Below are 57,535 nucleotides of genomic sequence, written 5' to 3'. Positions count from 1 at the left end.
ACCGCCATGGGTACGCTGGTTTCAAGTTGGCCACTTGGCATTGCGCTTGGACTATTGGTTTTCGGACCACTTGGCGCGGAGCACGGCTGGGTCGCGATTATGCACGCGAGCACATTGTGCGTGCTGGCCGGATTTGTGTTGGTCGCGCTATTTTATCAGGAGCCACCGGGAGCAACGTCCTCAACGCAGATGAGGCTCAAACTTGATCTCAATCGGCGCGAATGGACTCTCGTTTGTATAGCCGGCGCGATTTGGGCCCTGTTCAACGTTGCCTACATTGTAGTGGTCAGTTTTGGGCCAGAGTTATTCAGGCGGCATGGCTTCTCGCTGGTGCAAGCGAATTTGGTCGTGAGCTTGATAGGTTGGACGCTGATTCCAGCGATTCCTCTAGCGAGTGCTTTTGTCGAGCGATTCGGACGTCCCGGCCTTGCAATGCTGGCATCGTTCACAGTCACAGGGATTGGCTTGTTGGTATTGCCGTTTGCGTCCGGCGTCGGCTTACTTGCTGCGTTTGCTCTGATCGTGCTCGGTATGGGGGTGCCGCCCGGACTGATTATGGCACTTCCCGCTCAGGCGTTGCGGCCCGAGACGCGCGCGGGCGGCATGGGTGTTTACTACACATGGTACTATGCAGCGATGGCGATCTTGCCAACAGGAGCCGGACTTGCTCGCGACTACGCGCGAAGTGCCGCTGCGCCAATGGTTTTTGCTGCGGCGATGATGAGCTTGTGTGTTGTGGCTTTGATCGTTTTCCAAACTGCTCAGGGATCGTCAGAGCAATAACTTAGACCACGTCGGAAAGGTCTGCTTTTGGGCATACCCGAAGTAGCGGTGGCGCGCCAAGAGGTCCGCTCAGGGAGGCATGGCGGATCGGATTCGCTGGCGTTGAGATCTTCGCATTCTGACCCAAAGCGGACCCGTGCAACGCCCCGACTGAGGTCCGCCGCGGACCCTCAGCGAATATGAGCAGCTGAGGCCATCCCCACAATGCAATGAGCCTATCCGATCAATTGCACTGCTTGGCCGTTAGCCGTAGGCTACCCAAGAGGCTAGGCCGGCGGAAAGCCATGGTCGTCGAGACGCGCTATGTGACGAGCGGCGAGGTCTCGTCGCGTACCAAATATCCGGACAAGATGGTCCGGATTTGCTCATGACGCCGGGCTTTGTATCGCATCTTGAGCTGTCGTGGGAGAATCCCAACGCGGCGCGCTTCCTTAACGAACTCGGCTCGTTCTCGCGACTGATCCGCTTCGACAAACGCGGAACGGGTCTCAATGATCGTGGCGTCGGTGTCCCGCTCGATGAAGGATCGACGATATCCGCGCGGTGCTCGACGCCTCGGATTCTAAGAGGGCGTACTTGTTCGGTGTCTCGGAGGGCGGGCCGATGTCGATCCTGTTCGCGGCGACCTATCCTGAACGGGTCGCCGGTCTCCTCCTGTTCGGCACGTATGCGCGTACCGTGGGCGCCTCCGTCCCATTCGACGATTTCGCGGGATTGGAGCGCGATATCCGATCCAACTGGGGAACCGGCAAGAGCCTACCCACTTTCTCCCCGTCTTCAGCCGCAGTTCCCGGCGCCATGGAGCGCTTCGCAAAGTTCGAGCGCTCGGCGGCCAGCCCGTCTGATGTGATCAACCTGATGCGTATGAACCGCGAGATCGATGTAACGGCCATCCTGCCGTCGATCCATGTTCCTACGCTGGTCATGCATCGGCGCGACGACGTACGCATTCGGCACTCGCCGGCCGCGAGCTTGGAGAGGGAATTTCTGATGCACGCTAGATCGAACTACCGGGTAGAGATCACCTTCCGTGGTCAGGAGATCAGGATCGGCTTGTCGAGGAGATCAGACAGTTCATGGGTGTTTCCGCTACTGCCGTCGAGGTTGATCGAGTCCTCTCGACTGTGCTGTTCACCGATATCGTCGATTCGACAAGGAGAGCCTCCTTGGTGGGCGACAGGCAGTGGCGTTCAACTCTGGAAGCGCATCATGCGGCGGTGCGTTCGGAACTGGAGCGGCATCGCGGACGCGAAGTTAAGACGACAGGCGACGGATTTCTGGCCCTGTTCGACGGTCCGGCGCGCGCTGTCCGCTGCGCCCAGAGGATCGTCAGCGCGGTGCGGCCGCTCGATCTCGAAGTGCGGGCCGGCGTCCATACCGGTGAGGTTGAAACGATGAGCGACGATGTGGGCGGCATTGCTGTTCACATCGCAGCACGGGTAGCTCAGCATGCGAAAGCGAGCGAAGTTCTGGCGTCGAGTACGGTGAAAGACTTAGTGGCAGGCGCTGGGCTCAAGTTTGTCGATCAATGGCCGGCCGAGCTGAAGGGTTTCCCGGAGCCCATGCGCCTATTCGCAGCCATCACCTGAATGAGTTCCCGGGTCGCCGATTCCGCCTTAAAAGGCTGAGACGCCATCGCCCGATGTCCCCCTTATGGCCCATCTGCGACCCTCGGAGCCCACCGCTGTTCGGCGATGTTGGCGGTAAAGCGGACATCAGGCGGCCAGCAGCCTAGTGAGTACATGCCCTTCCGGCGCCGGACCGCGAAATAGCTTGTTAGCACGTGCGTGTGAAGCTTGAGGCGTGCCGATTACCGCTGATTACGGGCACATGGCGTGGGAATGCACGGCCCCGGCTGTTTCTCCCAACCTTCGGCTGGGGCCGTTTGAACGTGCGTTGCATCGTTCAACCCGGTTCACCACCATGTTTAGAGGTATTGCTATCCGCTATTTGGGCTGACCATTCTTTCGCAGCTCGATCAGGCGCTCTTCTATGGTAGAAATACTGACCTGCGCGCAGGCTTGTGCGGGAGATTAGTCGCGGTTTTGGGTTGTAGGTGAGCCGTGCTGCGCTCATTCGGGCGGGGATGCGAGCGCTACTTCTTCAACAGTATCCCTATCCTTCGCGCCATTCGCCTCACCGATCCTGCGTGACGACCCAGCTCGGCTGCGATCTTCGATACGCCAGCGCCTGCCCGGGCGAGCTTGGACAATTGCTGGACCTCGTGGTCGGCCCATTGCTTTGGCTTTTGTGTTTTCGTGATGCGGCGCTCAAACCTGCCGCAACTTAACCATTGCGCCTGGTTGCCGGCACTTGGGAAATTTACGGGTGGTGCCGGCCACCACGAGGCTAAGCGGTGCGGCGGCTTTCCAAAACGACAAGTCAACGATATCATTACGAGCACATCATCGTTTGACAGCGCATCTATAACTTATCGACTGCTGAAACTGCGTTGTGTAGCCGCACGGATATCGTGCAGCACGCGCGAGCGTCATGTCGCTCACATCGACCTTTTCCATCCATGGAAAGAAGACCGGGGGATGGTGGTTTTTCCTGACCGGATCCGAGATCGGGTCGCACGCTGCGGGATGCCTGCGGTGACTACATCGAGCACAAAGGTTTCAACCAGGGCGAATGTCTAGCCGGAACATTGCGCCAAATGAACAGCGTTGGCGCTCGAAACGAAAGCCAACCGCAGCAAGCGCGTATCGAGTCGCGGCCGGGGTCGGGAAAAACAAAAAATTAGTTTTGACGCATAATCATAATGACTCCAACGTAAAAACAAAAAATAAGGTGGGGAAAACATGGGAGGCTGGAATGGAAACCGCACAGCGCTTGCGCGCGATGGCCGCGCTCTGTCGGCAGAGTGCCGCGCTTCATCCTGACAGAAGCTGGAAACTGCTCGCCGAGGCAGAATACTGGGGGCATTTGGCTGCGGCTCCTCTCCCAACCGACATTGAAGGCTGTTTCACCCCTGGTCAGCATGACTTAGCTGCTGCCTAGCGCTTGCCATTTGTTGTTTCGAAAATCGGATTGGGATAAATGAGTATTCTTTGGGGGCCAGTGGATGACTGCGTGTATCAACGAACGGCCGATGTGTCCCGTATGCAAACACCGGATGGCATTGGCGCGCATCTCTCCCGGCAAGTACGGATTCGAGAAGCGGACGTTCGAATGCTCGACCTGCGAACGTACCGAGACGGCGTCGTTCGCTGTGGATCCAATGAAGACAGATGCGGTCGGTTGGCTTGCAGGCGAATTGAACCCGCCTCGGTGAGCTTGGGTGCAGTTGGTGATGCAGCCGGATGAATGTCCAATCGGCAGCACGAACGTTGTGCTATCGTGAGTACAATGGTGCGCCGGGACCTGGGTGGCGTTTCCGGATTGCAAGAGCATCGAGCGCAGTGCGATAGATTTCAGCGTTGCTGTGATCTCGAACCCGAATTGCGGAATTGTGGGACATCAGTTCTGGTCGCACCAGCGTGAGCTCCGCCGCGAGACGTTCTGCTTGGTCCGCCGCTCCTTGTCGATCTTCTAAAATCATTTTACGCCCGGATGTTGACATGTTGCATCGATGCGCTGGGGGCTAGGGACGATCTCGCGGGCAAGTTCGATTTTGCATGGTCGTAGCCCCGGAATGTGCGGCTCGATACCGGTGACGTTACCGCCAGAGCGAAGCTTCGCTCGCACTCATGCCGAGATGGACTGCGAACTCCGATACGAAAGTCCACCCTTTTCTCATTTGGAAGATCAGCGTTATGGCGATTGAGCGCACGTTGAATCGCCACTGCGCCCGCACTGCTTGCAGGGGGCTACTGTATCCCGCAATGACGCTATCACCAGCACCACCAAATATCCGTGCTGCGTGTTCAGAGATAAGGTCGGAGATTGTGCACCGATAGCCGCCTATAGTTTGCAGAGTGCCTTCCTCGGCGCGGCCATAAATTCACTATATCCGGCGAGATCTGCTGCCAGAATTGCAGCCAACCGTCGCGTAAAGGTCGTTTCAATGCTGTCCGGCAATCCTCACCGAGAGCACTCTACCTGATCCGCGCGTGGACAAAGGTAATGGACTCGGCCGCGCCGGCGCCGTCAGTTCTATTGCGCTGCGGGAGCAATGCTGCTCATTCGGGGTCTCTGCTAAGGCGACGCATCGCGGCTCCTCGTGTGAACAGCAGTATCGCCGTTAGATGTTCGGCGTTTGCTCTCTCGACTCGGCGGCACAGCGAAGTTGCCAAACCCGAGAAGGAGCTCTAGTGGGTTGCGCTTACAGCAAGTTCAAATCTCTACTCGCCCAGTTCTTCCAGCAACGCCTTGCCTTCCTTCAAGTCGCGCAGGTCGAAGCCCTCACTGAACCAACCGTAGACCGGCGCAAGAAGACGGCGGGCTTCAGCGCGCTTGTCTTGATCGCGCCAAAGCCGGGCCAGGCTGAGGGCGGAGCGAAGTTCCCAGAGTTTCGCCTCCTGTTGGCGCGCAATCGCGATGGCGTAGCGAAACTCGGCCTCCGCTTCGGCCTCGACGCCCGGCCGAGCCGTCAGCATCAACTCGCCTCGTCGCCGATGCAGCTCGGCCTCGAACCATCGAACCCCCGATTTCTCGCTTAGTGCCAAGGCGTCGGATAGTTGGCCAAGCCCGGTTTCGAATCGCGCTGCTTTTGCCTCTGCCGTCGCGAGCTGGGCGAGATAGAACGGAAGGATCCATGCTGCGCCGGACGCCTGGAACCCCTCGATACCGCGGCGCAGTAAGTCCACACCCGCCTCGGCGTCGCCAGCCTCCGCCAAGGTCCAGCCGCGATATGCCGTTCCCATCGCGAGAAAGAAGGCAAAGCGCTGCTCGGTGGTAAGAGCAACTAGCTCCTCTGCCTGTCGTCCAACCACGCCCGCTTCATCGAGGACGAAATGCAATCGGCAGGCGACGCTCAGCGCGAATGCGAGGCTGATCGGGTGCGACGACTCGCGCGCCTCTGATAGGGCGTCACTGCTCTGCACGCGCGCCTGATCGGCGAAGCCAAGAAGACCACACGTCAGCGAGAGGAACGAAAGCATCGCCACGCGGGCGTTTTCTGCGAACAGAGCCGTCAGAGAGCGCTGCTGCGCCGGATCGTAGAGGGCGAGCCCCCGCTCAAGATGGGCGCGCGCTAAGGCCAATTGTCCGCGATGAAGCCAGCTATCGCCGACTGCCCGATGACCGGCGACAAGAATGGCCGCATCGTTCTGTCGTCCGGCCAAGTCGAGCAGGTCCTCGGCGATGCGATGCGATCGGTCCGTTTCACCGCGCACGTGAAAATGCACGAACTCGCCCCAGAGTGCCTTGAGCAAGTTCGGCCTGTCGTTCAGTAACTCGCAGAGGCGGCGCGCCCGTGCGTAAGCCTTGCCGGTCTCTTCGGCCGCATGGCCCTTCGCGGCGATCAGCGCGCCGCCGAGCGCGAGTTGAAGTTCGGTTTCAGTGCCCTGGCGCCCGGGCGTATCCGGCAGATGAGATAGCAGATCGAGCGCCTTTCGCATCTGCGCGATTGCTTCTGTCATTGCCGATCGAGACTTAGAACGCTCACCGGCCTCCCGCCAGTAGGAAACCGCCTTTTGGATCAGGCCCGCATGCCCGCAGTGGTGCGCGAGAATCTCCGGTTGCTCTTGGCTGCCCGTAGCCAGTCTCTCCTCGAGCGCGCCAGCGATCCGCGCGTGAAGTTCGCGGCGTTGGCTGCGCAAAAGGGTGCCGTAGGCCGCATCCTGCACCAGTGCGTGTTTGAACAAGAAATTGGCGTCGGGCGGTTCGCCACGCCCAAACATGAGCCCCGCGTTGATCAGCCGGTCGAGCGCCGCCCGCAGCTCGCTGTCCCACCGCTGTACGATCGCGGCAAGCAGATCGTAGGAGAACTCGCGGCCGATGGCCGCGCCGACTTGCGCAACCTCCTTAGCTATCGGACCGATCCGGTCGAGCCGCGCCATCAACGAAGCATGCAGCGTGTCCGGCACAGCTAGTCCGGGCGGCGGCGCGAAGGAAATGGCTCGCGTGCTCCCCTCCGGGCTCGTTTCGAGCACCGCTTTGGTCAACTCCTCAACGAACAGCGGCACGCCATCCGTTCGTTCAGCGATTTGATTGACGATCTCGGCCGGCAGCGTCCGGGCGCCAGCCACGCTCCGGATCAGCGCGGCTCCCGAGTTCTGGTCAAGCCGGTTCAGCACGAGCACGCTGACGTGCGGCTTCCCGGTCCAACCCAACTTGACCTCGGGGCGGCAGGTGACCAGGACCAAGACCGGTAGGTTTGCTATGCGATCGACCGTCCGGTCTAGCAGCTCGCGTGACGTCGGATCGATCCATTGCATGTCCTCGAACACGACCATGATTGGACGTCTTTGCGCGAGAGTTTCAAGCTGGCGAACCAGAGCGGCGAAGCTTCTCTCCTTCTTCTGTTGCGGCGTAACGGTAACCGGAAGGTAGAGATCACCGTCCGGAATCGACAGCAACTCGGCCAGGATCGCCACGTCCTCGTCGGACGACAATGCCGGGGATAGCAGCAATCGGAGCTTGTCGAGCTTCGCCCGCGGGGTGTCCTCACGATCGAAACCAGCCGCTCGCTGCAGTTGGGCGATGAAGGGATGGAGCGCACTTTCCTGATGATGTGGCGAGCAGAAGTAGCGCAAGAAGGTGTGCGGCTCGCGTTCGATACGTTCCTGGAGAGCCGCGACCAAGCGCGACTTGCCGATCCCCGCCTCGCCGACGAGCAGCATTACTTGACCGGTACCCGCCCGCGCACGGAGCCAGCATTGCTCCAGCCGCGCGAGTTCTTCCTCACGCCCAACCAGCGGGATGAGGACTGAAGGGTGCAGCGCCTCGAAGCGGCTTTCCGCCGTTCCCTCATGCAGCACCCGCCACGCTTGCACCGGCGCGGCGAAGCCTTTCAGAGCCATCGCGCCGAGATCCTCGTAGTCAAAGAGCCCGCCGATGAGCCGCCGCGTGTCCTCAGCGATTACCACCCCATCCGGTTCGGCGAGCGCTTGCAGTCGAGCGGCAAGGTTCGGCGTCTCGCCGAGCACCGCCTGTGTCTCCGCAGCTTCGCTGCCGATGAGGTCACCTACGATGACGAGACCTGTCGCGAGCCCAAGGCGAACCCGCAGCTCGAGCTCGGGCGGTGCTCCTGGCGCCTGCCTGGTGGCGGCGATCTCAAGCGCAGCGCGCACCGCGCGTTCGGCATCGTCCTCATGCGCTGACGGATGGCCGAACAAGATGAGCATGCCGTCGCCGATGTAGCGGCTTATAGTGCCACCGTACTCGCGGACGACCGCCGCCACGCTATCGCGGTACTCGGCGATTATGTCTCGTAGATCCTCAGGATCGACCTTTGTGGCAAGCGCCGTCGAGCCGACGAGGTCGCAGAACATCACCGTGAGCTGGCGACGCTCGGAAGAATTTGGGGCGGATGACGAGCTCAAGTGCTCCGTGACCCATGCCGCGGCGAGCGTCGAATCGCCGGCCGCAGCTGCTACTCGCGGCCCTACCATCGCCCGCAGCGCGGCACCGCAGTCGCCGCAGAACCTCTTGCTCGACGGATTGCCGGCGCCGCAAGCAGGGCAACGGCAGTGCAATGGTACGCCGCAATCGTCGCATACCCTCCTTCTCTCTGGATTGACTCTGCCGCAACTTGGACAATCCATGCCGCACCCGATCGAATTGCCGAACTATTTGAGCTCACGTCGGTCTAGGGGCAGATATTCAGATGTATATGAAGATGCTCCTTGTGACTTGGCTACCACGCGCCAAGGACGATCAAACTCACAATGATCAAGAAGCAGACACAGGCGATAGTCGTAGGGAAAATGAGCCAATCGGGTGTCATTATTGTCTCCCGAGAGGTTGTCTCAAAAGCTTACGCTGGCAGGCTAGACGAGAATTATGAACTAGCTAACACTCGGCAACTCAAGCCCATTTTCAATCTAAGCAGGCCCGCTGCAATCCGACGCGACCCAAACGTGAAATTGTGGGCGATCAGCAACTGCCAGCAATCTGTGGCACCCTACAATTAGCACGCGCCAAGTCGATGAAGTCCTCGCGCAGGCCAGCAACCAAGCGCCCTTGGGACAAAATGCGAATTTGGCAGGGCAGCTTTGGACGCAAAGCCGACGATCGACCGCCTGGATCTGGCTCATGAGGGACCAATAGGGGACGTGAGCTTGAGCTCCCCTTCATCCCAGCCGCGCGGTGAGTGCGAATGTCTCGAGCAACGTTATTACGACTCTGGGTCCTCGATCTGAATTTGATGATAATCAACTAAAGCGCTTTCATTCGGGACTTGTAAAGAAATCGTAGATTGAAACCGTAGCTATCCCTCAGGGCGACCAAAAGCACCAAGCCGTCAAGGAGATATGGAGGAGGGAGTATCCGCTGATCTGGGAAAATCCACACCACCTCTTTGCAAGGCGAACTAGTAGAGATGCAGACCGCCTGTGGATCGTTGGGGCAATTCGCGCGACATGCGGGCGAGTTTTTCAAATACTTATCGCGACTGCGCCTGCAAAACTTTGGTGTTGTCGGAGATGCGGAACAACTTTCAGGGTAACTCCCCCGGGAAAAAGCGTGCCAAGAGGCGGCATCTTCAGTGTTGCGGTGATAGGCCGCGTTACATCAACTTAGGTCTGTTCTGAATCGAGTGCCTTGCTGCCATCAGCTCCGACAGTTTACGAGACTGCTCGCTATGGAAGCCCCAGGCCGCTGCAGTACCACCCCATATCTGCGTGTCTCCAGCCGTCGACGGTGAGCGCCCCGCTGTCTTCGTTCGTTGCTGCACGCGGCCTTACCATCGACCGGTGCCCACCAGGCTCGCTTCGATGACCCCGCGCCGGTCGGGAGATCTGGTATGCAGAAGCGCGTCGGCGAGCTGCCCGATCACCTCGTCGGCCGACCACCCTTAGACCTGCTCGGCCGTCTTGTTCCAGAAGGTGATCACGCCGCTGCGATCCCTGACAAAGATGATGTCATGCGAGAGGTTGAGCAGGCGGGCCTGCGCCGCGAGGCGCTTCGTTGCCGCGTGATTTTGTAGCGCCAGCTAGGTCGTGATCCCGATTGCCGCGAGGCTCACCAGCACACGAATGGCGGTGAGGCGATGGTCCGCAGATCGTGCGACAGCAGATAGGCGGTGATCGTCAGGGCGATGCAGCCGGCTACGGCGACGATGTATTGTCGCGCCAGTTGGTCTTCGCTGCGAGCAGGATCGCCAGGAGATAGAGAACCGGCACGGCGCCCTCGAGCGGCGTCATGACGTCAAGCAGGAAAGCCGCAAAGGCGAGGACGGCGGACAAGGACCGCAAGCCGGTGCGGCGCGAGGGGGCCGTGCCTCTTGTAGAGACCTTCCACAGTACAAATGCGCAAGCTGCAGCTCGACAAAATTGCCATCTCATGCCCTGTCGTCCTTGAGCTCTTCAAGGTGAGACTGGCTCGAAAACGTGTTCGGAAACCGTAGGCACAACGAGAAGGATACGCACTGACCGGTCCTTCGATCGGCGGCCGGGTATCGCAATCGCCGATCAAACTCTTGTAGGTGCGGACGGCTAAAGCGGGGCTGATGCAATCGTTCCTCACGGCGAACAGATGGGTCGCCGCAAGCAGTGCCTGGTTCTTGGCAAGCATCGCATTTCGGGGAATGACGACGCTTGCCATTGATCCCGGGCGCCGTCGATTTCGATGGCCAGTGCCTTCAAAGGCCCGCATCTCCGGCGCTACGGCTTGCGCTTTTTGCGCCTCAGACGGGGAAGAGCGGAAGGTGATCGGCATCAACGCGAACGCCACGATGGACCTTCAGAGACCGTGCTTGACCGCATCGACCCTTAGCCAGGAGGAGCGCCGGTTTTGCGTTGCGAGAAGATCCGGGCTTCATGCCTTCTCTCAGTTGTGCCTACGCTTACGTTCTTGACGTGCTATGCTGATAGAAACAGCCAATAGGTGTGCCATGTCCGGTATTGCAGAATGGCTATCATCGATCGGATTGGGAGAGTACGCTCAGCGCTTTGGCGAGAACGCCATTGACCTATCAGTTGTTGGGGATCTCACCGAGCAGGACCTGAAGGACCTCGGTGTCCTGCTCGGCCATCGCCGCAAGATGTTGCGTGCTATCACGGAGCTCAAGGGCGACATTTCGCGCACGCCTCAAGCGGGCGGCAAGGCGGCGCGGGACGGAGCCGAGCGGCGTCAACTCACGGTTATGTTTTGCGATCTGGTCGGCTCGTCGGCGCTCTCGGCCCGTCTTGATCCGGAAGATTTGCGAGGGGTTATTGGCGCCTACCACAGCTGCATTGCGGAGGTGATCGCTCGGAATGAGGGTATCATCGCGCGATACATGGGCGACGGAGTGCTCGCCTATTTCGGTTATCCACATGCGCACGAGGATGATGCCGAGCAAGCGGCGCGCGCCGGGCTGGCGCTGGTCGATGCCGTGGCCAACCTCCAGACATTCCCATCCACCCAACTTCGGATCCGCGTCGGGATTGCTACCGGGATGGTCGTCGTAGGCGATTTGACGGGAGAAGGTGCGGCGAAAGAGCAGGCGGTTATTGGTGAAACACCAAATTTAGCTGCGCGCTTGCAGACGCTCGCCGATTCGGGCGCAGTCCTGATCTGCGAGAGTACTCACCGGCTAACAGAAGGACATTTTGAATTCCGGAATCTTGGCCCGGTCATCCTGAAAGGTTGGGCGGAGCCAACACAAGCATGGCAGGTGCTGGGCACTACCGGCATCGACAGCCGCTTCGAGGCCCAGCACAAAACTCAGTTGACGCAGCCAATTGGACGCGAGGAGGAAATCGAGTTGCTGTTGCGTCGCTGGCAGCGCGCCATGAGCGGCGAGGGTTGCGCAGTAATGCTTACCGGAGAGGCGGGCATCGGTAAATCGCATATCGCCTTGGCGCTCGACGAGCGGCTGCAAGGAGAGGAGCACATCACGGTGCGCCAGTTCTGCTCGGCGCATCATACCAATAGTGCGTTGTACCCGTTTATCCGGCAACTCGAACGAGCCGCCCGGTTCGAGCGGAGTGATTCGCCGACAGCTAAATTCGCCAAGCTTGAGGTCCTGCTCGGTCGATCCGGAGCTGACGCAGATCGCGTAGTGCCTCTGGCCAATCTCTTGTCCTTGCCACTCGGTGAGCGTTACCGACTGCCGGAGCTGAGTCCGCAAAAGCGCAAAGAAATGACATTAGCGGCGCTATTGGCTCAGCTGAAAAGCCTGGCAGCACTGCAACCAGTATTCGTCATTGTTGAGGATGTCCATTGGGCGGACCCGACTTCTCTCGAGCTCCTGACGATGACCTTGGAACAAGTACCGCGGCTTCGGGTGCTGCTGCTCATCACCGCAAGACCGGAATTCACGCCGCCCTGGCCTGGTCATGCGCATGTCACGACGCTCTCTTTGACGCGACTTAACCGTCGCAACGGAGCGGCGTTGATCGAGCGGGTGACCGCCGGCAAGGCGCTCCCGAAGGAGGTCTTGGATCAGATACTCGCCCGCACTGATGGCGTGCCACTGTTCGTAGAGGAGCTGACCAAGACCGTGCTCGAAACCGGGTTCTTGCAAGAGCAGGACGATCATTACACCCTAAGCCGCCCTCTGCCAGCGATGGCGATTCCGACCACGTTACAGGCATCGCTGATGGCCAGACTCGATCGATTGGCCCCGATAAGGGAGGTAGCTCAGGTCGGCGCCGTGGTGGGTCGCGAGTTTTCGTACGAACTGCTGAGCACGGTGGCCGGGTTGCCAAGAGAGAGACTGGAGGAGGCTCTTGCCCAGTTGGTCCGATCGGAGTTGATCTTCCGCCGCGGCGAGTTACCGCAGGCGGTGTATACCTTCAAGCATGCACTTGTACGGGACGCTGCCTATTCAGGGCTCCTGAAGAGCCGACGCGCAGCGCTGCATGCCACGATCGCGGAGGCCTTCGAGCAACGGTTCCCGGAAATTGTGGATGCTCAGCCCGAAACGCTCGCGCACCATCTCACCGAGGCCGGACTGTTCGAAAAAGCGGAGGCATACTGGCTGCAAGCCGGCAAGAAGGCAGCCATGCGCTCTGCCAATCTTGAGGCCATTGCGCACTTGCAACGAGGGATCGAGGCCACGAGCCATCGGCCCGATGACGCACGGAATGACAGGCTTGAACTTGACCTCCAGTTCGCTCTGGGGCCCTGCCTGATCGCTACCCAAGGGCCAGCCTCCAACCATGCGATGGCTACCTTTGCTCGCGCGCGAGAGCTATGCGAGCGCCTGCGAGATCCTCCCGAGCAACTTCAGGTCATGTTCTGGCTAACCACTGCGAGCGTCATTCGCGGTGAACTGCCGCTGGCCCAGGAAACGATCGCCGCTTTACTTCATCTCTCCCAAACGCGCGGCGATCGGCCAGCCTTGCTCAATGCGATGCGCGGGCAGGCGATGATCCGCCTGTTCATGGGACAGATCACCGGAGCCCAGGAAGCGATCGAACGGGCTTTCGAAGCCTTCGAGGCGAGCAGCGAGGAGGATAGACTGGCAGCGCGTGTGGCCGGCCAGGATGCCGGCGTGGCCGACCTTGCGCTGATGTCGTGGCCACTCTGGCTGCTTGGCCGCGATGATACGGCCACCATGCGAATGAACGCTGCAATTCAGCGCGCCGATGCCATTAGCCATCCGCATTCGCAAGCATACGCATTTTATTATGCGTGCATTCTCCAAGCTCTCCGCGGCGAGTTCCTGATAGCGCAGAGTTTTGCCGAGCGCTGTATCGCCCTGTCGGAGGAGCATGGATTCCGGCAGTGGCGTTTGGCCCGCGCCGTTCGCGGCATATGCATGGCATCGCTCGATCGCTCACCCAACGCGCTTGGGGAAATCCGTGCTGCGTTGGACGAGTACCGTCACGCCGGTTATCAGTTGGCCATTACCGCGCTCTTGGTACTTTTGTGTCAGCGCCTGTTGATTGATCGAGACTACGAGCCCGCGCTGGAGCTGATCGAGTCGGGTCTCGCTATAAGTACCCGCAACAGCGAACGAATTTTGGAAGCCGAATTGTACCGACTCAAAGCACGGGTGCTAATAGGCCGGGGTGGGCCAGATGCCGAGGCTGTGGCGCAGTCCCTGATCGAACAGGCATTGGCGATGGCAAGAGGCCAACGCGCCAAGGCCCTTGAGCTTCGGGCCGCGACAGATCTTGCGGCGCTGTGCATCGATCAGCAAAAACGCGAGCAGGCGCTCGATTTACTTGCCCCGATCTATGAATCCTTTACCGAGGGCTTCGACACGAGAGATATGAAGCAGGCGAAGGCGCTGCTCGACCAACTGCGGTGACTATCGCAAAACGCCGGGTCGTTGCGTCTGGCCCGGATGATTGGCCTCAAATCATTATTTCGAGGTTGAGGAGTTCCGTTCGGAGACTTCCGCCTGTCCATATCATGCTCGAGCCTTTATGCAGCGGCTCGCTTCAGCTCCTTGTGATATTCACACACGCTTTGCCAAGCCGGCCCCTCTGGCTTCTCGTTGATGAAATGCGGCCCGTCGTGCGCAGGGAGCGCCTGATGCCTTCCGAACGCCGCGATTGCCTGCTCTGCAGCGGCCTTTCCCAGCTTGCGTCCATTATCGAGATTGCTGTGATTCCATTTGAAATTGATGTGACCCGGAACGTGAATCTCTATGATCTTGATTTTCTTGCGCCTTACCTCCTCCTGTTTCGATGTTTTGTCACACCGGATGTGGTATTTGAAAAGCTTGACGTCGTCCTCGCCAACCGTCGAGGCGAATAATTGGCAAAGATTTGCCAGCGCGTCATGAAGGTTCTCCGGCTTGCGGATTTGCTTTGAATCCACAATCCGGCTCACCCATATCTCTTCCAGCTCCGGGTGCTCCTCCAGCAAACTTTCGAAGTTGACAGTATCGACAAGCGCCCCTTCGCAGTAGGTCACTCCGCCAATCTCTACGGTACCTTCGACGAAGGGAAGAGCCGAACACGCACACAAGGTGCGTGCGTCTATAGGGCCCTCAAACATAAACTTTCCGCTCGCCCTTTTCATGGGACGATTGGAAAATAATGCGAGCTTCTGCTGATCAAGGTTCCAGGCGTTATGGAAGATTGCTGGTTTTCCAGGCTTCCTCAGCTGTTCGAAATCTATCCCCTTCATGAACTCGCTATCTGGATAGTTGATCCTTGACAGGCCGTTGACGTTGGAAAGGTACATTAAGGACGTCAAATAACGGATGAAGGGATTGGTTGCCATCGCTTGATTGAGAATCCATCTATTGAAATCCCCTTCATCCAATCTTGTGAACTTCTTTTTTCTGTCTCTGTCAGGCAGCTGATTGAAGAAAATCTCCATCGAGTCCTGGAAGACGTCCATCATCCGGTATGGATCCCATAGGAAGTCCTTATAGTTGTCGGAATCGCCGACGAAGTTGTTCAGCGCCTTTATGTTGCTGCGCCAATCCGGACCGAAGACTGTGTTTATGGGAAAACGCTTATAGCTTTCGTCGTCCCGAAAGACGCCCTTCCTGAAGAATTGGTGAGTCTTTTCGACTTTGTCTTCATGATCGTCCCATTGGTTGTAGACGATCCCGACCCATGCGCCGATGCAGGACAATGCCCAGACATCGAACGTTATGTTGTGTGCGGCGAGAGCTTCCAGAACCCCGATGTGCAGCCCTGCCGCCGGTCCACCACCGCCGAGCGCTATTGCTCTCTTCGCCATGGCATCCTCCGTTGAGTCTTGTGTGACTATGCTCCGATCGAATTTCGCTGCCGCGGAAGACTAGTAGTTTTCATGCCCATTGAAAAGCGTTCGGACTCTCCGTTGGCCGGACTTTGGCAGAACGATGCGCGGGAGTCGTGGTGGTTGATCCGAGACCCCGAGCGACGCGAGTTAGACGTCGCGGCAGGGGATCGCTAAGCTCTCGCAGATGGAAGCGAACGCTTTCCTTGTGTCGGTGTCCTCGAAACAGAATCGGGTGCCGGCGTCCGCACGTTCTACCCACCAGGATCTTCCTGCCTTTTGACATCCGGGACGCCTCTGAGCGGAGCTGATCCAACTGTCGTCCATAGGCCCGAACTATTACGCAATTTGGCTTAGTCATTAATCAGTGTCCTTTCCGCAAAAAAACGCATAAGCGCTGATCGCGCGACCTTATGAAGATGCGCTCCGATCAAGAGCCTAGCGTCCAGACTGTTCATCTACCTCGCGCGCGGCCAAGGTAAGCTCTATTTCTGTGAGCTGTTCCAACAAACGATGCACGATGTCGACGCAGTCTGATGACGGTATGGATCTCACGCCTCGTGCGTTAAGCTCCGCTTCGAGGAGCTTCGCCAGTACGAATTTGACACCCATTGGATTCCTAAAATGCGGGCCGGGATGAAAACCCAATACTGCGCTATTTGGGAAAAAGTTGCAATTGAGGGTTGATCACAAAGCCGCAAGTCAACGCCCTCGGGCGGAGATCCAAGCCTGCGAAGGCGCATCGCATCTAGGAGGATTCGCAGATCCAGCCCGAGCGAGAGGCCCGGCCGCCGTCGACGCGGTTACTGCCTTTCGATAGCGAAGTGAAAGAGCCGTATCGCGAAAGAAATGGCCGCCCAGAGGCGGCCAGTTCTTGGTCAACAACTTCGCTATTTTTTTAAGGCATCAGAGGTATCCCGCGCCGCGTCCTTCACATTTCCTGCGGCGTTATGGGCGGATCCCTTAGCCTTATCCATTTTGCCTTCTGCCTCCAGGTCCTTATCTCCGGTAAGCTTGCCGGCCCCTTCTTTGATCGCGCCTTTTGCCTTGTCGGCGGCGCCCTTCACATGTTCACGGTCCATGATCGTTACCTCTCCTATCCGGAAGACAAGCACAACCAAGTCAGTGCGCGGTCGTTCCTGCGAGACGAGGACCGCGTGTCCGTGTAGGTTGTAGCGGCGCATGAAGAGCACGGACTGCGTTCAAACCTGCTTTCTCCGTGAAATGTGTCAACGCTGCAGTCCCAAGTTTTCATCGGTTTGGCCGAAATGTTCGGGGATCGTTGAAGAAGCGGCGGGGCTTCGATGGAGAACTCTATCTGTGGCATTGCTAGTCGCACTTCCAGCCATAATCGGTACCTGCTGCTGCCCAGCAGCAAACGGAGGCGACGTCTCAATCCGGTGTTGCTCAAAACGTGCAAGCTGAAGCTGATAAGGGTATAAAAACCCGCAATTCCGGAGAGTCCGGGTATGTTGGCAACCAAGACCCGCCTGGCGCGGCTTCTCATGCACCGGGAGAGACAACCAACGCGGTCGGGACGACAACCGGTAGCAGTGCTCCCGGCAATCCATCAAACATCAATAGTTCGCAGGCCGACTACAACGCTCCCATGAAGGATGGCTCTGCGCCAAAGAAATAACAGCTTGCGACGATCGCCTTGGAAAAAGAGATCGCCCGCGATCTGCCACCGGCACAAAGGAGTGAAACCCGCGAGAATGCTAAGCGGTTTCTCCGTTTGCAAGGCATTGCCGTTTTGGGAGATGTCGCCTCCTGGCCCGTTCGCGGTCTTCTGAACGGCGCCCGGCGACTTCCCGGTAGACCGGAACTGATCCCGCGGCGAACGGTCACTGTTGACCCACTGCAGACATTAGCGATGCGCTGCTATGGGCGGCCGCGTAGCGTGACCGTGGATTAATTTCTTCGACAGGAGACGGAAAGAATCGATCTTGTAAGATGGACTCAGCCGAGGAGATCGAGTCATCGCCATGCGCCACAGCTCAATCCTGCACGCTGTTACCCCAGCCGGTCTGTTCCTGGGATCCAGCCTCATCTCAGATGCATCCGCCGAGACCGCCAGCCACGCCTTAGCTGTCTCTGTCGGCGATTTCAAATATAGAGACACGTCGAACGAGCCCACCGATCAAACGGCCGTACATGAAAAGCGATTGCGGGCCTTCATGACCGCGCTGCGGGACGATGTCACGGCGGATCACCGTTTTGAGCTTGTGCCGTCCTCCTGCGCGTCAAATTGCCCGACCGATGGACTGACGTTGCGCGATCGGCTGCGTGCGGCGTACAAGCCGGCGCGCAGCTCCTGATCATCGGCGGCTTCCATAAGATAAGCACGCTCGTGCAGTTTGCGCAGACTGTTGCTATCGACACGAAATCCCAGCGCAGCGTGTTTAGGAAATATTTCCAGTTCCGCGGCGACAACGACGAGGCATGGCAGCGAGCGGAGCGCTTTGTATCGGAGGAGGCCGCGACCGGCTGCTTGAAAGCAGATCGCAGCAATAGACTACGCGCGACGCATGTGCATGGCACCGTGAGTCCGGTTTTGGCCCATCCGCCACCTCGCAGGCGATCCCCTCTTAGGCAGATGTTGACCGCAAACCGGACATCAGACGGCCAGCCGCTTAAAGCGTACACGCCTTAGCTATAGGCCGGGCGGCGCTGGCCGCGCGCTCGCTTGAGAGCAGGGTCAATGCCGCACGATTGGCGCCTCGCGAAGCGCAGTGACGCCGATCTTCTTCAGCCCGTCGACTGAGGTGTCGCCCTTGCCGGCGGCTTCGAGGATCATGGAGGCCACGTGGGTGCGAGCGGAGGTCTCGTAGCGCGACACGCTCTCGCACACTTCGTCGAGGAGCGCGCGCAACAGCGCGGTGGTTTCAGCATCGAACATTGGAGGTCGCCCCCAAGCGAAAGCACATTCTGCCTGAACCCGCTCAGCCGAGGATTCACGCAAGTTACGGTCGACGAAAAATTCTGCCCGATGACTGGGAAGAATGAGCGTGGCCCCGCCTTTTGGGGGCTGGGGGCTTGATGGCGGAGCCACGCGGGCCGTGCATTCGCGCGGGCCCACCACATCAACAACATCGGGCCGAGGCCGTTCCATGCTCGACACCAAGACCGCGCGCAGCGAAGACCTAGGGCTCCGGAGGTCGCAACGGACCATCCGCCCACTTGCGAGCATCGGGGGGCGTGTAGCGGGTCATCGTTGCAATTGGTGCAAAGTACCGCGACCGCCGCTCCGAAGCTCCGTCGGACACAGCTTTCATCGGCTTGCCGCACGCCGGGCACGCCTTCCGGACCGGATGGAGCATGGCCATCTTTTTTCCCCCTGCCATGGCACTCTAGTTCAGCCGAGATCCTCAAGCTGGCCGATAAAAATTTGGTCGGGTTCACACTGTTGCCGGCCTTCTTGACTTCGTGACCGTAGAGCACGCAGCTCCGGCAGTGATGTTGAGGGGCGTGTCATGGAGCAGGAGTTCTACCGAGGTCTGGCCCAAAGGGTCGGGGGTATGGCGGAGAAAGCCGATCCGTTCACCCGGCGTCGTCTCCTGGATCTCGCCGAACGGTATGACAGCAGGGGCGGTCATCCCTCGGCATCCGGACCGACCGAGCGGCCGCTGCCAACGCCTCGCACGACGCCGGCTGCAGCGACTTTCTCTGGACCCGGCGAGGCCTGACGCCCCCACCCCTGTCGTTCTTGATGGTGCCGCACCGCGCACCCGATGAAGCCTCGCGGCCGTCCCGCAGTGCGCGAAGGGATCTGCCGACAGACGCTTCCCCAGGACCAAGCTCGCCTACCCAGCCGGTGGTCCTGGCCTCACCAGGGAGGATTGGATGCCGTGGGCGGGTCCGACATCGCGTTTCCCCCTGATCGCGATCCTAGGGGCTTGGAAGCGGGTGGGGGAGGCGCTGCGCCTCGCACCGGTAACGAGCTGCCGCGTAGGCCACCCTTCCGGCAGGTTGTGCTCGGCAGCCCCCGGAGGCGAGTGAGTTCTGGCCACGCCAGGGCGGCGGTGATCCATCTCTGCCGTTCTAGCCCATCGGCTTCGGCGGCAAGCTTCATTGCCGCGACGGCCTCGCGCTCGGAGTCGTACGAGGAGTCCATGGACCCAAATATAGCTGCAGATCGTAAACGATCACGCACCAGTGGGGCCGTAGCAATCCCAGGGTCGGCACCATACGCGGACGCCTGTCTAGCCTTTTGGAGCTGCTCCGCCGATCCGCCCGTTCATAGCGCGGACCTCTGGAGCGCTCGCGATTGAGGCCCTGCGCGAGCGTCCCGCAAGGGGGGCCAACTGCACCGACACTCCCGAAAAGCCCGTGAATTGCTTGTCTTTCAGATATCTCGCGCCGAGCGGTCCCGATATTGTGGGGCCTGACGGGACTACCTCATCGGCTCAACACGAGAAGAGATGTTTCAAGACGCATCGGATCTGGCCGCGATGGCCGAGGTACTAGGCCGATCGAGCGACTACCGGGTGCTGCGCCGCCTGGTACCGCGCCAAACGTGGATGCCGGCCTTCGGACAGGAAACCAAGATCGGCATCCTGCTCGACACCGAGACAACCGGCCTCGACCACCGCAAGGACGAAGTCATCGAGCTCGGCATGGTCAAGTTTGGCTACACGCCGGACGGTCGCATCATTGATGTCACGGACACGTTCTCCGCCTTCATAGTCGTCCGAGCCGATCCCGGCCGAGATCACGGCGCTTACCGGCATCACCGATGAAAATGGTGGCCGGCCACAGGATCGACGAGGCCGCCGTGAACGCCTTCGTCGACGATTCCGTGGTCCTGGTCATCGCGCATAACAGTAGATTCGATCGGAAGTTTTCCGAACGCTACTAGCCCGTCTTCGAGCGGAAGGCGTGGGCATGCTCCGCGACCGAGGTCGATTCGCGGCAGCACGGCTTCGATGGAGCGAAGCTCGGCTACCTTCTGAACGGCGCCGGCTATTTCCACCAGGCGCACCGCGCGGTTCACGACTGTCACGCGCTGCTCGAGATCTTGGACTTCGACCTACCAACGACCGGCGCGCCAGCGCTCGCTGTCCTGCTCGAGAGCGCACGACAGAAGACCATCCGGATATGGCCGAACAGTCGCCGTTCGAACTCAAGGATTCGCTGAAGCGCCGCGCCTATCGCTGGAGCGACCGGCACGGACGGTCGGCCAAAATCCTGGTACGTTGACGTCCGCGAGTCCGCTCTAGAAACCGAACTCGCATTTCTCCGGACCGAGATCTACCTGCGCGACGTGAGCCGCGCTTGCAGATGCTGACTGCCTTCACCCGCTTCTCCTGCAGGATCTGAGGGCCGCCAATCGCCACGCCGAAATACGTGGCGAACCTGCCCTCAGCGGCCGAGACGTTTCTCGACCCGCTTGCGGCTGTTGCCGACCTTCTTCACGGCTTTCTTCACCGCGGAGGCCGAGCGGCCAGTTTTCTTTGCTTCGTATCGCAGTTCGTAGTCCTGGCCCTTAGCCACACGGGTGCGATCTTGTTTGCGTCCCCGTGCAGTCTTCTTCTTCGCTGCCACCATCTGCTCCTCCGTCTGCCAAACTGATGTCAGTGCAACGCTTCAAGGAATCGTGGGGTTCCCTCCAAGAAGCTGTTGCCGGGCCGAAGCCAAACGAGCGCCAGCAGCATCTCGGCTCCACCTTTGTTGGCCTTTCCATTTTCGTTTGCTCGACCGCCTGCATGAAGGCTTCGTCGCACCGCATGAGCACAGCGGCCCTTTGGCGCACATCGCCCGAGTTGGCCAGCTCCGGACGCTCCGGCCCATTTAGATTCAAATACGCCGCCCGGAGCCCGCTCCCGTTTCTTGCAGATGCTTTTCTACATCCTCCATTCCAAACCCACGGACCGGGAAAACTTGGAACTTCTCAGTCCAGCGCATGTTTGTGCCGTGCCACTTCTGGAGGACGACATGAACAAGAGGCTGCTTCTTCTGTTAACGGCTGCTTCGCTTCTCGCGGGTCCGTCGTTTGCGCAAAACCCGCCGGCCACTGATCGGCCCAACAATAACGCGGTCAACAGTTCCGGTCAGAACAATTCCAACAAGCCGGTCGCAGGCGCCAACAGCTTCACCGAGGGCCAGGCCAAATCGAAGATTGAGGACGCAGGCTACACCAACGTCACATCCCTGAAGAAGGACGACAACGGCGTCTGGCGCGGAAAGGCCACTAAAGGCGGCGCCTCGACCGATGTCAGTCTGGATTTCCAGGGCAACGTGAACGGGGCGAAATAACCTGCGCCCACCAAAATTGAGAGGGATTCAAGATGACCGTCACGATTTCACGTCTCTACGATAACTACTCCGATGCGCAGCGCGCGGTGACGAGCCTGGAGGCCGCGGGCGTGCCGCATTCGGATTTGAGCATCGTCGCGAACAATTCCGACAACTGGTACAGCACCGACAAGAAGGTCGATCGAGATCGAGATGGGGTTGATGATCGGGCTGAAGGTGCGGCCACGGGAGCGGGCGTCGGCGCAGGCCTCGGTGGCGCGGCCGGCTTGCTCGCGGGCCTTGGGTTGTTGGCTATACCCGGCCTGGGTCCGGTCGTGGCGGCCGGATGGCTTGCGTCGACCGCGCTGGGTGCCGCAGCTGGCGGCGCTACGGGCGGGGTGGTCGGCGCGTTGACGCAGGCTGGTGTATCCGATGAGGAAGCTCCGCTCTACGCCGAAGGTGTGAGGCGCGGCGGCACGCTGGTTTCAGCGCGTGTGCCGGACGCGGACCGGGCGCGATACGAAGCGATCCTGAACCAGTCCGCCGTCAATCTGCGCGACCGAAGCGCAGCCTGGCAGAAGGGCGGGTGGAAGAATTACGATCCATCCGCCCGGCCTTACGGTGCGGAGGAGGTCCGGAGAGAACGGCAGCTCTACGGCACCGGAGCGCGATGAATTAACCGGCGGCCTGCCCCACGCGGGCCGCCCTTTTCTTGCAAGGTTACCAATCATCGAACTGAGGAGCCGAAAATGAGCCGCGGAATGCCATCGATGACTGCCCTCTTGGGTATGCTCGCAATCGCCGGTTACCAAAATCGTGACAAGCTCGCCGACATGTTTCGCAATGCTACCTCCGGTCAGCCGGCGGGTGCCAAGGATTCCCTGAGCGGCATGCTCGGAAATCTTGGCGGCGTTGTGGGAGGCGGTGGGGTGGGTTCGCTGCTGAGCGGCGGGATCGGCGAGTTGCTCGAGCACTTCAAGCAGAACGGGCAGGGCGAAGCGGCCCAATCCTGGATCAATCAGGGGCCAAATCGCGAAGTCACCCCGCCCGAACTCCAGCAGGCTATCGGTCCGGACGTCCTTCAAAAGCTGGAGCAGCAGACCGGCCTGTCTCAGCAGGAGATCCTCAACCGATTGTCGCGCGAGCTTCCGGCAGCCGTGGACAAATACACACCTGATGGACGTCTTCCGGCTCCATCGGCGGGATAATCACAGCCACCGAGGGAGAGACATGGGCATCATATGGACGATCATCATCGGCTTCATCGCAGGCATCATCGCGAAGTTCATCATGCCTGGCGACAACGAGCCCTCGGGTTTCATCCTGACCACGATCCTGGGAATAGTGGGCGCGTTCGTTGCGACCTATCTTGGCCAGGCTCTCGGCTGGTACCGGCCAGGAGAAGGCGCGGGGCTGGTGGGGGCAGTGGTAGGCGCCATCATCGTGCTTCTCGTCTACGGTTTTGTGGCCGGTCGCAGCCGTCGGGCCATCTAACCACCGTGGACGGAATTGTTCGCGTTAGCGGAGAATTCGCCCGGCGCGAAAGGCGATCGGCAAGATGAAATGGATGCTCGTTGTCCTGGTAGGAGGTATGACCCCGGTCAACACCGACCTGGTTTTTCGACAAGTTCGCCGATTGCCTTGCCGCCGAGGAGCAGATGCGAAAGCACTACACGGACGCTTTCGAGGCCTGGGACCGATGGGCCGCGGCCAATATCGAGCGACGACGCGAATACTCAAAGGTGCGCGACCTCCAGGCCAAACGGCTGCTCAGCAACATCGGTATCTGCGTTCCTCACGCAGGCGGCGAGGCCGCAGCGCCTCAGCAGCAGAATAATCCCACACCTTCTCAGCCTCCCCAAGGTCTCCCCACTCCGCAGCCAAGTCCGAAAACGTGAGGTCCGAACGTTTCGGACAGGCCGGCCGTAAACGAACTCGCAGCGCCGCTTTCATCGCGCCTGCCTTCACTGTTCTCGCCACGCGCTGAGCTGTAGCCTGCTGACGATTATAGGTGCACGCCAAATGTCGCCCATAACGGTCCTGCGGGCTGACGATGTCGACCGAACTATAGGCGAGAATGGGCGTTTACCGAGACCATGTCTGACGCCTTCGATTACTTCCGCGCCGACGCCGTCCGGGCTCTTTGCAAAGCCCGATCGCTGCCGCGCGGCAGAATGAAGCATCTGCAGCTGGTTGCGGGGCGAACTTACAATCTCCTCAATAAGGAGGCCGCTTACAGCCCGAACACGCAGCACCTTGAGGACTTCCGGGCAGCGCAAAAACTTGAGGCATCTCTCGATCGCCGGCGCGATGACGGCCCACCCGCTAAGGGAGACTTTGCGCCGGTGAGGCCCGGCGCGGAACGGGAGGGTTGTTGAGTGGCCTCCCCCGACGTTCGCACGATCGTCAGTCTCCTGCGAGAATACGCACAGCGGACGGCGTTGCGTGGCGGGAACCCGTACAGGGCCAAAGCCTATGCGCGCGCCGCAGACAGCCTGGCGGCCCTTGCCGTCCCTCTGGACGTGCTCATCGCCGAAGACCGGCTCACGGAAATCCCCGGCGTCGGCGAGGCGATCGCCGACATTATCGCCACGCTTCACAAGACGGGCTCTCATCCGAGCCTTGAGAAGCTCCGGAAGGAGATACCCGAGGGCGTGCTCAAGATGCTCGCCGTTCCCGGCCTCCGCCCCGAGAAGGTGCTGCGGCTCTACAAGGATCTCGGCATCACTTCGCTCGCGGAGTTGGAGGCCGCCGCCAAGGACGACCGCATCAAGAAGGCCAAAGGTCTCGGCGCGGCGCTGCAGACCAAGATTCTGCAGAACCTGGCCCTCGCGAAAAGCGGAGAAGGTCGCCTCCATCTGCATCGTGCGGCCGCCCTGCTCGCGCACGCCAAGGATTCGCTGCGTAAGGCCCGGCCGGAGCTTAAACGCGTGACGATCGCAGGCGACTTCCGCCGCGGCTGCGAACTCGTCGGCGACCTCACGATCGTCGCGGAGGCTGCCAAGATCGAGAAGGCGGCGAATGCTTCGGCGGCGGACGGACTGCAAATCCGCTTGTCCGACCGCAACCACTTCGGCGCCGCCCTTCTTTTCGGCACCGGCTCAGCCGCTCACATCGAGAGGCTCCAGGCTTTGGCCGCGGAGAAAGGAATGCGGCTAGAGAGCGACGGGCTGCACAAGGGTCGCACCCTGATCGCCGGCGACGAGGCCCAGATCTATAGTGCCCTCGGCCTGCCGTTCATCGATCCTGAACTCCGTGAGGGCCGGGGCGAGGTCGAGCTGGCCCTGAAGGGCAAGCTGCCGAAGCTCGTCACCGACAAGGACTTGCGCGGAATCCTTCATTGCCACACCGATGCGTCCGACGGCACGGAGACCTTGGAGACGATGGCCAAGGCCACGCGCCAGCGCGGTTTCGAGTATTTCGGGGTCGCCGACCACTCCAAGTCCGCGCACTACGCAGGCGGTCTCTCGGAGGAAGAGATCGCGCAGCAGCACCGGGACGCCGACCGGTTGAACAAGCGCTTCGGCAAGGATTTCCGGATCCTGAAAGGCATCGAGTCCGACATTCTGGCCGACGGCTCGCTGGACTATGCGGACGAAGTGCTGCAGCGCTTCGACTTCGTGGTCGCGAGCATCCACGGCCGATTCAAACTCGACCGCAAGGCGCAGACGCAGCGCCTGCTTCGTGCGATCTCCGATCCCCACACCACCATCATAGGCCATATGACCGGGCGGCAGCTGCAGCGGCGGCCGGGCTACGAAATCGACATCGAGAAGGTCCTGCGGGCATGCGCCAGGCATGACGTCGTCGTCGAGATCAACGCCCATCCTTGGCGACTAGACCTGGATTGGCGCTGGCACCAGGCTGCCCTCGAGTTCGGCTGCATGATGAGCATCAATCCGGACGCGCACTCGGTCCCCGAGCTCGACCACATGCACTGGGGCGTCGAGATGGCCCGGAAGGGCGGCGTCCCTGCCGACCGCGTCCTGAACGCCATGGCCCTTCCGGAGATCACGCGCTACTTCCGCCAGAAGCGGCGCTCGGTCGCCCGGGCGGCCTGATGCCGCAGGCGTACGCGCTCTCGCCGGAGGGCACCGTGGTCGCGGTCGCCGCCGATCGCGCTCACCACTTCAGCAAACCGCCGCAGGACGAGATCGTGCTGGTGGAAGGCTATGGGGTCGAAGGCGACGCCCACGCCGGCCAGTTTGTCCGGCACCGCTATCTCGCCCGCCGCCGGCCTCGCCTACCCAATCTCCGGCAGGTTCACCTGATCCCGTCCGAGCTCTTCGCCTCCCTCTCGGACGCGGGCTTCGAGGTGCGGCCTGGAGAGCTCGGTGAGAACATCACCACTGCCGGTCTGGACCTTGAGCGGATGCCGCTCGGGACGCTCATCGAGCTTGGAGCCACGGCGATCGTGGAGCTGACCGGCCTCCGGACGCCCTGTATCCTCATCGACCGTTTCCAGGCCGGCATGAAACGGCAGGTGCTGTCGTCGGCGGAAACGGGCCCTCCATTCAAATGCGGGGTGCTGGCCGTGGTCAGGGCCGCCGGAGCGGTCGCGGCTGGCGATACCGCGCGGGTTCGGCTCCCGTCCTCTTCATTTCGCGCCTTGCCGGGTCTGTAGAGAGGCCCTTACGCAAGTCGGCGGCCGATATCCGACCCACCAAGGACTTCAACAGCAGATCGATCTGCTCCTTGATCGGCGCGCGTGGATCTTCAGCAGGTGTGGCGGCCGTTGAGCCGCCGATGATCGTGCTACGCGTCGAGCACCCACGATGACCTCCCCGACTTGAAGGGAGGCTATCGAGGCAGGCGTGGGGCTGCCGAAGCCTTCAATATGTCGGACGGAACTGACGATGCATCCTCCTCGTTCCTACCCTCCGTCACCCGTCGTCCAGCCATGGCCCGAAAATCGACCCTGCCTCTTCGCCTGCAGCCTATGCTGGCCACGCTGACAGATTCGCCGTTCGACGATTCCGATTGGCTCTTCGAGGACAAGTTCGATGGGTTCCGCATGGTCGCGGAAATCCGGCGTGGTCGGGTCGCGCTCTACAGCCGCAACGGGAAGATCATCAGCCACTCCTATGTCGAGGTCGCGAAAGCACTCGAGGGAGTGAAGGCGGACGCCGTGATCGATGGCGAGCTCGTTGCGATCGGGAAGGACGGCGTATCCCATTTCCAGTTGCTTCAAAACGCCCTGCGTCACGAGGCCAAGCTTTTGTACTGCGCGTTCGACCTCATGTTCGCAGCCGGCGAGGACCTGCGTGCGCTGCCGCTTCTCGAGCGCAAGAAGCGGCTCAAGGCCCTCCTGCCGCGCCACAAGCTCATTGCGTTCAGCAACCACCGCAAAGGCAGCGGCACAAAGTTCTTTGCACAAGCCGAGCTGAGACATCTCGAAGGCATCATGGCCAAGCGCGCCGACAGCCCGTACGCGTCCGGACGCCGGACCGCCGATTGGCTGAAGGTGAAGACCGCGCAGCGGCAGGAGGTAGTGATCGCCGGCTTCACCGCGCCGAGGCGAACCCGGCCCTTCTTCGGCGCCCTCGTGCTGGCGGTACGCGACGCCGATGCATGGCGGTACATTGGCCACGTCGGCACCGGCTTCAGCCACCAAGTTCTCGAAGAGCTTCACCGCAAGGTCGTGAGGCTGAAGACAGCCAAGTCGCCCTTCCCTGGCAAGGTGAAAAATGAGCGGGTTACGACCTGGGTGCGTCCTTCCTTGGTCGCCGAAGTGAAATTCGCGGAGTGGACCAGCAAGGGCGAGCTGCGCCAGCCGGTCTATCTCGGCCTGAGGTCCGACAAAAACGCCAAGGACGTCGTTCGCGAAACGAAGTGGTCGCGAAAATAATGCAGCCGAGACGAAGCGCTCGATCTGGAGTTCAGCTCGCGGCGCGCTCGGACGCCGAAGGCCACGGCGGCAGGGGCGGCAGCCCGAGCGCCTTGCGTACAGGTCCAAACGACCTCCGGTGAGCAGCGCATGCACCAAGCCTGGCGAGCGCCTCATAATGAGCCGGCACCGGGTAGCCCTTGTGATCTGCGAATCCGTAGCCGGGGTGACGCTCGTCGAGCGTCCGCATGACTGTGTCGCGCTCGACTTTCGCGAGGATGGAGGCGGCCGCAATGCTGGCGGACTTGGCATCGCCTTTGTTGATGGGCTGCTGAGGGATGTCGATTTCCTTCAACCGCTTCGCGTCGATCAGCAAGTGCTGCGGCGTCAACCCTAGCCCCCGGACCGCCCGCTGCATCGCCTGGATGCCTGCCCAATAGATGTTGATTGCGTCGATCTCCTCGACCTCGACGAATGCTACACACCAACTCTCTGCCTTTTCCTTGATTTCCTTCGAGAGTTCTTCGCGAGCCGCGGCGTCGAGTTTTTTCGAGTCGTCAATTCCGATTATCCGCGTGCCGGGCTTCAGGATCACGGCGCCAGCGGAGACGGGCCCGGCGAGAGGGCTCATTCCGGCCTCGTCCACGCCTGCCACCGCATGATGGCCGCTTTCCCAGAGAGATGTCTCGAAGCGGAGCATCTTGCGGAGGCGCTGCCCTTCGGACCTGTTTTCGAAGCGCCGTTTATCGATTGAAGCAAGGATGGCACGGGCTCCCGCGCGGCTGTCAGTTCGCAGGATCTGCTCGACGTCGGCCTCGAGCGGTCTTTTCTCGACGACATAGCGCTGACGCAATACATCGAGTGAATACTGGGACATAGCGGCCTTCGTGAAGACTGACTGTGGGGAGCGTGTCGGTGAAATTTGTGGCGATTGTCTGATGCCGCCCTCATCGACTGCGCAGCGCGTTGTCGAAAGGAACCGGCCCGGCTCTCCATTTGAGGTCCCGATATTCTGAAGGGCCACATCCACACCTCGCGTCCACGAGCTCAGAGCGGAACCAACCGGTGTCATCATCCCTTTAGAAAGAGTGGAGCCTCGATCCCAGGGGGCATCCCAAGGGACAGGCCCATGCTCCGAGAAACCGGCAACGAAGAAAACGTTCTGGACCGCACCGCCGAGGTCGCGGCCACCATCGCGGAAGAAGGCCTCCGGTACGTCAGCGACTCCGCGCCGGGGTACACGCGCAAAAGCGAACTGGAACCACTTTCAGCTACTACGACAAGGACGGCAAGCGCATAACCGATGGCACCGTCATCCGACGCATCAAATCAATCGGCATCCCGCCGGCCTACGAGTCCGTGTGGATCTGCCCGTCGTCAAACGGGCACATCCAAGCAACCGGGCTCGATGCGCGGGGTCGCAAGCAGTATCGCTACCATCCGAAGTGGCGCGAGCTCCGCGACCAGAACAAGTATGAGCATATCATCCTGTTCGCTGCCGCGCTGCGGGAGCGGGTCGCCGCCGGCATGAAGCGGGACGGACTGCCGCGCGAGAAGGTGCTGGCCACGATCGTTAGTCTTCTGGAGAAGACATTGATCCGGGTGGGCAATGCCGAGTATGCCGAGAAAAACAAGTCCTACGGGCTCACCACCATGCGCGCAAGCACGTCGCGGTCGGGCGCGGCGTCCTTCGTTTCGACTTCACGGGCAAGTCGGGCAACAGTGGAAGCTTCGCGTCGAGGACAAGCGGATAGTCGCGATCGTGAAGCGCTGTGCGGTGATCCCGGACATGAGCTCTTCAAGTACCTGGACGACGACGGACAGCCCCGCACCGTCGATTCCGGCGACGTCAACGCCTACATCAAGGATATCACCGGCGAGGACTTCAGCGCCAAGGATTTTCGGACTTGGGCGGGAACCGTTCTGGCGGCGTTGGTGCTTGCCGAATTCAAGAATTACGACAGCCAGGCCGAGGCGAAGCGCAACGTCGTCGCCGCGATCGAACGTGTCTCGAAGCAGCTCGGCAACACACCGGCCATCTGCCGCAAGTGCTACGTGCACCCGGAAGTCCTGAACGCCTACATGTCAGGTGATCTCGTGAAGATGATTCAGGCCAAGATCGCGCGGAAGTTCAAGCGCCAGTACGCCAAGCTCACTTCCGACGAGATCGTGGTGCTGGCATTTCTCCGGAAACGTCTCGATTCTCTGACGGTGCCCGCCTAGCCGGGCCTACCCGGTCTCCGGACGCCTGCGTCCTCCTCGATGCCTCCAGGCACGCCTCGGCTGGTGCTCTCGTCGGCAAAAAGGGGCCTTCCATTCAAAGCCGGGGTGCTGGGCGTGGTGCGGGCCGGCGAGACGGTCGCTTACCGCGCAGGTTTGGTTTCCGCCCTCGCCATTCGCGCCTGCCGGCTCGGTAGAAGGACTCGTGCACAAGTCGCCGTCCCGATACCCGAAGCAATACCGTTCTTAGGTCGGAATAGCCTGGCCGCAAAGAACGTAACGGCGGTACGCTTGGGGCTAGGAGGCAATCGACAGTCCGGGACTATTTCAACCGCAGCGCCCACCCGGCGGCTTCTTCTTTGGCTTCGATCCACCTCAAGAGGCGTTCGCTCTCGCGCGTTCCCGCGCCTCACGACGACGTTGGCGACGTGCGCGCCGCCGCTCGGCACGGTCGGCAGGTTGCCGCAGCGGAGGAACCGGCGCTGTCTCGGATACCAATTTGGGAGCCTCATCGGCTGCGGCCTGTTGGGCCGGCGCGGATGCCTCCGGGCGGGCTTCCATGAATTCAAGCACTGCCCGACCCTTTGCCGTGATCTTCCAGCCCCCGCTGATGCGTTCTACTAAGCCTTGAGAAAAGATGTCGAGGGCGGGGACCTGCGCAGCGAGGCGCTTGGTCCGGTCCGCCCAATCGCGGCCGCTGGTCGCCAGAATGGCCATGTCGCGCTTGAGGTCATCCATGACGGCGAAGCCGTCCGGATAGCTCACCAGGATCTTCAGCACCGTGACCTGGAAGTTCACGCCCGCCTCGACCGATCAGCGCCACATCATCGCGGGCGCCCGCCAAAGGACGTCACGGCCGACCTGCGTGAGTTCGTCCTGCGATACCTCGCCTCTGGTCGCCGCCTCCAGTATCTTTGAGCCGACATCGCTACGCGGTCCGATCTCGCGCTGCGAAACGCTCTCGCAGGCTTCGTCCAAGACCGCGCGCAACGCATTGGTTGCCGCATCGAACATCAATGCTCCCCAGAACGCGAAAGTCCCACTATAGCCAACATTCGCTCAGCGCGACCCAACAAAGTTTCGATCGCGACGGCCAATCCAGCTGGTCTGACCCGTACCTTTGGAACATGCCTGCACGGTGGACTTGTCTTGTAAGATCGGGCAAGTCGTAAGGCTATCCTCAAGATCAGGAACACTCGCGTGTCGAGACCCCAGCGAGTCTATAGGCAGGTCGTGCTTTCGATGTCGGTCCTCTTGCTCGTGGCAGCCGGCGCCGCCGCCCACGAGGATAAGAGGACCGACGACGACAAGCCTGCCGACCCGGATACGGGTGAGAGCACGGTGGAGGAAAAGACGCTCGGCCTTCTGCCCAATCCGCTGCAGAAGTACGGCGTGAAGTTCGCGGCCACTTACATCGGCGAGGCGTTGGGTAACGCTTCCGGCGGCCTGAAGCGGGGTGCTATCTACGAAGGCCGTCTCAACCTTGCGGTGGATGTCGATCTGCAGAAACTCGTCGGCATCGATAAGCTCACTTTTCACGCCAACATGTTCCAGATCCATGGCGACGGCCTGTCCCGGAGCAATCTTCAGAACTTCTTCGTCGTCAGCGGAATCGAGGCTCTGCCCGCAACGCGCCTCTACGAAGCGTATTTCGAGAAGCAGTGGGGCGCGAAGAGGATCTCGCTGAAGGTGGGGCAGCTTGCCGCCGACAGCGAATTCTTCAACACCAAATATACAGACGTGTTCACGAACGCCTCAATGGGTTGGCCCGCGATCACGTCGCTCAATCTGCCCAGCGGGGGACCTTCGCCACCTTTGGCGGCCATGGGCGCAAGGCTACTGGTCAACGTGACCGACCAGCTTTCCGTTCTGGGTGGGATCTTCGACGGCGACCAAGCGGGACCCGGACCGGGCGACCCGCAGGAGCGCAATCGCTACGGCGTCAATTTCCGCGTCAACGATCCGCCGTTGTTACTGGGTCAGATCCAGTACGCCTGGAACAACAAGAAGGGCGATCCCAACCTGACCGGCCAGATCAAGTTCGGCGGCTGGCGGCACTTTGGCCCTTTCGCGGATCAACAGCTCGCGTCGAACGGCAGCTCGCTCGCCGCTTCCGGTAGCACCGGCCAGCCCTTGTTGCTGGCAGGAGACATCGGTGCTTGGGCGGCCTTCGAGCGACAGATTTACCGCGTGCCTCACAGCGACGATCGCGGGATCGGTGTGTTCGCAAGGGCCGCCGGCGCGCCCGCTGATCGCAACCTGATTGATCTCTACGCTGATGCCGGCCTCGAGTTCATCGGGCTTCGTGATGACCGGCCCGACGACAAGTTCGGGATCGCCGCGGGCTATGCCCATGTGTCCAAACGGGCGCAGGCGCTCGACGCCGACTACCGGACGTTGGTGAATCCAAATTGGCCCTTGCGAAACTTCGAGGGGTTGCTGACGACGGTCTACCAATATCAGATAAAGGACGGCTGGTCGTTGCAGCCAAACTTCCAGTACATCATCCATCCGGGCGGCGGCGCCACGAGGCCGGCGACGTCATCCGCCGGAAAGGTCCTCAAAAACGCCTCGGTGTTCGGGCTCCGGACTACGCTCAAATTCTAGCACCGTGCGCATCGCACGGACTCTGTTCGACGAAGTTCAGGCTTAGCTCGTGTAGATGATGACGACCACGCAGGTGGCATCAGGGCGACCGGCATGTCGGCTTACTTGGGGCCAACATCTCATTGAGCCTTTTCAGCCTGCTCGCGCTCGCGCAAGCCTCTGGCAAGTTGATCAACAGACGTCTCCTCCGCCAATTCGTCTTGTTGGCAATCCTCGTCATCGACGTTCAGCCGCGTGGCAAGCTTCTGCAATATTCTCAAAGATCGCGTCGCCTCCCGTTCAGAGAGCAGATTAATCTGAGTTCTAGACGATCCCGCTTCTCCAAGATGCGGTCGGTCGCATTTTGGCGAATGAGGACACAGGAGGTGAGAAGTACCGCCTCCAGCGCAAGGAATGTCCCGAGCAGCGGGAACGGGAATGGATCAAGCGCGCGATCGGGGAATACCCCGCCGAACGCAATCCAACACACCACCGCCCCGCACTGCAGCACAACGAACTGCGGAGTTCCCGCAAACGATCCGATTGCATGAAAAACACGATGATGAAGAGCGATCTTTTTCTCATCCTGCTTTTCAAGCCGCAGGATGGCGTCGATATTTTCTACCGGTCTTTTCGATGATGCCGGCGCTGACATCGTCAGCTGGCGATCTGCTCGGCGGCTTGCCGCGCTGACTGTCGGGTCCGGTCGACTGTCTCATCTCCGGCCTTTTCGGCCTTGGCACGCGCTTCACATTTCGAGCGAAGCTCCTCAATCTCATCGTCTGTGAGGTGCTCAATTCCCACGAGACTATTGCGCGCCGCACTCACGCGAATGAGTTCGTCCAGCTTTACCTGAATGGCCGCGCTGTCACGGTTTTGCGAGTTCTGAATCAGAAATACCATAAGGAAAGTTACGATTGTGGTCCCAGTGTTAATGACCAACTGCCAAGTGTCCGAAAACTGGAAGAGCGGGCCGCTGATGCCCCATACGACCACCACACCCGCGGCTAACAGGAAGGTCGAGGCGCGCCCAGCCGCAAGCGAGGTCTTGTTCGCCAAATCACCGAAGAACTTTGAGATCCGGGATGGTTCGTTTTTCATGACTGAGCCGTTGCCACCAACCACAATGTTGTTTCGGGGTGAAAGTTCCGCGTCAGGAACCGACATACATCTGAGGCAACCCGAGACATGCTTTGCGCGGAGCTCCCGAGAGCACGTATTGAGAGCGATCGCAGAGTACGTCCAAGCCACGCCCGTTCGGATGCCGACCTCAACTCTAGAATTCCACTTGCTCCTGATTCGAAACGGATGGCCAAGGATTCGATTCATGCCAGTCCCACAAGCCAGCCGCCGATCTCTCACGCGAAGCGTCCTCCACGAGCGATCAGGTTGCGATATCGGGTCTCGTATTCATTCGCCATCCGGCTTGCGGCGAAGCGCTCTTCGAACCGGGCGCGGATCACTCTTCTATCCAGCCGGCCCAGTTCTTTCACGGCGCTGATCGCCTGCTCCTCACCATCAACGATGAAGCCGGTGACGCCGTCCTCCACGACTTCCGGCACCGAGCCTGATCGATAGGCGATCACGGGCGTCCCGCACGCCATCGCCTCGATCATGACCAGACCGAACGGCTCGGGCCAATCGACCGGAAACAGCAGGCCCGCTGCATTCGCGAGGAAAGGCTGTTTCTTCGCGTCGTCGACCTCGCCGACGAGCTGAACCGTCTGGCCATCGATGTTCGGCTCGAGCTTGTTCTTGAAGTAGGCCGTCTCCGCCCGAGGAATCTTCGCAGCGATCCGCAGGGGCATCCGCGCCGCCCGCGCGATGCGGATGGCGTCTTCCGGCCCCTTCTCCGCCGTCAGCCGCCCCAGAAAGGCCAGGTACGAACCTGGCTCGTAGGATGGCCGAAACATATCCTTGGGCAGTCCGTGCTGGATCGTCGCGATCCAGTTCGCCTCCGGAAGCGGACGACGCTGGTTGGCGGAAATCGAGACGAACGGAGCGTCCGCAAAGGCACCGATTACTTGGGGCAGACCGGGAAGGTCGAGCCGGCCGTGCATCGTCGTCAGGAAAGGCACGCCGGTTCGGCTGAGCACCGGAAGGGGCAACCAGTCGACGTGTGAGTGGATCACGTCGAAGTCGGGCGCGCGCTCGGCGATGGCTTCGATCAGAAGCGCGCAGGCAGCGCTCGGATCCGCACCCTTCCGCCCCAGGCGCAGCGCGCGCGGCCACACCGCGTGGAGCTTTCCCTTCGTCTTGGAGTCCCCGCTTGCAAACAGGGTCACGTCGTGTCCCAGTTCGACCAATTCGTCCACGAGCCAGGCGATCACACGCTCGGTGCCGCCGTAAAGCTTGGGAGGTACGCTCTCGGCCAACGGAGCAAGCTGGGCAATTCGCATCAGCTAGGCCCCGAACACGAACCGCAGGCCTATCACGACAACCGCGGAAATGAGGGACGAAATCGCGAGCAGCGTCCAGGCTGGTCTTGTGCTTTCGCGAACCACTCGCGCCGCGAGCATTTTCACGGCCGTCAACATTCGTCTCGAGGAAGCCGCTGCAAGTAGGCTATCCCGAAGCCAGCGAGTTCTTCCGTGTCGCTCTCGCGCGCCTCCGACCTGCTGTGGAGGTGGCGCTCCAGCAGGCAGCGCCGGCTGTCGAGCGCATCGACCTCGGGGTGCCGCGCCCGATACACCGACCAGGCGGTCTCCGCGGCGTTCTTCAAGACGACTTCGTCGACCATACTCACTCTCTCCGGAGACCGAACCCAGTCGCTGCCAACTCAAGGCGCTCTGGAAAGTTTCCGGATTTTCCCGACGGTAGACGAAGGGAGAAGGCTCAGGATGCTCCGACATGCGCCCGCGTACTTGCCGCACGCCGGCGCTGCAGGCGTTGGATTCGGCCAATCCATGTGAAGGCGACAGTGGGGCGCGGGCTTCGCACGACAGCTGCTCGACCGGACCATCCCGTCCGGTTTGCGGCCCGGAAAACTTGGCTTGAAATCGAGTATCGTCCTGCCCTTCTCCGTAAAATGGCCATCCGAGGTTTAGGTTCGACCAGGCCTGCGAGAAGATGTCGAGATCCGGAAGGCGCGCGGCCACTGGCCCGAATTTGACGGGCCCCGCGCGCGGCACTCGGTCCCACCCCGCCCTAGACCACCAGATTGGCGGAGAGCTTGCCGACGTGCCGAAGGCATCGCGGCTCGACTTTGTGTCCTCAGCTGAGTTTGGGGGGCTCAATGTGCTGGTGTGTATCTTTTGATACTTTGCGCATCGTTATGCTTTGCTACTGTTTCCCGGAACGGAGGGGCGGACATGGACCGGTTAAAGGAAGCATTGGGGCACCTCGATCCCCCTCACTGTCCGAATTGCCGCATTACCACGAGATGGTTCCGCTCTGAGCTGGTGCGAGATACTCCAGAATCGATAATCGCCAACCTTTTCGTCTGCTCAAACTGCAAACGCGCTCAGCGGAGCGATACAAATTCACTCCGATGCGCGTGCCGCCCGACAAACTGGCATCCCCGCGGTTTCGCGTCTTGACTGATGGAAGGTAAGCCGCCAGGGGGGCCCTAACTGAAGCGCGCCGGAAGAGTGGCGGGCGCCAGCCGAATGGGGCTGTCCATTTCGATCAGGAAGCAGGACGAGGGCCGCAGCTTAGGAGATCGCCGGGTGTCACAACACCTGACGACCAGAGCGCTCACGGGCCAGCTACGGTACCGGATGAAAAGCCGTTCTGCGATTGCCTGTTTCTCAGAGCGCAAGCGACGCCAGCCTGAGCTCTGCCGCGAGACGCTCGGCTTGGTCCGCCGCTCCTTGTCGGTCTTCTAAGATCATTCCGCCCTGATGCTGGCATGTTGCATCGGTGACAAGCTCGAATTCGTAGTACGGCATGAAAGCCTCTCTAGAAGGCCCCGCTCAGAGCGTACCTGCGCTCCCCATCAGGTGAATTATCGTATCTGAATGCGAAAGCTGGTTTGTGGAAGGATGCGGACCGACTTTCGACCAATGGCCATCCGGTGACGCTGTGGCGGGCTGATGCTGTTCGCCGAAGTCCACAAAAACTGCGCCCTGGCTTGCGGGCCATCTGCGTACCACCATACCGAAGCCTTGGTTGCGAGGCGCGAAAGGCAGTAGCTTTGGTGCGATCGAGGAACTTCGGAGCTTCAACAATATTCTGTCATGATCAACAAGGAGGGATCCGCATGCCGATCCAGACCGTGATGGACAGTACCGGCGACAGCCGTCACTTCTTCGATGCGGACGATGCAGGGGAAGTAGCCAAGGCGGAGCAGCGATTCCGCGAGCTGACGAACGTCGGCTTCACCGCCGCGGTCCGGACCGGTTCAGGTCAGGTGTCGCGAATCCGATCGTTCGACCCCACTGCGGAAGAAACTCTCTTCTTCCCCAGGCTGGTCGGCGGCTGAATCGCTGAGCCGTGTGGCTGTTCAGGCCGTCGCGGCCGGGTGAACGCTCACGGATGCGGGCTGCAAAGGCGCTGTTCATTAGACACGGCGCCGAGAGGACTCCGGAAGGACGCGCGCTGCTGCTGCTGCGGCAGTGCCTCTCGCCCGCCCAACGGCGGCAATTCGCGCAAACGGGCTATTTCGAGGTAATCGGCGGCGATACGGGCAACCGCTATAGGATCTATGCGGGAGCGGCTGCGAATGTCTGCGAGATCGGCGAAAACGGTCGCCCAAAGATAGGCTTGTGTTTCCTGCCCGTTGGCGACCTTCCGATTGGAGACGTCATGCTGGCCCAGAAGATCGCGCTCGAAACGTGCGAGGGCAGCGCGCTCGCAGTAGCCCGAAAGTTCACTCCCAGCGGTTTCTTGTTCAGCCGGTCCCGCCCGCTTCGGTAGCCGCGGCGTTGCGTCGCGCGTCGGTGACGTTGCGTGCTGCCTATCGCCGCTGGCAAACCGCAGCGGTATGCTTGGAGCGATAGGTAGAGTGGAAGTCGTCCCACTCAGGGGCCCGACCGCCGCCTTCGCCGGAGAAAGCTGTGCGGGCTTCGTCCACAAACACCTGATCATGAACAGCGCCATTTCCCGGAACGAAATGGCTTAACACTAGCGTTTTGACCCCTGCGGCTTGAGCCACTTCGCCCGCCTGTTCGAGCGTAAGTGCATTCCTTGAAACACTTTTAAAGAGGTTGTCGGCGGTCTCCTTATCGAACCTGCCTACTTTCACAGCTGCATCGAGCACCTGACGCATTCCCGGAAGATATTGCGCCTCGCACACGAACACGTCAGCGCCCTTTCGCAAGATTTGATGAGAGCGTCGGTCTTTCGGGTATCACCAGAGAAAACGATAGAGCGATCTGCAGTGTCAAAGCGATAAGAGAGCGCCACTGGGTACCCGCGGGCGATGGCCGAAATACTGGGCGCTGCAGCGCGCCGAACCTCCAAAAGCCGTGTGACGGTGGATATGACCTCCTTGGCGCGCGATTGCCGAAATCGCGAGTATAGAGATGGCCAGGGAGCGCCGCGCCTCTGGGTGAGGCGAGTATCACCGTCAGAGAGGCATCGATTGGACGATCCGATTTAGCCCTGCCATTTTGAGGATCCCAACCGCTACCCAAAGACTCTGTAACGTTGGTCCGCAGGATTTCAGATTAGCTGCCGCTGCGGCCGCAGCGGTCGGATATCGATCCTGCCGTGAACCGGGCGCAAGGGCAGTCCCCGGGCGCCTACGTCAGCGTCCAGATCCGTCCATAATGCGATGGGATATTTAGATCTACTTGCCGGAGCGAAAGCACGTTCCTCAGGTCGAGAGCGCCGCCATGCAGCTCTTCGGCGTAGTCACCGGCCATCGGAAACTAGAACGGGACGGTCCGGTCGGTGTCGCTGAAATTGACAGCGACCAACGTGTAGTGGGCGCGTGCGTAGCGCGCGAACAGCAGAACTCCGCACTGCTGATAGCGATCCCAATCGTTGAAGAAGAAGTACGTGCCCTGACGAATGTGGTCGCGTTGCCGCCGGATCCGCAGCAGCCTGCGGATCAGGCTCACGATCGGCCGGCCGGACTCATCGTAGAAGAAGTCCCACCGCATCGGTCGCAAGAGCGAGACGCGGCCCATTCCGAAATCGGGGAGGAAATAGCTTTCGGCGAATTCCTCGCCTTGCCAGAGCATCGGAATTCCTTTGCTCATCAGAAGGCCGATCAAATAGGGCTGCAGCATGTACGAGCGCGCCCGGTCGCCCTCGGCGAACAGCGGATTGCCGGCTTCATCGGGGTTGGAGGTGCCGAAATTGCACAGGAAGCGTTCGTGATCGTGGTTCTCGATGTATTGAAGCGCGGTCTTGGGGATGTCGTCGCCGTTGACAATCTCCCGGTCGGGGTAGCCGAAGAGACCGAGCTGCAGACCGAGGTCGGCGAGCCGGCCGCGATCCCCCTGGGCCACCGCGCGTGCCGCGCCATAGGTGCCGTTCTGCCACGTGCAGTTGGAATAGGTCGACCGCAGCACGTCCTCCGGGGCTTCGAGCTGCTCGGCCATCTGCACGAGCCTCAGCGGCTTGCCGGCCGCTCCGTCGAAGCGGGCTCCAGTACGGGCGACCTGCGGCGATGTTCGCCTTGGTCAGCTGGTGCGTCTCATAGACGAGACTCGCATAGCCCACGCCCACCGGCCCGTCCCAGTAGTTCGGGAAGCAATCGTAACGGAAGCCGTCGACGTGATAGACCTCCAACCAATGGTGATTTGCGGTGTAAAAGTAGTCCCGCGTGATCTCCCGATTGAAATCCGTGCTCTTGCCGAAGTTGCTGAAGTAGTCCTTGGCAAACGGCCCCATGAACGGATTGTCGCGGTACCGCAGCCGCGTGTAGGCGTCGTAGTACGGAAAATCCACCCCCGTATGGCCATAGACGACGTCCACGATCACCGCGATCCCGTGCTGATGGCAGATGTCGACCAATTGCTGGAAATCCCACCGGTTGCCGAAGCGCTCGTCGACGCCGAAATAGCCGATCGGCAGATAGCCCCAGTCGACCGAGTTGCCGACGTTGGACAGCGGCATGATCTCGATGGCGTTGATCCCGAGGTCGGCCAGGTAGGCAACGAGCCCGCGAGCGCGGTCGAGGTCGCTGCCGAACTCGGCGATGTTCACCTCATAGAGGATCAGATCTGCCAGCGCCGGCGTCCGCCATTGCGCCTCGCCCGCACTCCAGACGTAGGGCTCATAGCCTAGGGTGAAGGCGGATTGCCTGCCGACATCGAACTCGCGCGCGAAAGGGTCGATGATCCAGTCGAGCGTGCATACGCTCGGATTCGTGATCGTGTAGCGATAGACGTAGCGGCCCGGATTGCCCCAGGCTGAGCCCGGCACTGCAGGCGGCATACCGGCGATGGGCACCGTGACTGACCAGAAGTCCCCATACGGCGGACGAACTCTGTGTGTGAGCTGAAGTTCCCGAGCCGGAAACGCCTGAAGAAACTGATCTGCCTCATGGATGATCTTAACGGTGACGACGTTGCCATCGGCCGCCGACACCCAAGGGAGCCAGAGTCCGAACGTCACCGTGCCGCGTGCTTCGACGGCGCCCAACGATCCGAGTGGCATCAAGTTCATGCCACCGCGCCTTCCAACGACTTCCATTGAATGTTGCGAAAGAACACGCGGCCCGTGTGCGTTTGCAGGCCGATGAAGCGCGGGTCTTGCGCGGTGGACGGCAGCCCGCGGCGCGGAGACTGCGGACCGCCGGCGAAATGGAAAATGTTTACCGCCTGCCCGTTCAGCGCGACCGTGATGTCGGCCCCATCGACGGTGATCTCATAGTTGTTCCATTCTCCGACCGGATGGACGGTCAATGGACCGTCGGTCGGTCCCTTGAAGGCGTAGACTGCACCCGTCCTGTGGATCGGCGCATTGTCTGGACGGGCCAATTCGTCGATCTGAATTTCGAAGCCGAAGTTGACGCCGACATAGGCCGTGTTGTCGTAGCCTTCGTTTCGAGGGTCGGGGAAGCCGATGAAGACACCCGAATTGTCGCCGGGTGCCGTCATCATCCACTGCAGCCGCAGAACGTAACGAGGAGGCGTGGGGCGCTTTAGCCAGAGCAGCCCAAGGTCCGTTCCCGTTCGCGCCTCGAGCACGCCGCGCCGGACCCGGAACGAGCCAGGGTCGTTCCGACCAGGCTGGTTGCTGATCGTCGACATTGTCCAGTCGCCAAGAGAGATGCCATCGAACAGCGTCTCGAATCCCGCATCGGCCGCGAGGGATGGCGGCGCCATGATCAGGTCGCCCGTGCGGCGCGACAGCGCGATCCCGGTCAGCATCGGGTTGGGAGAGCCGATGCTCGGGAATAGCGCGGGGCCGGCCGCATACAAGTTTTCGGTGTGATGGAAGCGTCCGTTGCCATCGGTGACGCTCGCGGCCGGGTCGGTGCCCATCCAAAGCGTCCCGGCTTCATGATGCGTCGTCCCGAGCCCGTCCTGGTTGCTCTGGAGCACCTGCATCGGCTGCCCGTTGGCGAAGATGGCGGCGACCTTCTGCATTGTCGCATCCATGGCGGCCCAAAGATCCTGATCTCGCTGTGTCGGTGTTAGCGCAACCGATGCGCGACGAACGCCGTATTCGTCGGTGCGCGCGCTCAAATCGACCCGGCTTGGGTGGGCGGCGGGATTGGCCGGATCGGCTGGCTCCATCTCTCCGAGCCCCCTGATTGCAATTGCGACATGCGTATCGGTCGAGGTCCGCAGCTGGTCATAGAAGTCGACGTCGGGCACCTTGCGGTAGAGTTCGTCCTCGCCGCCTACGGTATTGCCGCCGCCGCTCGCAGCAATCTGAAGGTGGAAGTGGCCAATCAGATCACCATTCGGGCGCGTCGCCCGTCCCTTCACGAACATGGCCGCGGTCTGCAGTTCGTTCACCGCCGACGAAAGCCCGGAAATCGCCGAGCGCGGCACGCGGATGACAAGGTTTGAGCGAAGGTGAGCGATCAGGTTCTTGCCGACGAGCGGCAGGGTCGGAAAGCCGGTGCCATCGAACGACGCCAGAGCGAGCCGCGCGTTCTCGATCGTGCCGAGCGCCATGATGACGGCACCGCCCGGAGCCAGATCAATCGGGCCGCGGCTCGTGTCGATGCCCGAGATGCGCCAGGTGCCTGCCGCGGTCGGCACGCTACGCAGCGTCAACACATGCGTGTCGGGCAGCACCATGAATTCCTTGACGGAATCGTTGCCGTTGGAGTCGCTCGCCGCGGTCCGAGCCGCCTTCATCAGCAGCGGAACGACGCTGAACTTGTTCAGCGGAAAGAACCCCGCATGTGGCGGGCGCGCCTGCACAGCAAGCGGCGCTTCCAGCTTCAGCAGGTTCAGCAGGTCGTTTTGCGAAAGCCCGCCGCTCGACGACAGACCGAGCAACTGTGCGGGGTCGGCGCCAGGCTTCAGCAGCGGCGAGGGTGGGAGCGCGTCGAGCGTAATCGCCCCGGGCACGCTGGACAGATTGTCGAAGAGCTGGCGACGAAGCGCGTTTTGCAGTTCACCGAAAATGAAGTCGTTCGCCTCGTCGACACCGATCTGCCACGAACTCTCATCGAAATAGCGGCCGTTCAGTTCGGCTACGGTATTTGCCGGCCAACCCGACATCTCCTCGTCCAGCAGACGAGGCGACCAACCGCCCCAATAGAGTGATCGGCCTCCGAGCGTATACGCCAGTCCCTTGAAGGGAACGGTCGACTTCCAAGGAATGCCCCAAACCTCGTTGCGTGGCGGCTCAGGCTGCGGCAGGTTTTCGTTAAGAAAGAACGGATTGGTCGGATCGCCAAACCCCTGGATTCCCGTGTTCTGGACGTGCTCAGGAACGGTGAACAGCCCGGCGTCTATGACCAGTGTCCGTAATCCGCCGCCACTCTGCTTCTGACGAAACCACAGATGCTCGGCGATAGCCGAGCCGAACGTACCGCCTCCCACAATGATGAAATCGAACGGACGCCCGCCTGCGGATTTCCACGCATCAACCTCCGCTAGGTTGTTGCAGAGGTAGCGGCCCTGGATGTCTTTGGTGAACGAGGTCGTCTCGGTAGTGATCGCCATTGCCCGCCTCCTGGTGCAACCCTCGAACTCGCTTTCCTGTTAGGGCACGATCTCCTTCAACCTTAAATGAGCTAGTTCACAGATTGCTCTTACTTTCAGCCGCAGCGAGAGCGGCCTCGCTGCGCGGGATCGGTCGAGTTCCAATCTTCGTACTGGAGCCGCTCCCGGCGCCAATTGGAAACGCGGCACCTCGCAGGACCGTCGAACACGCTCTAGCTCTTCGACACGGGCGAATACCTTTCTCGCGGCCGGCTGGCAGAACGTCACAACGGCGCCGATCGGGATGCGACGCGGCACGGGAGCGGGGACCATTCGGGAGATCAGGACGTCAACTCAGTCGCGGTAACGACAAAATTCGTCACCGTTCTCATATTCAAAGCAGATCTTGACGCGGCGGCGCGGTCGATCCTCATCGCGATATCGGGAGCGACGGTCCATATCTTCCATCATGCGTCCCACGGCAACCAATGCTGCTTTTGGCAAGCTACCAAAGGGTACGGTCGAAACGTTGGTTAAGCCTGAGAACAAGGCGACCCTGACTTAGATCCTCACGTACCACTTCCCTCCCACAGATGTGGCGCTCGCGCTGTTGCGCCGCGTCGAGGGTCATTCGCTTTGTGAGTTTAAGGGCGTTGCGGAATATCGGACGATCAGCGTCGGTGGGCGCCGCTGTCCTGCGACCGGGAATCCCGCCTTGGCTACCCTGTTCGCCGTCGAAGGCTCCGATCATGACTCCGCCGCCATCAGCGCCGGCGTGCGAACCACATTCCGAGCACGAACGCGACCGCGAGCGACTGCAGCGGCGCCTGGACGGTTGCTTTCCGGAGACGATCGGCCCAATTCGCGGCGGGGTCTTTCTGGGATTGCGGCCGGCGCGTCTCTGGCGCCTGTTCCTGCTCGTTCACCAGCCCGGAGGCTTCCGTCATCGCCGAGGCTTCCTTGATGTCCATGCGCGGGTGAACCCGGTCTCGGGCGCGGTGGCGCTGGGCACGTTGCTGGCGGCTGTGACGTTGCCGGTGGTGGTGTGGGTGGTGGCGAGGTGAGGTAGGCTGTGCGCGATAACTCGCTTTTGGAGTAAAAACTTCATTGATGTCATCCAGCTGTTTGGCATCGAACGCAATCCCCACATCAGCGTTCGTGGCGACACCTTGTCGTCGCTGTCCAAAGCTGTGGTCTGCGTGAACCCCTGACAGCACACTCGTTATAAATCCATTTCGGCGCATTTGAACCGTTCCAAACGCTCAACTGACCAAAAAAGACCTGCAATATAGGAGCAGTTCCATGGGCATTCCCAAAGATGGGACGGTTTCGGTCCGCATCACATGCGTTGGTCACGCCAGCCGACGCTGGAGAGGTGCCCGCACGAAGGCGGCGGCGTCCGCACTGAATCAGCGCCTGTCGGAATTCAGGGCGAAAACGATCTTCGACCAGGTTGATCCCATCGTCAAAATGCAGCTGCCGGGATTGCCCGTCGCGCTTGGCCAAAAGGCAGTCGGGAGCACGGAACCGTTTCCGACGGCCGGCGAAGATAACGCCGCCATCGATCGCAGTGTCGTCCTCATGGTCGACCTAGTTTGGACAGGTACGGGCGGTTACAAGAGGGTGCACCGTCCGCCTCGGCTTGTTTATGCGCCGAGCACCTTCTGGGAGATGAAAATCGCAGCGCTCTTTGGCGCCTCGGGTATCGGCGTAAAATCGAGCTTGCTCCGCGTGAAGATCAAGAACTTGAGTACAGGGCGCGAACTGTCGCTTTTTGGGCCGATTATCGGCGGTGATCTGACCATCGGACCCGGCATGTTCAAGAAGGTGCCCAAGGTGTCGCCCGTCAGCTTCGACAAGTTCGATCCCAAACAATTGCGGGATGCGCAAGTGGGCAAGCCCGTCGTGTTCACGACACCGCTCATGGACTTCGAAGACTGGATCAACGGATCGGAAGGCCAGCTCGTGCGGGTCGTTCACGGTCATCTTAAAACCGGCGTGACCAAGTCGCAGACCAGCTTTCTCCAGTTCGTCAGCGTCGATACTCATCCCGGCTCATTGGTCTTCGATCTGAAGGCGCTCGGTTTCTCGTTGGGTATTCCCGAGGTATCCAATCAGGTGCAATCCGGAACACTCAAAGCCGAAAATCATCCGTCAGACCAGTATCTCGTCGACACACCTGATGACGTTATTCCTGTCCAAGTCGCACAGCACCGCAGCGAAGGCCTTCTGATCAGCTTCCCAACTGAAAAACATAAATGGACGGATTTGAGTTCGAGCGAGCAAGAGGAAGTGAAGCGATTTGTGTTGAACAGAACGGCAGCCATTCGCGCTTTGTCTGACTTCAAGGATGTGGTCGCCCCGACGCCGTGATGGGGCGGGTAGCTGGCAGACTGATTTCCCGACGGAACTGTGGCTTCGTGCTTCGAGGGCCGTCCAGTCATGGCCGTTGCGCGTGAACAGCCGGACACGGTTGCCGTCACGCTGGACGATCAGGCGATAGCCGTCGTGCTTGATCTCGTGGATCCAGTCGGGACGGTCGGGGACTTTGGTGCTACGAGTCGGCAGACAAGGCTTAAAGGAGGATTTCAGCATTCCGGGATAGGCACTCTCGAACGCGAATCCAGCGGCTCTCGAGCGCTTGAAACGATCGTACCAGTCCGCCATTCCATCTGACGAAAAACGTTCATTCGACGTGGGAAGCGCCCATCTCGGCAAATGCACGGATTCGAACTGCTCCCACACATACATGCCGTTCAATGGATAGCGCCTCTCGGAGGACCAGCCAGCTGCGGCTTCCTCGGCCGTGAAAATTCCGTCCCTTTGCGCTTCCAGAACCTGACCAGTGAGCGCTTGTGCCCACTGATGACGGCAGCCTGGTGAGCACTCGCGATGGCCGCGCGGATGCTGTAGTCGCGATCACTGACCCAGATTTCCAGAAACGGTTGCCGAGCTTCGTTGGCGCGGCCGTAGGAGTGATAGAACCAAAGCCCGAAGTCGCCGTCGCTCTCATCGACCTTCAGCTCGGCCTGCCATTGTGGGTAGACCAGCAAGCCGGAGATCTCGTATCCACGGGTACCAGCGATGTTGTGAGTGGTGCTTTTGCCGAAGCCGGTCACCTTCGTTACGCTGGTGATGTAAACGTCGAAACAGTCCCACTCTGCAAAGGAAGCTTGCGTCTTTTCATCCCAACAAGGCCGTTGTTCTTTGACCATTTTGCCGGATCGGTGCTGTTGACCCAAAGGTGCTATTCAACGTCTAGCGTGATGTCCGGCTTCTGTCCGTTCTTCGGATGCTAACCGGGGAACTCGCGGAACTCCTTGACGAGATTAAACGGAATTTTCCACCCGGCGCCTCCTTCGCGCATCAGCATCTTGATGTCCTCCGTCCTGTTTTCTTTTCCGGTTTTTGGATCGGTCTCCAGTGTGTGGCCGTTGCTGTCCCAAGGTTTGGTCGCGCTCTTCGAGTAGTAGCCGAGAAAATGCCCGGCTTCATGGGCAGACGTGTTAGGCCCGCGTTGCGAGCTGATAAAGGCAAGGTCCAACGATCGAGCAAACGAGCCATTGGGGAAGGAGCCATTGGACAGAAGCTTGTCGACACAGAAAATGGTTAAGTGGGCGCCCAGGACTTTGTGTTTGGCGAAGAAGCCCTTCAGTTTTTCGACATCGATCATATCGGGAAAGGTCGCCAGGCTCGCATCCTTCATGCCAGTCGCGTTGGCGAGCTCCTGTTTGATGGCAGCCTGCGCGTCGTCGATGAAGAGCCAGTCGCTTGGCACTCGCTCGAAGCGGATGTTGGCCTGCGGCTTCCATATATTGTTCATCGTCAGCAATTCATCTTGCTCGCTGCAAGGCTTCTTGGCGTGAAACATCGGAGCGCCGCCGCTGCCCGGAACCATGACATTGCGGAACGCCACCTTGATCTTGATTTCCGGCAGCACGACGACATGGAGCTTGGCTTCGATCTTCCGGTCGGCCGACCGGGCCACCACCTCCAGACCGGGAAAGCCAATCGGCTTAATTCGGCCATTGATTTCGAAAAACCGTGCATCGCCATTGAATGTGGCGGGAAGTGACGCCGCCCTGAGCTGCGGATCGATATCGGGTGCGGAGAATGCATCTCTGGCCTGCATGACGCGTCTAAGGGTATCGGCGCCATCGATCTCCTTTATTGCGAGGGCATGGGCGTTAGGATCGACTTCGAGCTTTCTTCCGGGATCGATCAGGGCCACGATGTTCGAGCCGCCGAACGGCACCACCACGCCTGGCGGGCTGCGGCGCTCATCGATGCCGGAGCGGCGGAAAACCTCCTGGAAAGCGGCCATGTCCGGTTCTCCTGTTCTAGTTCGGCGCGTCAACGCGAAGTTTTGCGCGCGGGCGGTTTGAATCAAAGCGCCGGCTCAGTCGAAGTGTATGGTGTCGGGCCCGTCTGGGTCGTCAGGCCCGACAGGAAGAGCTACAGCACGAAGTAGGTGCGAAAATCGGCTAACCAGCTCGTTTTCACTTACCTTTGCATACCCTCAAAGCCCTGCGGGCGCTCGTGGCTTCGAAACCGGCAATAGGAATCCCACCTTGCCAGGTCCCGCCGATAACCGTTGAGTCCTACTGTGAAAATATCTTGTCCACAGCACCCAGATCGCGCTTCACGTGGTCAGCCTCGCGCCTCGGCACGGATTGGTCGCATCCGAACTGGGACGGGTTCAAATGCCGGAATGTTCAATGAAGTTGCCAGCGGTCCAGCTCAATTCTGGTCAGAGTCACACGTCAACGGTGCCTGGGCTAAGGCGGTTTGAACCTGCCGACCGGAAACTCCGATCACCGTCCTAGTCGCCGTCCTTCTCGCGAACGACTCGAAATCCATTCGCCTGATAGCGAACATTGAAATCATATCTAAACCGTGCGGCTGAGCGCAGATATTTCGGGTCATTATTAAACGAGCCGCCCCGAAGCACCCGCTCGGGACAACCCGGTTTGACCGAAGCGGATCCATCAGTGGGCGTCCCTCGATACCCCTCGGTCCAGCAATCCTCGACCCACTCTGCGGCATTGCCGGCCATGTCATAAATATCGAACGCATTTGGTTTGAATGATCCAACCTGCATGGTGGCATGGGGCGGTTCACTGGTGCAGCCCGCACAATTTGCGCGGTCCTTCTCCACTGACCGGCCCCAAGAGTAGGGTGAACTGGTGCCGCCTCGGGCGGCGTACTCCCATTCACTTTCCGTTGGCAGTCGGTAGGTCTTCCCGGTCTTTTGCGACAGCCATGCGGCATAGGTTTTTGCGTCGTTCCAATCGACATCAGTGACGGGACGGCGGCCGCGTCCCGCTCCGGCATCGGCCGGCCGATAGGTGCAGCCTCTGTCCATGACACAGGCGTCCCACTCATCGTATGTGACTTCGTACTTACCGATGTAGAACGGCTTGCGGATCGACACCTGATGCACAGGGCCTTCAAACGGGAAGACCTCAGTCGAACCCATGTTGAAATTGCCTGAAGGTATCAGCACCATCTCCGGGCATTGGGAACAGTCACGAATTGTAGACCTCGGTGGCGGCGAGACCGGCGGCGCGGGCGTGTTGGTCACAGTCGGTGTTTGCGGCTTTGCCGGGCTGGCTACCGCGCCAAGGCGTTGCAGGCCTGCCCGCGCCTCGGAGGCATACGGACCGTTCGGATAGGCATCGAGATAGGCCTGAAAATCGGCCGCGTTGTTGCTGCTCTTGATCGTATCCCAGAAACCTTGTTCCACCGTATCCGGCGGGTTGCCCAATCTCGCGACCGCGCGCGACGCCGTGTCTGTTGGTTCGTTGCGGCCTGTAACGACAAAGTCAGCGGCCTCGAGCGACGCTTCCCAGGGGAGTTGCTTGTTGCGGCTTCCCTTTGCGACCGCAGCCCGGGTTTGGCCAAATGCTTCCTTGAAGGTTCGACCGGGGGCCTTGGCGGCTTTCACTAACTCGTCAGCAAACAGGCTGAGCGCTCCCTTTTGATCCTCCACGACCTGCCCGGGGAGTGCGGGGTAAGCTTGAGTGATGCCCTGGATAGGACTGACGTTGGCGAGCCCAATTGCCTTGACCGATGTCTTTTGCTGCCATGGATTTCTCCTCGCCGCATCAAGGATAACGGCTGAACCTCTGGGCCGGGCAACGATCAGCGGATCGAGAATGAGATCGCCATCCACCGCATTGGAGTGAATATCGAGGTCCGATGCAATGGTACCGTCGATCGGGATGAGAAAATTGCGGCCTTCATACTGGATGGCATGACCGGAGAAGTAGACGACGGCGGTGGCACCGCGTTCCAGTTTTTGGCTGAATTGTTGGATTGCCGCATCCATATCGGCATGTCGCGCATCCTGCGCATAAACCACGTCAAAACCACCAGCCTTCAAAAGCTCGGCGATCGCTTTCGCGTCGGAAACCGCCGTACGGACAGGCGACTGCGGATAAGATCCATTTCCGATAACGAGAGCGACCCTCTTGTCGGCCTGCGCAGCACTCGCGTTCTGGCCCCGGGCGGCCGAAAGAAAAAAGAGCTGCGGGATGAACGCGCCAGCCGCAAAGGCGCACAAAACAACGAGCACCTTTAAAGTGCGGCCCATGCCTGACAGTTTCATCGCTTCATCAGCCCTGGACCTGGATCAACGCAAAATGCCCCAGACTTGGATCAGCGCAAAAACTCCGGTTCATATGCGGTCTGCTCAGCCTGAAGCAAACGAACGGGCGCAGTGTGCAAATATGTTGGTGAAGCTAACACGCTGGCTGAATGGAAACAAGAAGTTGCGAGATTCGGCGATTGCTCCTAGTCTCAGATTACCGGTGCCGCTCGGCAAGCCATTTGGCGGAACTCCGTTCGTGAAATTCGTTTGCACGCTTTGCTTGATTGCTTGTTCCATGTGCCTGTCTCTGCTTCTTTCGCCAGAGGCGCACGCTGACGGGCGTGTCGCGCTAGTCATAGGCAATGCGGCATATGCCAATGCCACATTGCTCCGCAACAGCCGCAACGATGCTGACGACATCTCCGATCAATTGCGTCGCCTCGGGTTCGAGGTCATCGACGGTCGCGATCTCGATGGCCGTGGCATGCGCGCTGCATTGGCGCGTTTTGCGCAGAAGCTGCGGGGCACTGATGCTGCGTTGTTCTATTATTCGGGCCATGGGCTTCAGATTGAAGGTCAGAACTACCTTGTCCCTGTCGATGCCCAAGTCGATCCCGATTCAATCGTGACATTCGACCTCGTGAAGCTTGACGATGTTGTCGAAGCGCTCGGATATAGCTCGGGAACGCGACTTATGGTTCTGGATGCCTGCCGGACCAATCCGTTTGCGAAGGCTATAGCCCAACGCAGCGGCAATCGCGGCGGGGAAATCACCCGAGGACTTGCCCGGATCGACCGGACTCAGGGCATGTTGATCGCCTATGCGACCCAGGCCAACGCGGTGGCGGCTGATGGTACCGGCCGCAACAGTCCGTTTACAAACGCGCTGGTTCGCGAGATGCAGGAACCGGGGATCGAAGTCGGCGCGCTATTCCGGCATGTCGCCGTCAGTGTCAACCGTGAGACGCGCGGGCAACAAACACCGGAGCTCTCGGTCTCCCTGCTGGGGGATTTCTATTTGAATCCCCAAGAGAGCGATCTGGACGCATGGAAGAAGATGGGACCGCTGTCTTCCGCGAGCGTTGCGACATTGAAGGCATTCATCACGAAGTTTCCGTCGAGCAGCCTTGTCGACGCGGCCCGTGCCCGGATCGACACCATCGAGAATGCCAACGAGCGCGACCGACTGGTCAACGAATACAACGAGAAGGAGCGGCAGCTTCGGGTTGATCTGGAGCAGGCCGAAGCCGGCTTCCGAAAAGCCAGCGAGGAATTGGCCCAATTGCGTAAGCGCGAGGAGGTCAGGCAAGCCGACGAGGAAAAGCGATTGAGTTCGAGCGCTCCCGCGCAACCGTCCAGGCCTTCGCCTCCCGAACCTGGCGCCGAGGAAAAAGATCGGCGTGATCAGCTCGCGAATGAAGTAGCGGCACTCGAGGCAAACAGGATCAGATTGGCCGAGCAACGCGCCACACTGGAGCGCGCGATGGCGGAGAAACTGTCGAAGGCGCAATCCGATCGTGAGCGCGCCGAGCAACGCCTTGCGATCGAGACTGCCCGGCTGCCGTCGGTCGCGGCTGACTCGCGGGCAGCCCCTGCGCCGACTCGGCAGAAATCGACGCCCCGTTGCCAGGAGATTAATGCACGTGCGCAACTGGGTGACATATCGGAATCCGATCGCATTGCCCTTCGCCAATGTCGCTAGTTCATTTTAATCAAGGTTGAATAGACATGATTGATCGCGCTCCAATCGTCACCTGCTTCGCGATCGGCTTCCTGATGACGTCCATCCAAGCGTGCTATGCGCAGGCGACCTCGCCAACGCCTTCGCCGCCACAAGCCTCTTCGGCGCCGCCGCCACCGCCCACGCCGATCCCTTTCGACGACGCGCTGTTGCGGGCCGCCAACGATCTCTTTTCCAAGGCTACGGTGCCCGCGGGGTCGGACAAGGTTGAACTCATCATCGATCCGTTAATCGACGCTGCGACCGGCGCGCAATCAGCTGCAACCCGCTTGATGCAGGAGCGCATCAAGGACCTCGTGGCCAAGTCATATCCCCGCTTCGCCGTGTTGCCATTTTCCAGCGAGGCCCTGAGCCGCGCTCCTGTTGTCCTGATCGGGACCTTTACAGCGATAAACAATGCCGGTGCACCTGACGGTGTTCGAGACGCCTATAGGATCTGTCTTGCATTGGCAGACCTTCGCAGCAAGAGCATCGTATCGAAGGCCGTTGCGAGGGCAAAACTCGACGGCGTTAAAGCCGAACCCACGCCGGCCTTCGCCGAGGCTCCGATCTGGACCAATGATCCGGCGATTGCCGTCTACATCAAGACCTGCCAGGGGACGAAGCTGGGCGACCCGATCGATCCCCTATATGTCGAGAGGATCGCCACGTCGGCATTTGTGAGCGACGCAATCCTCGAATACGACGACAAACGCTATCGAGAGGCGCTGGCGTTCTATCGGACGGCCCGGCAAATGTCGGGCGGCGACCAACTTCGTGTTCATTCTGGTATTTATCTGTCCAGCTGGAAGCTTAATCGCCGGACCGATGCCACCGAGGCATTTGGCAGTCTCGTCAAGTATGGCCTGACGGCCAATAAGTTGTCCGTACGGCTTCTGTTCAAGCCGGGCACGACGCAGTTCCTCGATGACCAGAATATCACCGGTCCATACCCGATGTGGCTAAGTCAGATCGCGTCGCAGGCGATGCAGAACGATTCCTGCATCGATGTCGTTGGGCACACATCAAATACCGGACCGGCGCAAATCAATGAACGCCTATCGGTGCTAAGGGCGCAGTTCATCAAGGATCTCCTGCAGAGTGCTTCTCCCAGCCTGGCTGACCGGCTGAAGGCGGTCGGCGCCGGATCTCGAGAATCGATCGTCGGGACGGGCCGCGATGACGCGAGCGATGCGATCGACCGCCGCGTCGATTTCAACGTACACCGATGCTGAATGCGCATTGAAGTCTCGAAGCTGCCGCGCACTCTCAATTTTTGTCTTGTTGGCCACGTTCATTTCCTTCAATCCAGAGCGCACCGCGCTCCAAATTATCGGCCTTAGGGGGTCTCTCATGGTATCGAAAGCCTTGGTCGCAATGACGACGTCCCTCCTGATTTTAGCGGGAGCGTTCGGCTCAGCGCATGCACAGCCAAAGCCCGCCGGCGGTCCTACAACCTCGCCTGCTGGTGCTGCGGTCTATTTCGTGGACATCAAGGACGGGCAGACCGTCCCGACGAAATTCACCGTTCATTTCGGTTTGAAGGGAATGGGCGTAGCGCCAGCCGGATCCGACAAGGGAAACTCCGGTCACCATCATCTCTTGATTGATGCCGAGCTGCCGCCGATGGACAGTCCCATTCCGAGCGACTTCAATCATCTGCATTTCGGTGCAGGTCAGACCGAAGCCGAAGTTACGCTCACGCCGGGAGACCACACACTACAGCTGCTGTTGGGCGACAAGAATCATGTGCCGACGTCACCGCCGCTGTTCTCTGATCGTATCCATGTTCACGTCGTCGATCAGGCTGCAGCCCCGTCGGCCCAGGCCACGCCGCATTCGGGACGTCACCCATCGCCCTCCGGAGCGAAGGTCTATTTTGTCTATCCCGTGGACGGGGCGTACGTCACGCCAACGTCTGTTGTCCGTTTCGGCCTGGTCGGCATGGGCGTTGCTCCCGCCGGCTTCGAAAAGGCGAATACGGGGCACCACCATTTGCTGATCGATACCAGCCTGCCGCCATTTGATCAGCCGATCCCCAATGATTTCAACCATCTTCATTTTGGCGCGGGTCAAACCGAAGCCAAAATCAATCTGCCGCTGGGTCGTCACAAGCTGCAGCTGATCCTGGCCGACGAAAATCACATACCACACGATCCCCCGGTTTTTTCGCAGCTTATCAATGTTGTGGTGACCGCCAACGGTCGTAAGCCGCCGACGCGGAAACATCACCGAATATCGCACTATCATTAGGCACGAGACGGAGACACGCGAACGCGCGCAGCCCACCGCAGTGGTCTCGCGCCTCGCTTTGAGTTGAGATCGATCGCCTCAGGCGACCAACAGGCCCAGCTTGCCGACCATCGCAAGCGAGCGTTCAACGCTCTCTCGAGTTGAAAGCAGCAGCGGCTCTACTGGCTTTCCGTCCTTGTCTTTTTGTTCGATCCGGATGCTGGAGCCAAATGCTTCGGTCATCTCGGCCGTGATCTGGTCGATCGTGTGAAGGCCGTCGAGCAATTGCAGGAAATGCCGGGTTCGATCGTCCTCCAACTGCACTGTTTGGTGGAGCAGGTTGGTGACGTGCGGACTTGTGTGCGACTGTTTGCGGGCCAGTAAGCTCGCTTGCGGCCGGTCGGTAATTTCCTTCAGCAGGAATGGCGGCGATACCAGGAAGGAGACCTCGCCGCTGCAGCACAGGATGTACATCGCCTCCGTCAGGACCCGTTCGTCATCGTCGGCGTGACGGCCATCCAGCAGCGCGCGCGCACCGTGCAGCAACTCGCCGAATGACAATGCGCGCGGCCACGCGCGGCCGAGGCACAGATGCGCTGCCTTCAGGAGGGGATTGGTCAATGTAATCCTGCTGCCGTTCTGGATCTCGAATTCCATTGCAGAATCGTCTGTCACACAGGCTTCGGGATCGACGGCGCTGGTCGTGCTCAAGAGGTGGTACCGCCTGACGAAATCTGTGTCGATCTGCCGGTCGAGGGAAACATTGTCGTGGCAAAACAAGGTGCGCCGGAAGCCGTTGCCGTCGATGAAATCCTGATACTGGTCGCGTGCCATGAACTCGCTTTCCGGGAAATGCTGCAGCGTGGCACGGACCTCCTCGGAGTAGCCGGCGAGATAGCGGCGCGAAAAATCGGAATCGCCCAGATACTGCAGGCCACGCTGGGCGGCATCCTCTGCGACTTCGTGCAACAGGAAGGCGGTCGCGCCATCGTCGAGATCGTCGTGAAACAACAATTCGTCGGGAGACTTGAGAACGCGGTTGTACTGATCCCGCATGATCGCGCCGTGAACCGTGTTGGCCTTCGAGCCTTCGCTCAGGAACTTCAGGATCGCGCGAGCCTGTCCGACCTTCTCCTTCATGCCGGTGAGGCGGCGGGTGTGATACCGCATCATGTCGCGGGCCATGTCGCGGAGGTGCGAGAACGGATGCGCATTGTAACTGACGTAGCAGATCCCGCGCGGTGACAGGTTCTGCTTGAAGATCGTCATCATCTTCTCACGCACGGGCGGTGGCACCCATGAGTACACGCCGTGCGCGATGATGTAATCGAACTGTCCGAAGCTTGGATCGACATTCATGATGTCGCAATGGAGGAGCTTGATGTTGCTCAGGCCAAGTGTCGCGATATTTTTCTGGCCGCGCTCGATCGTCACGCCGCTCAGGTCGACACCGACGAACTCGCTGTCCGGATATTGAAAGCCCATTGGCAGAAGATTGCCACCGACGCCGCAGCCGAGTTCCAGTACTCGGCAGCACTCGACCGGCGCAGGTTGCATGCCGTAGACGGCGGCAATCGTTGCAAGATGGTTGGGGTGGGTGAGCCCGTAGACGTGGCCGGGATAGTAGACCTCGTCGTACCGTGTTGGGCCGGTCGTCGAAGGGCGATGCTCAGTGTGAACATTCATCGTGCTCAGTTCCACGAATATGCGAACTTGTCGTTCGCGATTGAGACGCGCGTCTGCTTGATCTCTTCCTTGGCAAGTGATTTTCTCAGGAACTCGCGCGACAGCTCCGGCAGCAATGTGTTGGCGATGATGTTGTCGATCATGCGCCCGCCGGAATCCGGATCGTTGCAGCTTGACACGATGTGCTCAACGACGGTGTCGTCGTAGCTGAAGGCCGCGTTGTGATTATCGCGTAGCCGACGGCCGATGCGGTCGAGCTGCAGCCGGACGATGCCGCCGAGCATCTCGTCCGAGAGCGGGAAGTAGGGGATCGAGACGATACGCCCGAGCAAAGCCGCCGGAAATACCTTGAGCAGTTCCGGCCTGAGCATTTTCGCGAGCTCTTCCGGTTCATTGCGGTACTTTGGATCGCGGGACAGCCCCATGATCAGATCGGTACCGACATTGGTCGTCAGGATGATCAAGGTGTTCTTGAAGTCGATCCGTCGTCCGTTGCCGTCCTCCATGACTCCCTTGTCGAACACCTGGAAGAAGATCTCATGGACGTCGGGATGGGCCTTCTCCACCTCGTCGAGCAGGATGACGCTGTATGGCTTGCGCCGGACCGCCTCGGTGAGGCGGCCGCCTTCTCCGTAGCCGACGTAACCGGGAGGTGCTCCCTTCAGGGTCGAGACGGTATGCGCCTCCTGGAACTCCGACATGTTGATCGTGATCATGTTCTGCTCGCCGCCGTAGAGCGTCTCGGCAAGCGCTAACGCGGTCTCGGTCTTTCCGACGCCGGATGGTCCGGCCAGCATGAAAACGCCGATCGGCTTCGACGGGTTGTCCAGCTTGGCGCGGCTGGTCTCGATACGTCTGGCGATCATCGTCAGCCCGTGGGACTGGCCGACGACGCGGCGGTTGAGGATCTCCGGTAGCTTGAGCACGGTTTCGATCTCGTCCCGCATCATCCGACCAACCGGGATGCCGGTCCAGTCGGACACGACGGACGCTACCGACTGCTGGTCCACATGGGCATAGACCATCCGTTTTTCCGGATTGATCCCCTCCAGCGTCTCGAATTTGCCGCGCAGCTCCGCTCGTTTTGCATCTGAATCTTGATCTTCCTTGGGCTCGGACAGGATGTCACGAATGCTGCGGATGTCCTTGACGAGCTCCTGCTCCTTGGCCCAGTCGGCCTCCAGCGCGGTTAGCTTTTCTTTCAACGCGGCGATATCGCTGTCGATCGTAGCGACGCGCTCGCCGTCCTCGATGCCCAGATCGCGGTCGCTGACCAGCGCGGATTTCTCAGCTTCGCGAGCCGTGATCGCGACACGCGTGTCCTCGATCAGGGCCGGCGTGGCGCTCTGGCTGATCGCCACGCGGGCCGAGGCGGTATCGAGCAGGCTGACGGCCTTGTCCGGCAGCTGTCGGGAGGGAATGTAGCGGTGCGAGAGGTTGACGGCTGCAATGATTGCGGCGTCGGAAATGCGGACACCGTGGTGCTTTTCCATTGGGCCAAGAAGGCCGCGCAGCATCACGCAACAGGTCTCGACATCCGGTTCGTCGATCTGGATCGGCTGGAAGCGTCGCGCGAGCGCCGGGTCCTTCTCGATGTACTGGCGATACTCTGCCCAGGTTGTAGCTGCGATCGTGCGCAGCGTGCCACGGGCGAGTGGAGGTTTCAGGAGGTTTGCCGCATCGCCGGTGCCGGCTGCACCGCCGGCGCCAATCAAGGTATGGGCTTCGTCGATGAAAAGGATGACCGGGGTGGGCGAGCTCTGCACCTCGTCGATCACCGAGCGCAGCCGCTGCTCGAACTCGCCCTTCATCGAGGCGCCGGCCTGCATCAAGCCGATGTCGAGGGCGCAGAGCCGGACATTGCGCAGCGGCGGCGGCACGTCCCCGGCGGCGATGCGTTGCGCGAATCCTTCCACCACCGCCGTCTTGCCGACGCCGGCTTCGCCGGTAAGAATCGGATTATTTTGCCGCCTTCGCATCAGAACGTCTATCAACTGGCGAATCTCTTCGTCCCGCCCCAGGATCGGGTCCATCTCGCCCGATTTGGCCTTCGCTGTGAGATCCTGCGAGAAACGGTCGAGCGGTGTCGTGCCTTTCGGGCTGGTCTGATCCGCGCCGTCCGTGCCAGCGCCTACAAGACCCGAGCCGTCCATGGGCCGCATGGTCTCCTCGTCGGAGCCGGCCCAGATGGCGCGACGCTCGGCGGCCAATGCTTCGACGTTGACCTTGGCGAATTCCTGGGAGAGGTTGTTCAGCGCGCGACGGATGTCGTTCGACTTCAGCCCAGCCACGAGCAGGTGGCCGGTGCGGATCTGGGTTTCGCCGAAAAAGAGCGTGGCGTAGTGCCAGCCACGATCGAGGAGATCGATGACCGGATTGGCGATACCCGGCATGTCTGTTTCGTTCTTCCGAAAGCCGTTGATCGCGCCGGCAAGTTCCGACAGCAACCGCCCCCGGTCGAGCTTGTAATGGTCCACCGAGAGGCTTACGTCTGTGCGCTCCTGCTGCAGGATATGAAACAGCCAGTGCGCAAGCTCGACGTTGCGGTTCCCGGCGCTCTTGGCATGGCGAAGAGCCTGTATGAAGGCGTCGTAACCGGCGCGGTTCAGTTTGCCCGTTACGGCTTCAATACTGATGTCGGTCACGGCGGCCCCTCCTGCTCAATTGCTCCGCCGATGTTTGACACCCAACGGAAATTGGCGCGAATCCCATGACATTGGGACGATCGGCGCGGTCGATAGGTTCAAATTGCCGAGGCATCGGCTGCGGCGTTCCGGCGGGCTCGCAGGCGCTCCCCGAGCTGAAAGCGGGCATCGCGGCGATATTCTTCAGTGGAGGTCCAGTTCGGGGAGACCCAGGTGGTCCATCCAAGCCGTCCGCTCTGCCCTAGTCTGACGGGGACGACCTCTCCTGCTGGAATGGCGAGCTCGACCTCCCACTCCAGTTCG

Annotated in this window: 49 protein-coding genes and 4 pseudogenes (2 of these 53 only partly in view); 24 read left to right on the top strand and 29 right to left on the bottom strand. The window is 60.4% G+C overall.

Annotated features, from left to right (window positions below):
• The 3 genes from AC0L27_RS29310 to AC0L27_RS29300 all read left to right on the top strand — a co-directional run.
• Positions 1-783, top strand: partial view of an MFS transporter gene (locus AC0L27_RS29310; protein WP_473321186.1) — the 3' portion only. It extends 402 nt beyond the left edge of the window; only the last 783 of its 1,185 coding nucleotides appear in the window; its start codon lies off the left edge, out of view; it ends in the stop codon at positions 781-783.
• A gap of 1,076 nt (positions 784-1,859) precedes the next feature.
• On the top strand, positions 1,860-2,372 hold the full coding sequence (locus tag AC0L27_RS29305) for an adenylate/guanylate cyclase domain-containing protein (protein WP_473321184.1): 513 nt from the start codon (positions 1,860-1,862) through the stop codon (positions 2,370-2,372).
• A 1,228-nt stretch (positions 2,373-3,600) separates the two neighbouring features.
• Positions 3,601-3,786, top strand: a complete 186-nt coding sequence (locus AC0L27_RS29300; RefSeq protein WP_473321183.1) for a hypothetical protein — start codon at positions 3,601-3,603, stop codon at positions 3,784-3,786.
• Between the two features lie 1,283 nt (positions 3,787-5,069).
• On the opposite strand, the gene AC0L27_RS29295 is transcribed toward AC0L27_RS29300, so the two are convergent.
• The 4 genes and pseudogenes from AC0L27_RS29295 to AC0L27_RS29280 form a co-directional block, all read right to left on the bottom strand.
• Positions 5,070-8,213 carry an ATP-binding protein gene (locus AC0L27_RS29295; protein ID WP_473321204.1) on the bottom strand — a complete coding sequence of 1,048 codons (3,144 nt, stop codon included), beginning with the start codon at positions 8,211-8,213 and terminating at the stop codon, positions 5,070-5,072.
• A 96-nt stretch (positions 8,214-8,309) separates the two neighbouring features.
• Positions 8,310-8,435: pseudogene (locus tag AC0L27_RS29290) on the bottom strand (double zinc ribbon domain-containing protein); the annotation flags it as partial.
• Between the two features lie 1,250 nt (positions 8,436-9,685).
• A complete protein-coding gene (locus AC0L27_RS29285) occupies positions 9,686-9,748 on the bottom strand; it encodes a hypothetical protein (RefSeq protein ID WP_275170660.1) in 63 nt (20 codons plus the stop codon).
• A gap of 190 nt (positions 9,749-9,938) precedes the next feature.
• A complete protein-coding gene (locus AC0L27_RS29280) occupies positions 9,939-10,076 on the bottom strand; it encodes a hypothetical protein (protein ID WP_473321181.1) in 138 nt (45 codons plus the stop codon).
• Between the two features lie 647 nt (positions 10,077-10,723).
• Here AC0L27_RS29280 and AC0L27_RS29275 point away from each other — a divergent pair.
• The gene (locus tag AC0L27_RS29275) at positions 10,724-14,074 is read left to right on the top strand and encodes an AAA family ATPase (RefSeq protein ID WP_473321177.1); all 3,351 of its coding nucleotides are present in this window, start codon (positions 10,724-10,726) and stop codon (positions 14,072-14,074) included.
• 116 nt (positions 14,075-14,190) lie between these two features.
• Here AC0L27_RS29275 and AC0L27_RS29270 read toward each other — a convergent pair whose 3' ends face one another.
• Positions 14,191-15,465 carry a patatin-like phospholipase family protein gene (locus tag AC0L27_RS29270; protein ID WP_473321175.1) on the bottom strand — a complete coding sequence of 425 codons (1,275 nt, stop codon included), beginning with the start codon at positions 15,463-15,465 and terminating at the stop codon, positions 14,191-14,193.
• 911 nt (positions 15,466-16,376) lie between these two features.
• Positions 16,377-16,568 (bottom strand): CsbD family protein, encoded by a 192-nt coding sequence (locus AC0L27_RS29265; RefSeq protein WP_275170233.1) that lies wholly within the window; start codon positions 16,566-16,568, stop codon positions 16,377-16,379.
• Positions 16,569-17,471: 903 nt separating this feature from the next.
• On the opposite strand from AC0L27_RS29265, the gene AC0L27_RS29260 reads away from it, so the two are divergent.
• Entirely contained in the window at positions 17,472-17,804 is a 333-nt protein-coding gene (locus AC0L27_RS29260; protein WP_473321174.1) for a hypothetical protein, read from the top strand.
• A complete protein-coding gene (locus tag AC0L27_RS29255) occupies positions 17,735-18,139 on the top strand; it encodes a DUF2380 domain-containing protein (RefSeq protein WP_473321171.1) in 405 nt (134 codons plus the stop codon). Before AC0L27_RS29260 ends, AC0L27_RS29255 begins: the two co-directional genes overlap by 70 nt.
• A 45-nt stretch (positions 18,140-18,184) precedes the next feature.
• On the opposite strand, the gene AC0L27_RS29250 is transcribed toward AC0L27_RS29255, so the two are convergent.
• On the bottom strand, positions 18,185-18,385 hold the full coding sequence (locus tag AC0L27_RS29250; RefSeq protein ID WP_275170235.1) for a hypothetical protein: 201 nt from the start codon (positions 18,383-18,385) through the stop codon (positions 18,185-18,187).
• 574 nt (positions 18,386-18,959) lie between these two features.
• Here AC0L27_RS29250 and AC0L27_RS29245 point away from each other — a divergent pair.
• Together AC0L27_RS29245 and AC0L27_RS29240 are read left to right on the top strand one after the other, a co-directional pair.
• Complete coding sequence (locus tag AC0L27_RS29245) at positions 18,960-19,172, top strand: hypothetical protein (RefSeq protein ID WP_275170236.1); 213 nt, start codon at positions 18,960-18,962, stop codon at positions 19,170-19,172.
• Between the two features lie 735 nt (positions 19,173-19,907).
• Positions 19,908-20,805: pseudogene (locus tag AC0L27_RS29240) on the top strand (3'-5' exonuclease).
• 42 nt (positions 20,806-20,847) lie between these two features.
• On the opposite strand, the gene AC0L27_RS29235 reads toward AC0L27_RS29240, so the two are convergent.
• The gene (locus tag AC0L27_RS29235; protein ID WP_473321169.1) at positions 20,848-21,033 is read right to left on the bottom strand and encodes a DUF3606 domain-containing protein; all 186 of its coding nucleotides are present in this window, start codon (positions 21,031-21,033) and stop codon (positions 20,848-20,850) included.
• Between the two features lie 387 nt (positions 21,034-21,420).
• Here AC0L27_RS29235 and AC0L27_RS29230 point away from each other — a divergent pair, with 387 nt between their 5' ends.
• The 7 genes from AC0L27_RS29230 to ligD all read left to right on the top strand — a co-directional run bounded on the left by AC0L27_RS29230 (position 21,421) and on the right by ligD (position 27,568).
• Entirely contained in the window at positions 21,421-21,741 is a 321-nt protein-coding gene (locus tag AC0L27_RS29230) for a hypothetical protein (protein WP_473321202.1), read from the top strand.
• 32 nt (positions 21,742-21,773) lie between these two features.
• Positions 21,774-22,394 (top strand): hypothetical protein, encoded by a 621-nt coding sequence (locus AC0L27_RS29225; protein ID WP_473321168.1) that lies wholly within the window; start codon positions 21,774-21,776, stop codon positions 22,392-22,394.
• A gap of 75 nt (positions 22,395-22,469) precedes the next feature.
• Entirely contained in the window at positions 22,470-22,928 is a 459-nt protein-coding gene (locus AC0L27_RS29220; protein ID WP_473321165.1) for a YidB family protein, read from the top strand.
• 22 nt (positions 22,929-22,950) lie between these two features.
• Entirely contained in the window at positions 22,951-23,214 is a 264-nt protein-coding gene (locus AC0L27_RS29215; protein WP_247368824.1) for a GlsB/YeaQ/YmgE family stress response membrane protein, read from the top strand.
• An 884-nt stretch (positions 23,215-24,098) separates the two neighbouring features.
• A complete protein-coding gene (locus AC0L27_RS29210; RefSeq protein WP_473321162.1) occupies positions 24,099-25,781 on the top strand; it encodes a helix-hairpin-helix domain-containing protein in 1,683 nt (560 codons plus the stop codon).
• Entirely contained in the window at positions 25,781-26,344 is a 564-nt protein-coding gene (locus AC0L27_RS29205) for an MOSC domain-containing protein (RefSeq protein WP_473321160.1), read from the top strand. Before AC0L27_RS29210 ends, AC0L27_RS29205 begins: the two co-directional genes overlap by 1 nt.
• A 276-nt stretch (positions 26,345-26,620) precedes the next feature.
• Positions 26,621-27,568: a non-homologous end-joining DNA ligase gene (gene ligD / locus AC0L27_RS29200; RefSeq protein ID WP_473321158.1), complete on the top strand. Its 948-nt coding sequence runs from the start codon at positions 26,621-26,623 to the stop codon at positions 27,566-27,568.
• A gap of 31 nt (positions 27,569-27,599) precedes the next feature.
• Here the strand turns inward: ligD and AC0L27_RS29195 are convergent, their stop codons facing one another.
• A complete protein-coding gene (locus AC0L27_RS29195) occupies positions 27,600-28,424 on the bottom strand; it encodes a ribonuclease HII (protein ID WP_473321157.1) in 825 nt (274 codons plus the stop codon).
• 419 nt (positions 28,425-28,843) lie between these two features.
• Between AC0L27_RS29195 and AC0L27_RS29190 the strand changes: the two genes are divergently transcribed.
• Complete coding sequence (locus tag AC0L27_RS29190) at positions 28,844-29,770, top strand: DNA topoisomerase IB (protein ID WP_473321201.1); 927 nt, start codon at positions 28,844-28,846, stop codon at positions 29,768-29,770.
• A gap of 372 nt (positions 29,771-30,142) precedes the next feature.
• Here AC0L27_RS29190 and AC0L27_RS29185 read toward each other — a convergent pair whose 3' ends face one another.
• Both AC0L27_RS29185 and AC0L27_RS29180 read right to left on the bottom strand, forming a co-directional pair.
• Positions 30,143-30,565 (bottom strand): hypothetical protein, encoded by a 423-nt coding sequence (locus AC0L27_RS29185; RefSeq protein WP_473321155.1) that lies wholly within the window; start codon positions 30,563-30,565, stop codon positions 30,143-30,145.
• A 15-nt stretch (positions 30,566-30,580) separates the two neighbouring features.
• Positions 30,581-30,781 (bottom strand): hypothetical protein, encoded by a 201-nt coding sequence (locus AC0L27_RS29180; RefSeq protein ID WP_473321153.1) that lies wholly within the window; start codon positions 30,779-30,781, stop codon positions 30,581-30,583.
• 228 nt (positions 30,782-31,009) lie between these two features.
• Here AC0L27_RS29180 and AC0L27_RS29175 point away from each other — a divergent pair, with 228 nt between their 5' ends.
• A complete protein-coding gene (locus AC0L27_RS29175; RefSeq protein WP_473321151.1) occupies positions 31,010-32,374 on the top strand; it encodes a carbohydrate porin in 1,365 nt (454 codons plus the stop codon).
• A gap of 119 nt (positions 32,375-32,493) precedes the next feature.
• On the opposite strand, the gene AC0L27_RS29170 is transcribed toward AC0L27_RS29175, so the two are convergent.
• The 6 genes from AC0L27_RS29170 to AC0L27_RS29145 form a co-directional block, all read right to left on the bottom strand.
• The gene (locus tag AC0L27_RS29170) at positions 32,494-32,625 is read right to left on the bottom strand and encodes a hypothetical protein (protein WP_473321150.1); all 132 of its coding nucleotides are present in this window, start codon (positions 32,623-32,625) and stop codon (positions 32,494-32,496) included.
• Between the two features lie 5 nt (positions 32,626-32,630).
• Positions 32,631-33,008: a DUF1003 domain-containing protein gene (locus AC0L27_RS29165; RefSeq protein WP_473321148.1), complete on the bottom strand. Its 378-nt coding sequence runs from the start codon at positions 33,006-33,008 to the stop codon at positions 32,631-32,633.
• Between the two features lie 2 nt (positions 33,009-33,010).
• Complete coding sequence (locus tag AC0L27_RS29160; protein ID WP_473321147.1) at positions 33,011-33,454, bottom strand: low affinity iron permease family protein; 444 nt, start codon at positions 33,452-33,454, stop codon at positions 33,011-33,013.
• Between the two features lie 257 nt (positions 33,455-33,711).
• Positions 33,712-34,752: a glycosyltransferase family 4 protein gene (locus tag AC0L27_RS29155; RefSeq protein ID WP_473321144.1), complete on the bottom strand. Its 1,041-nt coding sequence runs from the start codon at positions 34,750-34,752 to the stop codon at positions 33,712-33,714.
• 131 nt (positions 34,753-34,883) lie between these two features.
• Complete coding sequence (locus AC0L27_RS29150; RefSeq protein ID WP_473321143.1) at positions 34,884-35,093, bottom strand: hypothetical protein; 210 nt, start codon at positions 35,091-35,093, stop codon at positions 34,884-34,886.
• 1,009 nt (positions 35,094-36,102) lie between these two features.
• Positions 36,103-36,243: a hypothetical protein gene (locus AC0L27_RS29145; RefSeq protein ID WP_473321142.1), complete on the bottom strand. Its 141-nt coding sequence runs from the start codon at positions 36,241-36,243 to the stop codon at positions 36,103-36,105.
• Positions 36,244-36,554: 311 nt separating this feature from the next.
• Here AC0L27_RS29145 and AC0L27_RS29140 point away from each other — a divergent pair, with 311 nt between their 5' ends.
• Positions 36,555-36,776: a hypothetical protein gene (locus AC0L27_RS29140; RefSeq protein ID WP_027516267.1), complete on the top strand. Its 222-nt coding sequence runs from the start codon at positions 36,555-36,557 to the stop codon at positions 36,774-36,776.
• Between the two features lie 53 nt (positions 36,777-36,829).
• The gene (locus tag AC0L27_RS29135) at positions 36,830-37,210 is read left to right on the top strand and encodes a hypothetical protein (protein WP_473321140.1); all 381 of its coding nucleotides are present in this window, start codon (positions 36,830-36,832) and stop codon (positions 37,208-37,210) included.
• Positions 37,211-37,250: 40 nt separating this feature from the next.
• On the opposite strand, the gene AC0L27_RS29130 is transcribed toward AC0L27_RS29135, so the two are convergent.
• From AC0L27_RS29130 to AC0L27_RS29115, 4 genes are all read right to left on the bottom strand, one after another.
• Positions 37,251-37,553, bottom strand: a complete 303-nt coding sequence (locus AC0L27_RS29130) for a hypothetical protein (protein ID WP_473321139.1) — start codon at positions 37,551-37,553, stop codon at positions 37,251-37,253.
• 613 nt (positions 37,554-38,166) lie between these two features.
• Positions 38,167-38,529, bottom strand: a complete 363-nt coding sequence (locus AC0L27_RS29125; protein ID WP_473321138.1) for a hypothetical protein — start codon at positions 38,527-38,529, stop codon at positions 38,167-38,169.
• Between the two features lie 46 nt (positions 38,530-38,575).
• On the bottom strand, positions 38,576-39,913 hold the full coding sequence (locus AC0L27_RS29120; protein WP_473321136.1) for an alpha-amylase family glycosyl hydrolase: 1,338 nt from the start codon (positions 39,911-39,913) through the stop codon (positions 38,576-38,578).
• Complete coding sequence (locus AC0L27_RS29115; RefSeq protein ID WP_473321135.1) at positions 39,910-42,378, bottom strand: 3-keto-alpha-glucoside-1,2-lyase-like domain-containing protein; 2,469 nt, start codon at positions 42,376-42,378, stop codon at positions 39,910-39,912. Before AC0L27_RS29115 ends, AC0L27_RS29120 begins: the two co-directional genes overlap by 4 nt.
• Before the next feature lie 463 nt (positions 42,379-42,841).
• On the opposite strand from AC0L27_RS29115, the pseudogene AC0L27_RS29110 reads away from it, so the two are divergent.
• A pseudogene (locus AC0L27_RS29110) lies at positions 42,842-43,045 on the top strand (DUF427 domain-containing protein); the annotation flags it as partial.
• A gap of 76 nt (positions 43,046-43,121) precedes the next feature.
• On the opposite strand, the gene AC0L27_RS29105 reads toward AC0L27_RS29110, so the two are convergent.
• Positions 43,122-43,328 carry a hypothetical protein gene (locus tag AC0L27_RS29105; protein ID WP_275170256.1) on the bottom strand — a complete coding sequence of 69 codons (207 nt, stop codon included), beginning with the start codon at positions 43,326-43,328 and terminating at the stop codon, positions 43,122-43,124.
• A gap of 331 nt (positions 43,329-43,659) precedes the next feature.
• Between AC0L27_RS29105 and AC0L27_RS29100 the strand changes: the two genes are divergently transcribed.
• Positions 43,660-44,730, top strand: a complete 1,071-nt coding sequence (locus AC0L27_RS29100; protein WP_211397511.1) for a hypothetical protein — start codon at positions 43,660-43,662, stop codon at positions 44,728-44,730.
• Positions 44,731-44,796: 66 nt separating this feature from the next.
• Here the strand turns inward: AC0L27_RS29100 and AC0L27_RS29095 are convergent.
• The 4 genes and pseudogenes from AC0L27_RS29095 to AC0L27_RS29080 form a co-directional block, all read right to left on the bottom strand.
• A pseudogene (locus AC0L27_RS29095) lies at positions 44,797-44,952 on the bottom strand (ATP-dependent DNA ligase); the annotation flags it as partial.
• Between the two features lie 161 nt (positions 44,953-45,113).
• Positions 45,114-45,572, bottom strand: a complete 459-nt coding sequence (locus tag AC0L27_RS29090) for a hypothetical protein (protein ID WP_473321133.1) — start codon at positions 45,570-45,572, stop codon at positions 45,114-45,116.
• A gap of 80 nt (positions 45,573-45,652) precedes the next feature.
• Positions 45,653-46,681 carry a hypothetical protein gene (locus AC0L27_RS29085; protein WP_473321132.1) on the bottom strand — a complete coding sequence of 343 codons (1,029 nt, stop codon included), beginning with the start codon at positions 46,679-46,681 and terminating at the stop codon, positions 45,653-45,655.
• Positions 46,682-47,179: 498 nt separating this feature from the next.
• The gene (locus AC0L27_RS29080) at positions 47,180-48,967 is read right to left on the bottom strand and encodes an SUMF1/EgtB/PvdO family nonheme iron enzyme (protein WP_473321130.1); all 1,788 of its coding nucleotides are present in this window, start codon (positions 48,965-48,967) and stop codon (positions 47,180-47,182) included.
• Between AC0L27_RS29080 and AC0L27_RS29075 the strand changes: the two genes are divergently transcribed.
• The 3 genes from AC0L27_RS29075 to AC0L27_RS29065 are packed head-to-tail and all read left to right on the top strand — an operon-like array spanning position 48,951 to position 52,922.
• Positions 48,951-50,651, top strand: coding sequence for a caspase family protein (locus AC0L27_RS29075; RefSeq protein ID WP_473321129.1), 1,701 nt, complete (start codon positions 48,951-48,953; stop codon positions 50,649-50,651). The genes AC0L27_RS29080 and AC0L27_RS29075 overlap by 17 nt on opposite strands.
• A gap of 26 nt (positions 50,652-50,677) precedes the next feature.
• A complete protein-coding gene (locus AC0L27_RS29070) occupies positions 50,678-51,904 on the top strand; it encodes an OmpA family protein (RefSeq protein WP_275170261.1) in 1,227 nt (408 codons plus the stop codon).
• Positions 51,849-52,922 carry a DUF4399 domain-containing protein gene (locus AC0L27_RS29065; protein WP_473321126.1) on the top strand — a complete coding sequence of 358 codons (1,074 nt, stop codon included), beginning with the start codon at positions 51,849-51,851 and terminating at the stop codon, positions 52,920-52,922. The genes AC0L27_RS29070 and AC0L27_RS29065 overlap by 56 nt, the downstream gene beginning before the upstream one ends.
• 78 nt (positions 52,923-53,000) lie before the next feature.
• Here AC0L27_RS29065 and AC0L27_RS29060 read toward each other — a convergent pair whose 3' ends face one another.
• The 3 genes from AC0L27_RS29060 to tssG form a co-directional block, all read right to left on the bottom strand.
• Positions 53,001-54,587 carry a methyltransferase regulatory domain-containing protein gene (locus AC0L27_RS29060; protein WP_473321198.1) on the bottom strand — a complete coding sequence of 529 codons (1,587 nt, stop codon included), beginning with the start codon at positions 54,585-54,587 and terminating at the stop codon, positions 53,001-53,003.
• A gap of 5 nt (positions 54,588-54,592) precedes the next feature.
• On the bottom strand, positions 54,593-57,232 hold the full coding sequence (gene tssH / locus AC0L27_RS29055) for a type VI secretion system ATPase TssH (RefSeq protein WP_473321125.1): 2,640 nt from the start codon (positions 57,230-57,232) through the stop codon (positions 54,593-54,595).
• Between the two features lie 98 nt (positions 57,233-57,330).
• Positions 57,331-57,535 carry the final stretch of a type VI secretion system baseplate subunit TssG gene (gene tssG / locus AC0L27_RS29050; RefSeq protein ID WP_275170265.1) on the bottom strand. It continues 860 nt past the right edge of the window, so the window shows 205 of its 1,065 coding nt (coding positions 861-1,065); the start codon falls outside the window, past its right edge — the gene reads right to left on this strand; it ends in the stop codon at positions 57,331-57,333.

This window comes from Bradyrhizobium sp. Ken51 (assembly GCF_055807435.1).
The sequence above is the reverse complement of the archived record's forward strand: the minus strand, read 5'-3'. Positions and strand labels throughout refer to the sequence as shown.

What these genes read in the sequence shown, in the direction of transcription:
- AC0L27_RS29305 (WP_473321184.1), top strand. Translation starts at nt 1,860, where the DNA reads ATGGGTGTTTCCGCTACTGCCGTCGAGGTTGATCGAGTCCTCTCGACT.
- AC0L27_RS29300 (WP_473321183.1), top strand. Translation starts at nt 3,601, where the DNA reads ATGGAAACCGCACAGCGCTTGCGCGCGATGGCCGCGCTCTGTCGGCAG.
- AC0L27_RS29275 (WP_473321177.1), top strand. Translation starts at nt 10,724, where the DNA reads ATGTCCGGTATTGCAGAATGGCTATCATCGATCGGATTGGGAGAGTAC.
- AC0L27_RS29270 (WP_473321175.1), bottom strand. Translation starts at nt 15,465, where the DNA reads ATGGCGAAGAGAGCAATAGCGCTCGGCGGTGGTGGACCGGCGGCAGGG.
- AC0L27_RS29265 (WP_275170233.1), bottom strand. Translation starts at nt 16,568, where the DNA reads ATGGACCGTGAACATGTGAAGGGCGCCGCCGACAAGGCAAAAGGCGCG.
- AC0L27_RS29260 (WP_473321174.1), top strand. Translation starts at nt 17,472, where the DNA reads ATGCGCCACAGCTCAATCCTGCACGCTGTTACCCCAGCCGGTCTGTTC.
- AC0L27_RS29250 (WP_275170235.1), bottom strand. Translation starts at nt 18,385, where the DNA reads ATGTTCGATGCTGAAACCACCGCGCTGTTGCGCGCGCTCCTCGACGAA.
- AC0L27_RS29245 (WP_275170236.1), top strand. Translation starts at nt 18,960, where the DNA reads ATGGAGCAGGAGTTCTACCGAGGTCTGGCCCAAAGGGTCGGGGGTATG.
- AC0L27_RS29235 (WP_473321169.1), bottom strand. Translation starts at nt 21,033, where the DNA reads ATGGTGGCAGCGAAGAAGAAGACTGCACGGGGACGCAAACAAGATCGC.
- AC0L27_RS29230 (WP_473321202.1), top strand. Translation starts at nt 21,421, where the DNA reads ATGAACAAGAGGCTGCTTCTTCTGTTAACGGCTGCTTCGCTTCTCGCG.
- AC0L27_RS29225 (WP_473321168.1), top strand. Translation starts at nt 21,774, where the DNA reads ATGACCGTCACGATTTCACGTCTCTACGATAACTACTCCGATGCGCAG.
- AC0L27_RS29220 (WP_473321165.1), top strand. Translation starts at nt 22,470, where the DNA reads ATGAGCCGCGGAATGCCATCGATGACTGCCCTCTTGGGTATGCTCGCA.
- AC0L27_RS29215 (WP_247368824.1), top strand. Translation starts at nt 22,951, where the DNA reads ATGGGCATCATATGGACGATCATCATCGGCTTCATCGCAGGCATCATC.
- AC0L27_RS29205 (WP_473321160.1), top strand. Translation starts at nt 25,781, where the DNA reads ATGCCGCAGGCGTACGCGCTCTCGCCGGAGGGCACCGTGGTCGCGGTC.
- ligD (WP_473321158.1), top strand. Translation starts at nt 26,621, where the DNA reads ATGGCCCGAAAATCGACCCTGCCTCTTCGCCTGCAGCCTATGCTGGCC.
- AC0L27_RS29195 (WP_473321157.1), bottom strand. Translation starts at nt 28,424, where the DNA reads ATGTCCCAGTATTCACTCGATGTATTGCGTCAGCGCTATGTCGTCGAG.
- AC0L27_RS29180 (WP_473321153.1), bottom strand. Translation starts at nt 30,781, where the DNA reads ATGTTCGATGCGGCAACCAATGCGTTGCGCGCGGTCTTGGACGAAGCC.
- AC0L27_RS29175 (WP_473321151.1), top strand. Translation starts at nt 31,010, where the DNA reads ATGTCGGTCCTCTTGCTCGTGGCAGCCGGCGCCGCCGCCCACGAGGAT.
- AC0L27_RS29165 (WP_473321148.1), bottom strand. Translation starts at nt 33,008, where the DNA reads ATGTCAGCGCCGGCATCATCGAAAAGACCGGTAGAAAATATCGACGCC.
- AC0L27_RS29160 (WP_473321147.1), bottom strand. Translation starts at nt 33,454, where the DNA reads ATGAAAAACGAACCATCCCGGATCTCAAAGTTCTTCGGTGATTTGGCG.
- AC0L27_RS29155 (WP_473321144.1), bottom strand. Translation starts at nt 34,752, where the DNA reads ATGCGAATTGCCCAGCTTGCTCCGTTGGCCGAGAGCGTACCTCCCAAG.
- AC0L27_RS29150 (WP_473321143.1), bottom strand. Translation starts at nt 35,093, where the DNA reads ATGGTCGACGAAGTCGTCTTGAAGAACGCCGCGGAGACCGCCTGGTCG.
- AC0L27_RS29145 (WP_473321142.1), bottom strand. Translation starts at nt 36,243, where the DNA reads ATGCCGTACTACGAATTCGAGCTTGTCACCGATGCAACATGCCAGCAT.
- AC0L27_RS29140 (WP_027516267.1), top strand. Translation starts at nt 36,555, where the DNA reads ATGCCGATCCAGACCGTGATGGACAGTACCGGCGACAGCCGTCACTTC.
- AC0L27_RS29135 (WP_473321140.1), top strand. Translation starts at nt 36,830, where the DNA reads ATGCGGGCTGCAAAGGCGCTGTTCATTAGACACGGCGCCGAGAGGACT.
- AC0L27_RS29125 (WP_473321138.1), bottom strand. Translation starts at nt 38,529, where the DNA reads ATGCTGCAGCCCTATTTGATCGGCCTTCTGATGAGCAAAGGAATTCCG.
- AC0L27_RS29120 (WP_473321136.1), bottom strand. Translation starts at nt 39,913, where the DNA reads ATGAACTTGATGCCACTCGGATCGTTGGGCGCCGTCGAAGCACGCGGC.
- AC0L27_RS29115 (WP_473321135.1), bottom strand. Translation starts at nt 42,378, where the DNA reads ATGGCGATCACTACCGAGACGACCTCGTTCACCAAAGACATCCAGGGC.
- AC0L27_RS29105 (WP_275170256.1), bottom strand. Translation starts at nt 43,328, where the DNA reads ATGGACATCAAGGAAGCCTCGGCGATGACGGAAGCCTCCGGGCTGGTG.
- AC0L27_RS29100 (WP_211397511.1), top strand. Translation starts at nt 43,660, where the DNA reads ATGGGCATTCCCAAAGATGGGACGGTTTCGGTCCGCATCACATGCGTT.
- AC0L27_RS29090 (WP_473321133.1), bottom strand. Translation starts at nt 45,572, where the DNA reads ATGGTCAAAGAACAACGGCCTTGTTGGGATGAAAAGACGCAAGCTTCC.
- AC0L27_RS29085 (WP_473321132.1), bottom strand. Translation starts at nt 46,681, where the DNA reads ATGGCCGCTTTCCAGGAGGTTTTCCGCCGCTCCGGCATCGATGAGCGC.
- AC0L27_RS29075 (WP_473321129.1), top strand. Translation starts at nt 48,951, where the DNA reads ATGCCTGACAGTTTCATCGCTTCATCAGCCCTGGACCTGGATCAACGC.
- AC0L27_RS29080 (WP_473321130.1), bottom strand. Translation starts at nt 48,967, where the DNA reads ATGAAACTGTCAGGCATGGGCCGCACTTTAAAGGTGCTCGTTGTTTTG.
- AC0L27_RS29070 (WP_275170261.1), top strand. Translation starts at nt 50,678, where the DNA reads ATGATTGATCGCGCTCCAATCGTCACCTGCTTCGCGATCGGCTTCCTG.
- AC0L27_RS29065 (WP_473321126.1), top strand. Translation starts at nt 51,849, where the DNA reads ATGACGCGAGCGATGCGATCGACCGCCGCGTCGATTTCAACGTACACC.
- AC0L27_RS29060 (WP_473321198.1), bottom strand. Translation starts at nt 54,587, where the DNA reads ATGAATGTTCACACTGAGCATCGCCCTTCGACGACCGGCCCAACACGG.